The 56,741-nt window shown below is 64.0% G+C and carries 50 protein-coding genes and 1 pseudogene (2 of these 51 only partly in view); 20 read left to right on the top strand and 31 right to left on the bottom strand.

Features of this window, described 5'->3' with window-relative positions; genetic code table 11:
• Both ANI01nite_RS03530 and ANI01nite_RS16975 read right to left on the bottom strand, forming a co-directional pair.
• Positions 1 to 1,536: the 5' portion of a sodium/proline symporter gene (locus ANI01nite_RS03530; RefSeq protein WP_141356057.1), read on the bottom strand. Its footprint begins 12 nt before the window's first position; 1,536 of the gene's 1,548 nt are visible here — the first part of the coding sequence; its start codon is at positions 1,534 to 1,536; the stop codon falls past the left edge of the window.
• Positions 1,533 to 1,661, bottom strand: a complete 129-nt coding sequence (locus ANI01nite_RS16975) for a hypothetical protein (RefSeq protein WP_255209574.1) — start codon at positions 1,659 to 1,661, stop codon at positions 1,533 to 1,535. The genes ANI01nite_RS03530 and ANI01nite_RS16975 overlap by 4 nt, the downstream gene beginning before the upstream one ends.
• A gap of 164 nt (positions 1,662 to 1,825) precedes the next feature.
• Between ANI01nite_RS16975 and ANI01nite_RS03525 the strand changes: the two genes are divergently transcribed.
• Complete coding sequence (locus ANI01nite_RS03525) at positions 1,826 to 3,364, top strand: PucR family transcriptional regulator (RefSeq protein WP_141356055.1); 1,539 nt, start codon at positions 1,826 to 1,828, stop codon at positions 3,362 to 3,364.
• 93 nt (positions 3,365 to 3,457) lie between these two features.
• On the opposite strand, the gene purU is transcribed toward ANI01nite_RS03525, so the two are convergent.
• Both purU and ANI01nite_RS16640 read right to left on the bottom strand, forming a co-directional pair.
• The gene (purU, locus tag ANI01nite_RS03520) at positions 3,458 to 4,330 is read right to left on the bottom strand and encodes a formyltetrahydrofolate deformylase (protein WP_038992954.1); all 873 of its coding nucleotides are present in this window, start codon (positions 4,328 to 4,330) and stop codon (positions 3,458 to 3,460) included.
• Positions 4,331 to 4,593: 263 nt separating this feature from the next.
• On the bottom strand, positions 4,594 to 4,803 hold the full coding sequence (locus tag ANI01nite_RS16640; protein ID WP_170214543.1) for a hypothetical protein: 210 nt from the start codon (positions 4,801 to 4,803) through the stop codon (positions 4,594 to 4,596).
• Here ANI01nite_RS16640 and ANI01nite_RS03515 point away from each other — a divergent pair.
• Positions 4,769 to 5,437 carry a GntR family transcriptional regulator gene (locus ANI01nite_RS03515; RefSeq protein WP_141356053.1) on the top strand — a complete coding sequence of 223 codons (669 nt, stop codon included), beginning with the start codon at positions 4,769 to 4,771 and terminating at the stop codon, positions 5,435 to 5,437. The two genes, ANI01nite_RS16640 and ANI01nite_RS03515, sit on opposite strands and share 35 nt — an antisense overlap.
• A gap of 27 nt (positions 5,438 to 5,464) precedes the next feature.
• On the opposite strand, the gene ANI01nite_RS03510 is transcribed toward ANI01nite_RS03515, so the two are convergent.
• From ANI01nite_RS03510 to ANI01nite_RS03500, 3 genes are all read right to left on the bottom strand, one after another.
• On the bottom strand, positions 5,465 to 7,354 hold the full coding sequence (locus ANI01nite_RS03510) for a BCCT family transporter (protein ID WP_141356051.1): 1,890 nt from the start codon (positions 7,352 to 7,354) through the stop codon (positions 5,465 to 5,467).
• Between the two features lie 201 nt (positions 7,355 to 7,555).
• A complete protein-coding gene (gene fdhA / locus ANI01nite_RS03505) occupies positions 7,556 to 8,770 on the bottom strand; it encodes a formaldehyde dehydrogenase, glutathione-independent (protein WP_141356049.1) in 1,215 nt (404 codons plus the stop codon).
• 130 nt (positions 8,771 to 8,900) lie between these two features.
• Complete coding sequence (locus tag ANI01nite_RS03500; RefSeq protein WP_141356047.1) at positions 8,901 to 9,839, bottom strand: LysR family transcriptional regulator; 939 nt, start codon at positions 9,837 to 9,839, stop codon at positions 8,901 to 8,903.
• A 152-nt stretch (positions 9,840 to 9,991) separates the two neighbouring features.
• On the opposite strand from ANI01nite_RS03500, the gene ANI01nite_RS03495 reads away from it, so the two are divergent.
• From ANI01nite_RS03495 to ANI01nite_RS03475, 4 genes are all read left to right on the top strand, one after another.
• A complete protein-coding gene (locus ANI01nite_RS03495) occupies positions 9,992 to 11,296 on the top strand; it encodes an aromatic ring-hydroxylating oxygenase subunit alpha (protein ID WP_141356045.1) in 1,305 nt (434 codons plus the stop codon).
• The gene (locus tag ANI01nite_RS03490) at positions 11,293 to 12,684 is read left to right on the top strand and encodes a flavin reductase family protein (RefSeq protein WP_141356043.1); all 1,392 of its coding nucleotides are present in this window, start codon (positions 11,293 to 11,295) and stop codon (positions 12,682 to 12,684) included. Before ANI01nite_RS03495 ends, ANI01nite_RS03490 begins: the two co-directional genes overlap by 4 nt.
• Before the next feature lie 53 nt (positions 12,685 to 12,737).
• Positions 12,738 to 15,257, top strand: a complete 2,520-nt coding sequence (locus tag ANI01nite_RS03485) for a GcvT family protein (protein WP_141356041.1) — start codon at positions 12,738 to 12,740, stop codon at positions 15,255 to 15,257.
• 1,561 nt (positions 15,258 to 16,818) lie between these two features.
• On the top strand, positions 16,819 to 17,445 hold the full coding sequence (locus tag ANI01nite_RS03475) for a hypothetical protein (protein ID WP_218024300.1): 627 nt from the start codon (positions 16,819 to 16,821) through the stop codon (positions 17,443 to 17,445).
• A gap of 123 nt (positions 17,446 to 17,568) precedes the next feature.
• Here the strand turns inward: ANI01nite_RS03475 and ANI01nite_RS16635 are convergent, their stop codons facing one another.
• The 4 genes from ANI01nite_RS16635 to ANI01nite_RS03460 all read right to left on the bottom strand — a co-directional run bounded on the left by ANI01nite_RS16635 (position 17,569) and on the right by ANI01nite_RS03460 (position 20,455).
• Complete coding sequence (locus ANI01nite_RS16635) at positions 17,569 to 17,742, bottom strand: hypothetical protein (RefSeq protein ID WP_170214556.1); 174 nt, start codon at positions 17,740 to 17,742, stop codon at positions 17,569 to 17,571.
• A 79-nt stretch (positions 17,743 to 17,821) separates the two neighbouring features.
• Positions 17,822 to 18,709 (bottom strand): bifunctional 5,10-methylenetetrahydrofolate dehydrogenase/5,10-methenyltetrahydrofolate cyclohydrolase, encoded by an 888-nt coding sequence (locus ANI01nite_RS03470; protein ID WP_141356039.1) that lies wholly within the window; start codon positions 18,707 to 18,709, stop codon positions 17,822 to 17,824.
• On the bottom strand, positions 18,706 to 19,329 hold the full coding sequence (locus tag ANI01nite_RS03465) for a cyclodeaminase/cyclohydrolase family protein (RefSeq protein WP_170214555.1): 624 nt from the start codon (positions 19,327 to 19,329) through the stop codon (positions 18,706 to 18,708). The genes ANI01nite_RS03470 and ANI01nite_RS03465 overlap by 4 nt, the downstream gene beginning before the upstream one ends.
• A 220-nt stretch (positions 19,330 to 19,549) precedes the next feature.
• Positions 19,550 to 20,455, bottom strand: a complete 906-nt coding sequence (locus tag ANI01nite_RS03460) for a LysR family transcriptional regulator (protein ID WP_038992944.1) — start codon at positions 20,453 to 20,455, stop codon at positions 19,550 to 19,552.
• A 279-nt stretch (positions 20,456 to 20,734) separates the two neighbouring features.
• On the opposite strand from ANI01nite_RS03460, the gene ANI01nite_RS16970 reads away from it, so the two are divergent.
• The 5 genes from ANI01nite_RS16970 to ANI01nite_RS03435 all read left to right on the top strand — a co-directional run bounded on the left by ANI01nite_RS16970 (position 20,735) and on the right by ANI01nite_RS03435 (position 27,581).
• A complete protein-coding gene (locus tag ANI01nite_RS16970; protein ID WP_255314380.1) occupies positions 20,735 to 23,020 on the top strand; it encodes a PrpF domain-containing protein in 2,286 nt (761 codons plus the stop codon).
• Between the two features lie 11 nt (positions 23,021 to 23,031).
• A complete protein-coding gene (locus ANI01nite_RS03450) occupies positions 23,032 to 24,558 on the top strand; it encodes a tripartite tricarboxylate transporter permease (protein ID WP_255314379.1) in 1,527 nt (508 codons plus the stop codon).
• A gap of 657 nt (positions 24,559 to 25,215) precedes the next feature.
• Positions 25,216 to 25,593, top strand: coding sequence for a universal stress protein (locus ANI01nite_RS03445; RefSeq protein WP_141356035.1), 378 nt, complete (start codon positions 25,216 to 25,218; stop codon positions 25,591 to 25,593).
• Between the two features lie 159 nt (positions 25,594 to 25,752).
• Complete coding sequence (locus ANI01nite_RS03440) at positions 25,753 to 26,187, top strand: MarR family winged helix-turn-helix transcriptional regulator (protein WP_141356033.1); 435 nt, start codon at positions 25,753 to 25,755, stop codon at positions 26,185 to 26,187.
• Positions 26,184 to 27,581, top strand: coding sequence for an MFS transporter (locus ANI01nite_RS03435; protein ID WP_141356031.1), 1,398 nt, complete (start codon positions 26,184 to 26,186; stop codon positions 27,579 to 27,581). Before ANI01nite_RS03440 ends, ANI01nite_RS03435 begins: the two co-directional genes overlap by 4 nt.
• 71 nt (positions 27,582 to 27,652) lie before the next feature.
• Here the strand turns inward: ANI01nite_RS03435 and ANI01nite_RS03430 are convergent, their stop codons facing one another.
• The 7 genes from ANI01nite_RS03430 to ANI01nite_RS03400 all read right to left on the bottom strand — a co-directional run bounded on the left by ANI01nite_RS03430 (position 27,653) and on the right by ANI01nite_RS03400 (position 34,639).
• Positions 27,653 to 27,949, bottom strand: a complete 297-nt coding sequence (locus ANI01nite_RS03430) for an antibiotic biosynthesis monooxygenase family protein (protein ID WP_121867579.1) — start codon at positions 27,947 to 27,949, stop codon at positions 27,653 to 27,655.
• A gap of 103 nt (positions 27,950 to 28,052) precedes the next feature.
• Complete coding sequence (locus tag ANI01nite_RS03425) at positions 28,053 to 28,583, bottom strand: ASCH domain-containing protein (RefSeq protein WP_141356029.1); 531 nt, start codon at positions 28,581 to 28,583, stop codon at positions 28,053 to 28,055.
• Between the two features lie 104 nt (positions 28,584 to 28,687).
• Entirely contained in the window at positions 28,688 to 29,002 is a 315-nt protein-coding gene (locus ANI01nite_RS03420; RefSeq protein WP_141356027.1) for a hypothetical protein, read from the bottom strand.
• Between the two features lie 252 nt (positions 29,003 to 29,254).
• Positions 29,255 to 30,637 (bottom strand): allantoinase AllB, encoded by a 1,383-nt coding sequence (gene allB / locus ANI01nite_RS03415; protein ID WP_121867581.1) that lies wholly within the window; start codon positions 30,635 to 30,637, stop codon positions 29,255 to 29,257.
• 151 nt (positions 30,638 to 30,788) lie between these two features.
• Complete coding sequence (gene gcl / locus ANI01nite_RS03410) at positions 30,789 to 32,582, bottom strand: glyoxylate carboligase (RefSeq protein ID WP_141356415.1); 1,794 nt, start codon at positions 32,580 to 32,582, stop codon at positions 30,789 to 30,791.
• 317 nt (positions 32,583 to 32,899) lie between these two features.
• On the bottom strand, positions 32,900 to 33,811 hold the full coding sequence (locus ANI01nite_RS03405) for a 2-hydroxy-3-oxopropionate reductase (protein ID WP_073707054.1): 912 nt from the start codon (positions 33,809 to 33,811) through the stop codon (positions 32,900 to 32,902).
• A 24-nt stretch (positions 33,812 to 33,835) separates the two neighbouring features.
• On the bottom strand, positions 33,836 to 34,639 hold the full coding sequence (locus tag ANI01nite_RS03400; protein WP_141356025.1) for a hydroxypyruvate isomerase family protein: 804 nt from the start codon (positions 34,637 to 34,639) through the stop codon (positions 33,836 to 33,838).
• Positions 34,640 to 35,003: 364 nt separating this feature from the next.
• On the opposite strand from ANI01nite_RS03400, the gene ANI01nite_RS16965 reads away from it, so the two are divergent.
• From ANI01nite_RS16965 to ANI01nite_RS03390, 3 genes are all read left to right on the top strand, one after another.
• Positions 35,004 to 35,129 (top strand): hypothetical protein, encoded by a 126-nt coding sequence (locus ANI01nite_RS16965; RefSeq protein ID WP_255314377.1) that lies wholly within the window; start codon positions 35,004 to 35,006, stop codon positions 35,127 to 35,129.
• Positions 35,130 to 35,311: 182 nt separating this feature from the next.
• Entirely contained in the window at positions 35,312 to 36,805 is a 1,494-nt protein-coding gene (locus tag ANI01nite_RS03395) for an NCS1 family nucleobase:cation symporter-1 (RefSeq protein WP_255314404.1), read from the top strand.
• Positions 36,806 to 36,813: 8 nt separating this feature from the next.
• Complete coding sequence (locus tag ANI01nite_RS03390; RefSeq protein ID WP_038992932.1) at positions 36,814 to 37,560, top strand: aspartate/glutamate racemase family protein; 747 nt, start codon at positions 36,814 to 36,816, stop codon at positions 37,558 to 37,560.
• 332 nt (positions 37,561 to 37,892) lie between these two features.
• Here the strand turns inward: ANI01nite_RS03390 and ANI01nite_RS03385 are convergent.
• The 13 genes and pseudogenes from ANI01nite_RS03385 to ANI01nite_RS03330 all read right to left on the bottom strand — a co-directional run.
• Positions 37,893 to 39,470: pseudogene (locus tag ANI01nite_RS03385) on the bottom strand (FAD-dependent monooxygenase); the annotation flags it as partial.
• A gap of 12 nt (positions 39,471 to 39,482) precedes the next feature.
• Positions 39,483 to 39,635: an FAD-dependent monooxygenase gene (locus ANI01nite_RS17135; RefSeq protein ID WP_307723197.1), complete on the bottom strand. Its 153-nt coding sequence runs from the start codon at positions 39,633 to 39,635 to the stop codon at positions 39,483 to 39,485.
• A 432-nt stretch (positions 39,636 to 40,067) separates the two neighbouring features.
• Complete coding sequence (locus ANI01nite_RS03380) at positions 40,068 to 41,561, bottom strand: aldehyde dehydrogenase family protein (protein ID WP_141356023.1); 1,494 nt, start codon at positions 41,559 to 41,561, stop codon at positions 40,068 to 40,070.
• Positions 41,558 to 42,226 (bottom strand): HD domain-containing protein, encoded by a 669-nt coding sequence (locus ANI01nite_RS03375; protein WP_128469552.1) that lies wholly within the window; start codon positions 42,224 to 42,226, stop codon positions 41,558 to 41,560. Before ANI01nite_RS03375 ends, ANI01nite_RS03380 begins: the two co-directional genes overlap by 4 nt.
• A 7-nt stretch (positions 42,227 to 42,233) precedes the next feature.
• Positions 42,234 to 43,529 (bottom strand): NAD(P)/FAD-dependent oxidoreductase, encoded by a 1,296-nt coding sequence (locus tag ANI01nite_RS03370; protein WP_141356021.1) that lies wholly within the window; start codon positions 43,527 to 43,529, stop codon positions 42,234 to 42,236.
• A gap of 2 nt (positions 43,530 to 43,531) precedes the next feature.
• Entirely contained in the window at positions 43,532 to 43,852 is a 321-nt protein-coding gene (locus ANI01nite_RS03365; RefSeq protein ID WP_141356018.1) for a 2Fe-2S iron-sulfur cluster-binding protein, read from the bottom strand.
• Positions 43,853 to 43,903: 51 nt separating this feature from the next.
• Positions 43,904 to 44,650 (bottom strand): SDR family NAD(P)-dependent oxidoreductase, encoded by a 747-nt coding sequence (locus tag ANI01nite_RS03360; protein WP_141356017.1) that lies wholly within the window; start codon positions 44,648 to 44,650, stop codon positions 43,904 to 43,906.
• 98 nt (positions 44,651 to 44,748) lie between these two features.
• Positions 44,749 to 46,620: a PEP-utilizing enzyme gene (locus ANI01nite_RS03355; RefSeq protein ID WP_255314376.1), complete on the bottom strand. Its 1,872-nt coding sequence runs from the start codon at positions 46,618 to 46,620 to the stop codon at positions 44,749 to 44,751.
• Positions 46,621 to 46,670: 50 nt separating this feature from the next.
• Complete coding sequence (locus ANI01nite_RS03350) at positions 46,671 to 47,750, bottom strand: PEP/pyruvate-binding domain-containing protein (RefSeq protein WP_141356015.1); 1,080 nt, start codon at positions 47,748 to 47,750, stop codon at positions 46,671 to 46,673.
• A 2-nt stretch (positions 47,751 to 47,752) separates the two neighbouring features.
• Complete coding sequence (locus tag ANI01nite_RS03345) at positions 47,753 to 49,054, bottom strand: cytochrome P450 (protein WP_038992926.1); 1,302 nt, start codon at positions 49,052 to 49,054, stop codon at positions 47,753 to 47,755.
• Positions 49,055 to 49,186: 132 nt separating this feature from the next.
• A complete protein-coding gene (locus tag ANI01nite_RS03340) occupies positions 49,187 to 50,014 on the bottom strand; it encodes an IclR family transcriptional regulator (RefSeq protein WP_141356013.1) in 828 nt (275 codons plus the stop codon).
• 131 nt (positions 50,015 to 50,145) lie between these two features.
• Entirely contained in the window at positions 50,146 to 50,829 is a 684-nt protein-coding gene (locus tag ANI01nite_RS03335; RefSeq protein ID WP_141356011.1) for an HD domain-containing protein, read from the bottom strand.
• 83 nt (positions 50,830 to 50,912) lie between these two features.
• On the bottom strand, positions 50,913 to 51,599 hold the full coding sequence (locus ANI01nite_RS03330) for an SDR family oxidoreductase (RefSeq protein WP_141356009.1): 687 nt from the start codon (positions 51,597 to 51,599) through the stop codon (positions 50,913 to 50,915).
• Between the two features lie 176 nt (positions 51,600 to 51,775).
• On the opposite strand from ANI01nite_RS03330, the gene ANI01nite_RS16960 reads away from it, so the two are divergent.
• From ANI01nite_RS16960 to ANI01nite_RS03305, 6 genes are all read left to right on the top strand, one after another.
• Positions 51,776 to 51,988, top strand: coding sequence for a hypothetical protein (locus ANI01nite_RS16960; RefSeq protein ID WP_038992925.1), 213 nt, complete (start codon positions 51,776 to 51,778; stop codon positions 51,986 to 51,988).
• Between the two features lie 34 nt (positions 51,989 to 52,022).
• A complete protein-coding gene (locus ANI01nite_RS03325) occupies positions 52,023 to 52,556 on the top strand; it encodes a DUF488 domain-containing protein (protein ID WP_223308824.1) in 534 nt (177 codons plus the stop codon).
• A gap of 336 nt (positions 52,557 to 52,892) precedes the next feature.
• Positions 52,893 to 53,879, top strand: a complete 987-nt coding sequence (locus ANI01nite_RS03320) for a siderophore ABC transporter substrate-binding protein (RefSeq protein ID WP_141356007.1) — start codon at positions 52,893 to 52,895, stop codon at positions 53,877 to 53,879.
• 93 nt (positions 53,880 to 53,972) lie between these two features.
• Positions 53,973 to 54,953 (top strand): ABC transporter permease, encoded by a 981-nt coding sequence (locus ANI01nite_RS03315; RefSeq protein WP_141356005.1) that lies wholly within the window; start codon positions 53,973 to 53,975, stop codon positions 54,951 to 54,953.
• 4 nt (positions 54,954 to 54,957) lie between these two features.
• Positions 54,958 to 55,992 carry an iron chelate uptake ABC transporter family permease subunit gene (locus ANI01nite_RS03310; protein WP_141356003.1) on the top strand — a complete coding sequence of 345 codons (1,035 nt, stop codon included), beginning with the start codon at positions 54,958 to 54,960 and terminating at the stop codon, positions 55,990 to 55,992.
• Positions 55,989 to 56,741, top strand: the 5' portion of a protein-coding gene (locus ANI01nite_RS03305) for an iron ABC transporter ATP-binding protein (RefSeq protein WP_066143314.1). 3 nt of this gene lie beyond the right edge of the window; only the first 753 of its 756 coding nucleotides appear in the window; the start codon lies at positions 55,989 to 55,991; its stop codon lies off the right edge, out of view. The genes ANI01nite_RS03310 and ANI01nite_RS03305 overlap by 4 nt, the downstream gene beginning before the upstream one ends.

Genomic DNA, 56,741 nt, shown 5'->3' with positions numbered 1-56,741 from the left:
ACCCGCCATTTCAGCCTGGCTGGCCAGCAGGGCGTCCTGGTCTATGAGCATCTTCTTCGGAATCGGCCCGATCTTCGCGGTCTCATCCAGCGCCCGTCCGATATGTTCCGGCACCGGATGCGACTTCTGGCTGGCTAGGCTGCCAATAATCATCGCTGCGGTGGATGCCAGAATGCCGGTGACCATCGGATCGATGCCCGTAGCGTCCGGGGCCCCGGAAACCTGCCAGAGCACCGAAACCAAGGTGCCGGCGATCATCGAAGAAATGGCCCCAACAGCGTTGGCCTTCTTCCACCACACTGCGCAGATGTAGGAAGGAACGAAAGCGCTGCCCAGCACGGTGGTGGAGAAGATGACCACGGCGGCGACAGCGGGCGGGTCAAAGGCGGCAATGGCATAGCCGATGATCGCCAGGGCCAATACAGTGATCCGGGAGACCCAGACCATCTGCGCATCGTTCATCTTCCTGTTGATGAACCGGGCGTAAATGTCCTGACTGGCAATGGTTCCCGCCTGCAGCAGCAGCGCATCGGCGGTGGACATGATCGCTGCCATGATGGCAGCCATGACAATGCCCACGGCAAAGGTCGGCAACACGGCATCGGCGACCTCGAAAATTGCGGTTTCAGGGTTGGCCAGGTTCGGCAGCAGAATCAGCGCGAACATGCCCACGAGGTAGGGGCCGGGGATGAACAGGAGGTTGAAGATCAATGAGTAGACACCTGCGGTGCGTGCTACCGATGGCTTTTTCATGGCCATATGGCTGACCACCACGTGCGGCCACCCCATGTAGCCGATCGAGAAGACCAGCAGCGCTCCGAGGATGACTCCCCATTGGCCCTGGTAGCCCAGGTCCGCTCCCCACATGGTCAGCAGGTTCGGGTTGATCTCGCCCACTGCCTCGTTGCCTTTGGTGAAACCGCCGACTGCCATCAGCGTGGCAACCAGGATCCAGACCATGCCCACCACCATGATGATGGCCTGCACGAAGTCGGTGTAGGCCACAGCCAGGTAGCCTCCGAGGAAGGTGTAGAGGACAATCACGCCGATGGCGATGGCCAGGGCCACCGGGAAGGAGACTCCGGAGACCATCTCCAGTCCGCGGCCGCCGGCGATGAACTGCGCGAGGACGTAGAAGAACATGCAGAACAGCGCCACGGGAGCGGCGATGAGCCGGATCCACTTCGAGGGGTAGCGGTGCTCCAGGTACTCGATGGATGTGATGGATCCCAGGATTTGGGACAGCTTGCGCATGCGCCGGCCAAGGACCGAGAGGTTCAAGATGCCGCCGCCCAGGTCGCCCAGCGCGTACCACATGCTGAAATAGCCCTGGGTATAACCCATGGATCCAGCACCAATGAACATGTAGCCGGACATGGATGAGCTTTGCAGGCGAAGTGCGGTGACTCCCGGGCCGAGGCTGCGTCCGCCCAGCAGAAAGCCCTCGGCATCCTGCTTGCCGCGCTTCATCGCCCAAACGCCGATGCCTGCCATGGCGACGAAATAGATGACCAGGAACAGGATCTCGAAGCTCATCGCTGCTCCTCCGCATCCTCATGCTTCCAGCCGCGGCTGAGCCACAGGAAAACTCCGGTATAGATCACCCAGAGGGCCGGAACCCCGATGATGACCATGGTCGTGAACGCCGGAAGTCCAAACATCGACGCATTCCCCCTAAAAGCCAAACACTCTGTATTGTGTGAAGCGAATCACTATAGATCCATGTGATTGACAGTTTTGCATAGCTGGAGGCCGATCAACAGTGACACTTGTCGGGAAAACACGCGATGTCCGGACAGACTGTCCGGAGCAGTCGATTGCCACTATGGAACAGCTGCTCCAGCTGCCCGCAGTACTGGCCGGCAATCCGCAGGTCTTTGCCGATCAGTCGTCATTGAACCGTCACATTGGTTGGGTCCACGTGCTGGAGAACTCGGATCCGAGGACCTACCTGCGCGGCCAGGAACTGGTGCTGACCACTGGCATCGGGTGGGGTCCAGAAACCTGCTTCGAGAAGTACGTGGCCGAATTGGTCGAGCTGGAATCCGCCGGCCTGCTGCTAGAGCTCGGCAACCATTGCCCCGCAGTTCCGGCGGCGCTCATCCAGTCCTGCAAAGAGCATTGCTTCCCGCTGGTGGCATTGCACGAACCAGTGGCTTTTGTGGAGATCACCGAGGCACTGCACCAGCTGCTCTTCTCCTCCCAGACCCGGCGCATCGAGGCCGGCGGCGAGGTCACCGCCCATTTCACCGCGCTGATGCAGCTCGGCGCTCCGGCCGAAACCATACTCCGGGACTGCGCCAGGCTGCTGAATGCCACGGTGGTGCTGGAGGATTCAGGCTACAACGTGCTGCGCCATGCCAGCGCCGTTCCGGTGCCCGTGGACTTCTTCGAGCACTGGCAAGACCGTTCCCGCAGCTTGCACGTGACAGGCAATGCTGGACGCCAGGTGATCCCGGTGCAGATCCATGGCAGGCATTTCGGTTCTTTGATCGCCCCGGACACTGCCACTCATCCGGCAGGATCCCTGCATGTACTGACAATGGCGGGCATTGCGCTGGGCACCGAGCTCCTGCGCAAACAGGAACCTGCCTCGTTGGCTTTCGATACGGCCTGCGAACTGCTTGACGACCTGATGCTGCGAAAGGACGCGGACTCGGACCTGCTCGCCGGGAAATTCGAAGCCTCCGGGTTCCCGGTGCGCCACCGGCAGCTGCGTGGTTTCGCGATCCCGCTGGCCTCGTGCGCCGACCTGAGAGCAGCAGCCAGGCAGATCGAGCGCACTATCGGCAAGGATCTGCGTCCGGTGATCGGTGCCCGGAATGCGCCCGCGTCCAAGCTCTTCGGCTTCTTCTCCGCTATCCCCGGCAAACTGCCGCCAGACTGGCCCCAGACCTTGCACCTGGATGAGGTGGCCGGATATTTTGACGGACCGCTCTATCTGGGTGCGGCCGTCAATGACTTCGGCCTGCTTGCAGATTCCATCAGGCAAGCCATCGGCGGATGCGAACTGTCCCTGGCTGCGAACCAGCCTGTTGTGCTGGCCGAGGAGTATCCACTGGCACTGCTTGCCCATGAACTGCGCCATGAACCGGCAATGCAGCGCCTGCCGCAGCAGGTGCTCGCGCCAATCCTGGCCTTGGATCCTGCCCGGCGCACCGAATGCCTGAGGGTCCTGAAGGCCTATTTGGCTTCACCGACCAACCGATCCCAGGCGGCTACCCGTTGCCAGCTCTCCCGGTCGGTGTTTTACCAGCGGCTCGGACTACTCGAATCCCTGCTGGACATGGATCTGAATGATGCCCAATCCTTGACCGTCCTGTCGCTGGGCCTGGCCGTCTACCAGCAGAACGTGTCAGCTTGAGTCCCCGGTCTGCCGGCCACAAGAAGACCCCCTGGCACAGAAAGCCAGCCACGTCGCGATGGCAACGTGGCTGGCTTCCAGGAATTGCCGCCGCTAGCGCAGCACGACGGTGCGCGAGCCGCTGAGGAAGACACGGTCTTCGCAGTGCCAGCGCACCGCGTCGGACAGCGCCTTGCACTCGGTGTCGCGGCCGGCGGCCACCAGATGCTCGGGCTCGAAGCTGTGGTCCACTTCCTGGACCCGCTGGGTGATGATCGGGCCCTCGTCCAGCTCGGAATTCACGTAGTGCGCGGTGGCGCCCACGGTCTTCACGCCGCGCTCGAACGCCTGGTGGTAGGGCTTGGCGCCCTTGAAGGAGGGCAGGAATGAGTGGTGGATGTTGATGGCCCGGCCGGTGAGCTTGCGGCTGAGGTCATCGGAGAGCACCTGCATGTAGCGGGCGAGGACCACCAGATCCACCTCGAAGCGCTCCACCAGGTCCATCAGCTTGGACTCGGCCTCGGGCTTCGTCTCAGCGGTGACCGGAATATGGAAGAACGGGATCCCGTTCCACTCGACCTGCTGGCGGTGATCGGGGTGGTTGGAGACAACTGCCGCGATCTCCACCGGCAGCTCCCCCATCCGGGCGCGGAACAGCAAGTCGTGAAGGCAGTGGCCGAACTTGGAGACCATCACCACCACGCGCTTCTTCTGGCCCGTCGGGCGCAGCCCCCAGGTAGCCTCGTGCTCTTCGGCAAGCTGGCCGAGGCTCGCTTCGAGCTCCGCGACCTCCGCGGCAATTTCCTTCGACTCGGCGACTTCGAACTCGATGCGCATGAACAGCGTTCCCGAACGCTGGTCATCATGCTGCTTCAGCTCCCGGATATCGCCGTGGTGCTTGAGCAGCAGACCGGTGACCGCATGCACGATGCCCGGGCGCTCGGCGCAGGTGAGGGTCAGGACGTATTTGTTGTTCGGTTCGGTCATCGTGCCGCTCCTTGGTTTCGCCGAGATGGCTATAGCTTCGCCATGGCTCGTGTGGTTTTCAGATGAAAGGAATACGGTCGCGCAATGCGCCCGCTTGCCCGCGTTGCCCCGCGGAATCCGGGCCGCCAGGCCAGGGGTTTTCCTGCCGGGTATCCGCGCCTTGCACTGTCCTTCAAAGTGGATGCTGGCATGCCCGGCATCCCTCGGACAGTGTCTGATATATCAGTTGCTGATCACAATACTATGTGTGCCCCAGCACAGCGTCAATGACTTTTCCTGCCGTATTTCTGCAGGGTTCCAAACAGGTTTTCAGCTCTGTTGCCGACCGGCGGGGCACGGCGTATTAGGCGCATTTGTGCGGGATAAGCGCCCAATTCGGAGCCGGGGCGATACTCTTTGTGTGTCGGCAAATGATTTTTGAGCAATGAAGAGAGCGATATGCCAAGGCCCACAGGATTGACCAGCACCGCCACGGAGCAAGGCTCGATGGCCGATCGCGCCTACAACGCACTTCGCGACCGGCTGGTGCTGCTGGAAATCGCGCCGACCCATCCGATCCACGAGCCGCAGCTGGCTGAGGAGCTCGGCGTCGGGCGCACCCCGATGCGCGAAGCACTCAAGCGCTTGGAAACCGACCACCTGGTCGTGTCCTATCCGCGTCGCGGCACCTTCGCCACGGCCGTGGATTTCCACGAGCTGAACTACATCTCCGAGATGCGCCAGGTGCTCGAGCCGCTGGCCGCCCGCAACGCGGCGGCCAACAAGGACCCGCTGATCCGCGAGGAGCTGGCCGGCTACCTGCAGCAGATCGATGCCTTGGACCCTGCGCTGGACCAGCGTTCGCTGCTGCTGCTCGATGTGCACATCCACCGGCTCATCTACAAGGCCGCGGCCAACAAGCATCTGGAGGAAACCCTGGTGCGCCTGGATAACCTGGTGACCCGGATCTGGTGCCTGGTCATCGACCAGATGCCGCCCATCGCCGAGCACATTTCCGAGCATTCAGCCCTGTTGCGCGCCATCCTCGACGGCGACGCGGAGCTGGCCTCGCGGCTGGTCTCCGAGCATGTGGACCACTTCGAGCAGGCACTGCGCCGCGCCCCGTAACCGCAGCTCCGGGACGCGGCAGTCACGCTAGCGTCCGGCACCCTCGGGTTCCAGATCCGCATCGGGGTGCTGGCGGACTTCGCGCGCCTCGGCCTGTTGCCCATCGTCCGCCGGCTCATCCACAGGTGCTTCCGGCTCTTCTGCTTCGGCTTCCGGCGCCGAGGCTGCGACAATCGAGTTCTCCCTGGTCATCAGGCAGAACTGTTCGCCCTCGTGGCGGTCGATGCCGTCATCCACTGCCTGTTCCAGCACCTCCATGGCCACCTTGCCGCGCAGCACCAGCGGATCGCGGCTCAGGTCCTTCCACAGCGCCACGCAGAGCAGCAGCATCACCAGCACGAAGGGCAGCGCCGAGACGATCGTGATGTTCTTCAGCCCGTTCAATGCTTCCGCCGGATGGTCCCCGCCGGCCAGCAGCATCACCGCCGCCACCGCGCCTACCGAAACGCCCCAGAAGACCACCGATTTCTTCGACGGGTCCTCGGCACCGCGCTCGCTGAGCGCACCCATCACGATCGATGCCGAGTCCGCCCCGGTAACGAAGAAGATGGCAATCAGCACCACGGTCAGCCCCATCAGCGCAATGGAGAACCATTCGGGGAACGGCAGCGCGCCGAGCAGCTCGAAGAGCACCGAGTCGAAGTCGATGTCAGGTGCCCCGTCCACCATCCTGGCCAGCGCCTGGCCCATGTCCCCGTTGCGCTCGGCCCGCTCCTGCAGGCCGATGGCGCCGCCGCCGAAGATCGCGAACCAGATCAGCGTGACGGTGGAAGGAACCAGCAGCACGCCGGTGACGAACTGGCGGATGCTGCGCCCGCGCGAGATCCGCGCGATGAACAGGCCCACGAACGGGGTCCAGGAAACCCACCATGCCCAGTAGAAGATCGTCCAGGAAGACAGCCAGGCGGCCATGTCCCCGTCGCCGGAGGCAGCGGTCCGCGATGCCATTTCCGGCAGGTCGGCAATGAAGGAACCCACCGCATTGGGGATGACATTCAGGATGAACAGCGTCGGACCGCCAATGAACACCACCAGGGCCAGGATCACCGCAAGCACCATGTTGATATTCGACAGCCACTGGATGCCGCGCTCGATTCCGGACACAGCCGAGGCCACGAACATGGCGGTGAGCACCGCAATGATCAGCACCAGGATCCCCGAACCCACCGAGGGCAGCAGCCCGACGGACTGGATCCCGCCGCCGATCTGCAGCGCACCGAGGCCCAGCGAGCAGGCCGAACCGAAGAGCGTGGCCAAGATGGCAAGGATGTTGATCGTCTTCCCGCCCCAGCCGTGCACCACCTTCTCGCCGAAGATCGAGCTGAACATCGAGGAGAACAGCTGCGGGCGGCCCAGCCGGAAGCTGCTGTAGGCCATGCCCAGCCCGACAATCGCGTACATCGCCCAGGGGAACAGCGTCCAGTGGAACATCGTGGTGCCCATGGCGGTGCCCACCGCTGCCGAGGTCTGCCCGCCCACGGTTTCCGGCGGCGGGGACATGTAGAAGTACAGCGGCTCGCCCACCCCGTAGAAGACCAGCCCGATGCCCATGCCGGTGGCAAACATCATCGAGATCCAGGAGACGGTGCTGAACTGCGGTTTCTCCCCGTCCTTGCCCAGCGGAATGCGGCCAAAGCTCTTGGCCGCGACCACCAGCACGAAGACGGTGAACACCGTCGCGGCGATCACGAAGACCCAGCCGGTATTCGTGATGACCCAGTCCAAGGCCTTTCCTGCCGCGGAGCCCAGTCCGGCGGGCGAGGCGAAGCCCCAGGCGATGAAGGCCAGTGCGAGGACTCCGGCGATGCCGAAGACCCAGTAGTCGGTGCCGGAAGCCAGATACCTTCGAGGGCGGCGCCGGCGAGCCGAGTGCAGCTCGCTGACCAGATCGTTCACGGGTTGCTCAGTGCGTTTCATGTGGATTTCCTTCAATCAAGGCAAGAGGAGGCACGCAGGCAACGGCATGCGGGCGCGCCGAATCAGCCGGGGTCCCGGGGTTGCTCGTTAAATGGTGCCGGGGCCGGCGAGATGGCCTGGCTCAAGGCCAAGGCCGGTAGGCCGCCCGGCGGGCCGGGAATGGTTCCCGGTCCGCCGGGCGGGCAGCGGTTGCGCGGCCGGTCAGGCGCTGATCAGGCCGTGCGGGTCGAGCACGAACTTCTGCGCGGCACCCTCGTCGAAGGCCGCGTAGCCCTGCGGGGCCTGGTCCAATCCGATGGCCGTGGCGTTGACGTTCTTGGCAATCGAGACCTTGTCCGCCAGGATCGCCTGCATCAGCCCGCGATGGTATTTCATCACCGGGCACTGGCCCGTGACGAAGGTGTGGGACTTGGCGAAGCCCAGGCCGAAGCGCATGGACAGCGAACCGACCTTGGCCGCCTCGTCGGTGGCGCCCGGATCCCCGGTGACGTAGAGTCCCGGGATGCCCAGGCTGCCGCCGGCACGGGTGATTTCCATCAGCGAATTGAGCACCGTGGCAGGCTGCTCCTTCCCGGCATCATGCCCGTGGCCGCGGGCCTCGAAGCCCACCGCGTCGATGCCGCAGTCCACCTCGGGCACGCCCAGGATCTGCTCGATCTGCCCGGCAGGATCGCCAAGCGAGACATCCACGGTTTCGCAGCCGAAGCTGCGCGCCTGGGCCAGCCGGTCGGCGTTCAAATCCCCGACGATCACCGTGGCAGCCCCCAGCAGCTGTGCCGAGGTGGCGGCGGCCAGGCCCACCGGCCCGGCACCGGCGACGTACACCGTGGAGCCGACGGTGACCCCGGCGCCGATCGCCCCGTGGTAGCCGGTGGGGAAGATGTCCGAGAGCATGGCCAGATCCAGGATCTTCTCCATGGCCTGGTCGCGGTCAGGGAATTTCAGGGCGTTCCAGTCCGCGTAAGGCACCAGCACGTACTCCGCTTGGCCGCCCACCCAGCCGCCCATGTCCACGTAGCCGTAGGCCGAGCCCGGGCGGTCGGGATTCACGTTCAGGCAGATGCCGGTCTGGCCGCTCTTGCAGTTGCGGCAGCGGCCGCAGGAGATGTTGAAGGGCACCGAGACGACGTCGCCCACCTTGAGGAACTCCACGTCACGGCCTACTTCCACCACTTCGCCGGTGATCTCGTGGCCGAGGACCAGGCCCTCCGGGGCGGTGGTTCGGCCGCGGACCATGTGCTGGTCCGAGCCGCAGATGTTGGTGGCGATGGTGCGCAGGATGACCCCGTGGTGCACCTGCCGCCCGACGTTCGCCGGGTGCACCCCGGGACCGTCCTTCAATTCGAATTCGGGGTACGGGGTGTCGATCAATTCGACCTTGCCGGCTCCGGCATAGCTCACTGCCAAGTTGCCCATGGCGCACTTCTCCCTTGAAATATCAGTTGGATACCAAATTGGATGTGCCCAAGTCTGCGCATGGAGCGTGATCCATGTCAATAGCCCGGTTTGAAATCCCTCCCCCTCCGGCAGGCTTTTGCGGCGTCCGCTACCCGTCCAATTCCTCGGCAGATCGCTGGGAAATGATGCGTTCGGCGGTGCGCTGCAAAATTTCCAGCGATTCCTCGATCAGCGGCGAGCCGCGGCTGCCCTTGCGGGTCACCGCGACGATGCGCCGCGAGGGCTTGGCCGCCCCTGAAATCCGGCGGCGCACCACGTCATCCGCGTGGCCCAGGGTCGCCAGGCGCGGCAGCAGACCCACGCCCAGGCCCGCGCCGATGAAGGCGATCATGGTTTCCCACTCCACCGCCTCGTGTGCGATGTGCGGGGTGACCCCCAGCGAGGTGAAGGCCGCGACGAATAGTGCCCGGTAGACCGACTGCCCGGATTCGGAGATCCACGGGTCATCGGCCAGGTCCTCCAGGGCCACGGACTTGCGCTGCGCCAGCCGGTGCGACGCGGGCAGCACCACATCCAGCGGGTCATCGAGCAGCACGGTTTGCTCGAAGCGGTCCTTGGCACCGCCGCCGCCCGGGGCCTGGCTGGCCACGATCACCGCAAGGTCGATGCGCTCGGCCAGCAGCAGATCCAGGCAGCGCTGCGGCTGCGCCTCGATCAGCTGGACCTCGACCTCAGGCCGGGTGGCGCGCAAGCTCGCGGCCAGCGGGGCGAGCAGCTGCGCGGCCGCGGTGGAGAATCCACCGAGGCCGAAATGCGCCTGCAGCTGGCCCGACGCGGACCGCGCCGAGGCGGCCAGCAGCTCCCACTGCGTCACAATCGAGTCGATTCCGGAAACGAGCTGCTGGCCGGCAGAGGTCAGCCGCACCCCGCGCCCCTCCTTGGCGATCAGCTTGATGCCCAGCGAGCGCTGCAGTTCGCGCAGCTGGGCGGAGACGGCAGAGGGCGAATATCCGGTCAGTTCCGCGGTGCGGGCCACGGAGCCCGTGGAGGAGAAAACCCGCAGGGTGGAGAAGCGTGGATCGATCATGCACTAATTGTGCACGGTTTGATCCAATTTCTTGCGCTTTTCTTGCAGGGGATTTCTTCCTAGTCTCGACTCATGCGGTGACTCGCCTCACAAGTTCACCGAAAATCCACATCCCGAGGACGCCTGGCGCGTCTTGCCCCTAGGAGTACCAGATGACCGCTTCGGCCAGCGCGCCGCACACCACGCGCGGAAAACTTGCTTCATCGATGAGCCATGAGCAGCTCGCCGAGATCACCGAGCTCTTCGCGAACCGGCGCAAGGGCTATTCGCTCGAGGCCCCGCTGTATACCGACCGCTCGGTATTCGATGTCGAGATGCAGGCCATCTTCGGAACCCACTGGCTCTTCGCCGCGAGCATCGCCGAAATCCCCGAGCCCGGCGACTACGTCACCCTCGACTACGGCCCGCACTCGCTGATCGTGCTGCGCACCGACGACGGCGGGGTCAACGTGCTGCACAACGTCTGCCGGCACCGCGGCGCCCGCGTGCTGACCGCCGCCTCGGGCAGCACCGGCAACCTGGTCTGCGGCTACCACTCATGGACCTACTCCCCCGAGGGGGACCTGATCCATGCCTCGGCCCCGGGCGAAGGCGACTTCGACAAGAACTGCTTCGCGCTCAAGCGCGCCCACGGACGGATCCACGCCGGGCTGATCTTCGTGTCCCTGGCCCAGGAGCCGCCGGCGGATTTCGACGAGGTCGCCGAAATCTTCGAGCCCTATCTCGCGCCGCACGACATCTCCCGCACCAAGGTCGCCTACCAGCAGGACATCATCGAGGAAGGCAACTGGAAGCTGGTGATGGAGAACAACCGCGAGTGCTACCACTGCGACGGGCACCCGGAGCTGGCCTGCTCGCTGTTCCCCACCTGGGGCTTAAGCGACGAGACCGTCCCGCCGCATCTGGAAGAGGTCTGGGCGCGCAACCAGAAGGCCCAGGCGGATCTGGAGGAACGCTGCCGCCGCTATGGCATGCCCTACGAGGTCGTCGAGCAGCTGGACACCCGTGTGGCGGGCATCCGCATTTCCCGCGAGTCGCTGGACGGCGACGGCGAATCCTTCTCCGCCGACGGGCACCGCCTGTCCAAGAAGCTGCTCGGCGTGCTGCGCGACTTCCGGCTGGGCCGCTGCTCCATGCACCTGCAGCCCAACAGCTGGTTCCACTTCCAATCCGACCACGTGATCACCTTCGCCGCCTACCCGATCAACGAGCACCAGACCCTGGTGCGCACCACCTGGCTGGTGGCCGATGACGCGGTGGAAGGCGACGACTACGACCTGGAGCAGCTGACCCACACCTGGAAGCAGACCAACCTGCAGGACAAGGCGTTTGTGGAGCTGTGCCAGAAGGGCGCGGCCAGCCCCGCCTACCAGCCAGGCCCGTACATGAAGAGCGAGTACCAGGTGGAGGCGTTCATCAACTGGTACACCCAGCGCGTGCTGGAGCACCTGGCATGAGCACTGGCACCACGCAGGCCGGCACCGCCGCCGCGCAGCGCATCCGCGGAATGGAAATGCCGTGGAACCGCGTGCTCAGCTCGCAGGAAGGCCCGGCGAGCGCCGCCCGCGCCCTGGGCCCGTGGCATCCGCAGGAATTCCTCGCCGAATGCGTGCAGACCATCGAGGAAGCCGGCGGGCTGATGACCTTCGTCTTCCGCCGCCTCGACGGCGCCCCGCTGGCGTTCCGCGCCGGGCAATACCTGAACATCGCCTTCCCGGTGCACGGCGAGGGCCAGGAAATGGTGGACCGCAGCTACTCGATCTCCAGTGCTCCGACCGTGCCCTGGACGTTCAGCATCGGGATCAAGCGCGACCCGAAGGGCCTGGTCTCCCGGTGGGCGCATGAGAACCTGCGCCCTGGCATGGTGCTGGACATGCTCGGCCCGGTCGGGGCATTCCACCTGGGCGATTCCGATCGCCGCGCCCGCTACCTGTTCCTTTCCGCCGGTGCCGGGATCACCCCGATCATGTCGATGGTGCGCACCATCCACTCGCTGCCGGGCCAGGCGGATGTGGTGGTGCTCTGCCACGGCACGGTGCCCGGGGACTTCGCCTTCTGGCCCGAGCTGGAATACATCGCACAGGTCGATTCGCGCATCCAGGTCTTCTATTCGCTGGGCGACCGCGAGAAGCCGGCGGACTGGGAAGGCTTCTCCGGGAGGCTGACCGCACAGATGATCGAGGCGGTGGCCCCCGATGCCAACGGACGGAAGGTCTTTGCCTGCGGGCCGGAGGGCTACCTGAACTCCGCCACCGAATTGCTGCGCCAGGTTGGCGTGGACGACACCTCGGTGTTCATGGAGTTCTTCTCCGGGGACCGCAAGACGCTGCTGGAATACCAGCAGGAGATTTCGCTGGCCGAGGGCATCGCCGAGGAGGTGGCCGAATCGGTGGAAGAGTTCTACGAAAGCCAGCCTCCGGAGCTTGCCATCTACGAACCGGACTACGACGAGACCGGCACCATCGAGGCTACCGGCCAGCCGCTGGTCGCCGTCGATTCCGCCGCGCCGCTGGCCCCGGAGCCTGCGCCGGGCACCGGTTCCCCGGCCGCCGATGCCAGTTCCTTCCCCACCGTGGGCACCGGCGAGCTGACCATGACCTTCCTGCGCTCCGCGCTCAATGTCCGGATCAGCTCCGAAGAGCGGATCCTGGGCGTCGCGCAGCGGGCCGGGGTGCGCATCGGCGCCAACTGCCAGGAAGGCATGTGCGGTTCCTGCAAGGTCGTCAAGCTCGACGGCGACGTGGAGATGAACCACCAGGGCGGCATCCGCGCCCGTGAAATCGAGGCAGGCAAGTTCCTGCCCTGCTGTTCCACCGCCGTCTCGGATCTGGTCATCGACGCCTAGCCGCCACGCACCCTTCCGCCCCACCACACCTCACGCCTTTAAAAGGAGTCCCCATGTCCCGTCTTTCCCCACGGATCATCATCATCGGCGCCGGCATCGTCGGCGCCAACCTGGCCGATGAGCTGGCCGCCCTGGGCCACGCCAATACCCTGGTCATCGAACAGGGGCCGCTGGGCCTTCCCGGCGGCTCCACCTCGCACGCCCCGGGCCTGGTCTTCTCGTCCAACCCGTCCAAGTCCATGACCGAATTCGCGCAGTACACCATCGAGAAGCTGACCAGCCTGGTGGGCGCCGACGGACGCGGCTGTTTCCTCCCGGTGGGCGGGCTGGAAATCGCCACCACGGATGAGCGGCTGGCAGACCTGCATCGCCGCGCCGGGTGGAACCGCTCCTACGGCGTTCAGGCCGAAGTCATCGACGCGGCCGCCTGCCTGGCGAAGTTCCCGATGCTCAACCCTCAGAAGGTCCTGGGCGGGCTGTTCACCCCGGGCGACGGGCTCGCGCTGGCGGCCAAGGGCACCGCGCTGGTGATGGAACGCGCCAAGGCCGCCGGCGTTGAATTCCGCGACCGCACCATCGTCACCGGCATCGAGCAATCCGGCGGCAAGGTCACCGCGGTGCTCTGCGGCGACGAGCGCTTCGAGGCCGATATCGTGGTTTCCTGCGCCGGCTTCTGGGGACCGAAGATCGGCGAGATGGTTGGCACGCCGATTCCGCTGCTGCCGCTGGCCCACCAGTTCGCCTGGAGCACCCCGGTGCCATCGCTGGCGGGAGTCAACGAGCTGCCGGCCGGCGCCAGCCGCCCGATCCTGCGCTACCAGGACCGCGACCTCTACTACCGCGAGTGGGGCGATCGCATCGGCATCGGCTCCTACGCCCACCGTCCGATGCCGGTGGACCTGGATACCCTTCCGGCCTACCGCCCGGAGGACATCACCCACGAGCGCATGCCCTCCTCGCTGGACTTCACCCCCGAGGACTTCGCGGCCGAGTGGGAGGCCAGCCAGGAACTGCTGCCGGATCTGCGCAGCACCGAGATCCAGCGCGGCTTCAACGGCATCTTCTCCTTCACCCCGGATGGCGGCTCGCTGGTGGGCCAGTCCCGCGAGGTCGACGGCTTCTTCGTGGCCGAAGCTGTATGGGTCACTCACGCCCCGGGCATCGCCAAGGCCGTGGCCGAGCTGATCGCCACCGGCACCTCCAAGACGGACCTGGGCGACTGCGACCTGAACCGATTCGAAGACGTTCAGACGACCAGGGAATACGTCAGCGAGACCTCGCAGCAGAACTTCGTGGAAATCTACGACGTCCGCCACCCGCTGGAACCGCGCACCACGCCGCGCGCCGTGCGCACCTCCCCGTTCTACTCCCGCCAGCAGGAACTGGGCGCGTTCTTCCTGGAAGGCACCGGGTGGGAACGCCCGCATTGGTACGAAGCCAACGCCGCGCTGCTCGAGCAGCTGCCTGCCGAATGGGCCGGACCGGAACGCGATGCCTGGTCCGCCAAGTTCCATTCGCCGATCGCCGCGGTGGAAGCCTGGAAGACCCGCACCGCGGTGGCCATGTTCGACATGACCCCGCTCAAGCGCGTGGAGGTCACCGGCCCCGGAGCCGGCGAGCTGCTGCAGGGCTTGACCACCGCCAACATGCTGCGTGCCCCGGGCATGGTCAGCTACACCCTGCTGCTGGATGCTGCCGGCGGCATTACCAGCGACATCACCGTGGCCCGGCTTTCCGACGAGGTCTACCAGGCCGGCATCAACTCGAATGTGGATGTCGCCTACTTGAACCGCGAAGCGAAGAAGTTCAATGCCGCCAACCCGGGCAAGTGGGCAGCGGTGCGCGATATCACCGCCGGCACTTCCTGCATCGGCTTGTGGGGCCCGCTGGCGCTCGAGGTCATGGCCAAGGTGTCGGCGGATGACATGAGCAACGAGGGCCTGAAGTACTTCCGCACCAAGCAGATCTCCATCGCCGGCATTCCGGTTACCGCCATGCGCCTGTCGTATGTCGGCGAGTTCGGCTGGGAGCTCTATGCGTCGGCGGATGTCAGCGCCAAGCTCTGGGACGTGCTCTTCGAGGCCGGGCAGGAGCACGGCATCATCGCCGGCGGCCGCGCGGCGTTCAACTCCATGCGCATGGAGAAGGGCTTCCGCTCCTTCGGCACCGACATGACCAGCGAGCACGAACCCGAGCAGGCCTGCCTGGGCTTTGCGGTCAAGGCCGCCAAGACCGCCGACTTCGTGGGCAAGGCCGCCCTGGCCGAACGCGCCGCGGCGGCCACCAAGCGGCTGCGCTGCCTGACCGTTGATGACGGCGTCTCCGTGGTGCTGGGCAAGGAGCCGGTCTACGTGGACGGCAAGGCCGCCGGCTACGTTACCAGTGCCGCCTACGGCTACACGGTGCGCAAGCCGATCGCCTACGCCTGGCTGCCCACAACGGTGGAAACCGGGGACGCGGTGGCGATCGAGTACTTCGGCAAGCAGATCGCCGCCACCGTGGCCGATGACCCGCTGTACGATCCGCAGATGGAACGGCTGCGCGGCCTGTCGCTGGCTGCTTCGGCCAGCTAGGGCAACCCACCGCAAAGGACGGGCCGCTGTTCACCCAGAACAGTGGCCCGCATACCTATATATACGAGTCCTCTGGCATTTCCCCTTTCAGTAGGATGCAGGAATCGCACTGCGCCCAGGCTTTCGCCCTTTCGAATTCCGTGTTCAGACGTTCAAGAGCTTCCCGATACCTGGTGCTGCCGTTTTCTTACGGCGAATAGCGACGAGCCTTGCAGGCATGTTCAGGCAATCAACATCTTCCGTAGACTGCGGAATATTGCTATTACCTGAACATGCCCGTTGCGAAGAACCTTCCCAATCTCGTCACTGAACGCCTGCTACTCGAAACCGTGCCGCGCGCACTTCAAGAACGCCTACCTGCCGGATGGACCGTCGATGCCCCCGAGCCAACTTCTGGGCCCGATACTGGAATCGATGCCTTCCTTGACTTCTCAGCGCCTTCAGGGGAATCAGTAAGAGTCGCAAGCGAGACGAAGAGCGTCATCGAGCCGCGAAATGTAATAAGACTGCAAGAAAGACTTGAATCGGCGCGCAACAGCAACTTTTGGGATATCGGGCTACTGGCAGCACGCTACCTATCACCACCCGTGCGAAAACGACTCATAAACGCCGGATTATCATTCGTTGATGCAACAGGTAACATCTACATCCGGTCAGATACCCCGCCACTATTTATCCGAGATCAAGGTTTAGATCAAGACCCTTGGCGGGGCCCGGGACGCCCCCGCGGAACTCTCAAGGGCTCGCCTGCAGCGCAGGTTGTTCGCGCCTTGATCGACGCACCAGGTCCGTGGAGAATACGTGATCTCATTGCTTCCGCTCAAGCATCAACCGGCTCCGTATATCGAGTCGTAGAGTTCTTGGAATCAGAAGATCTCCTCTTGCGAAATAGCGATTCCACTATATCTGTTCCGGACTGGGGAACCATTCTGCGCCGCTGGTCCACAGACTATGAGTTCCTAACTACCAACAACGTCTCCCGATGGATCGCCCCCGTGGAATCGATAGCGTGATCAGCGCTGCGTGCAACACAGACCCCGCATCGTACGCGGTGACGGGCTCAGTTGCTGCGGCCACTTGGGCATCTTACGCACCAGCACGCTCGCTTATGGCTTACACGCAAAACACAATTTAAATAGCCAAGCGATGGGGCCTACGACCCACAGACACTGGTGCAAATGTCCTGCTCGCTGAACCCGCTTGCCCTTCGCTAACACGAAATTCTCTACAACGCGAGGACGGACTTTCCGTAGCAGCTCCAGCCCAGGTAGCCGCAGACCTACTAACTGGCCCTGGCAGAGCACCTAGCGAAGCCGAAGAATTAATCGATTGGCTGGTAAATCATGAGTCAGACTGGCGCTAATTCTGAGAATCTTTTGATAGTTGCGCGCGAAACATTACTCAATGCGCTTGAAGCCCTTGAAGAGCAACGAGAAGCCTTGATCGTGATGGCGCACAGGCGGTCTACTTGCGCACCGGTGACCTAGACGTCGCTCAGGCACCAGCGCCCAAGGATAGCGATTTCTCCCTTGACCCCCGGCTCCTTCGCGAGAATCCCCTTTTGGAGGAAGCCATGCGTCGCGCAGGCTTTCTCCCCGGCTCGCAGCCCGGTGCATGGCTGGACAAGGACGGAATCCCCGTTGACCTGATGGTCCCAGAAATATTTGCGGGACCAAGCCGTCGCAGTGTGCGCATACCCCCGCATGACAAGCTCTCGGCCCGAAAGGCTAGAGGCATAGAAGCAACCACCGTTGACTTCGATGTTTTGGAGATTGGCGCTCTGGACGCACGGGACACACGCTGTATTCTTGCAAAGCTCGCGGGCCCCGCAGCACTCTTGGTTGCCAAAATCCACAAAATCACAGAAAGGCTCGACACTCCGACACGGCTGAATGACAAAGATGCACACGACTCCTACCGAATTCTGCGGAGTATCGAAACTATGGAACTGCGCGATCGATTCGCCGTCCTCCTAGAAGACAGCGTCAGTCGCGACACAACCATCGAAGCATTGCAGTCCTTGAATTCGAACTTTGCAGAAGGTCCGAACGCGCCGGGTCCGGTCATGGCTGGCCGCGCAGAATCCGGCCTCGGCGATCCGCAGCAGGTTGCTCTCTCGACAGCATTCCTTGCAGAGGATCTGCTGAAGGCACTTGCCGATATCGGGTTCAGCACAGGATCATCCTAACCGCGGTCGCAGCGAGCCAGGCCGCCTCCGGTCTCGAAATCCAGCGCCAAACGCGAGAACAACCCGCGACCCAGTTGGACGCATAAACAGGTGTGCATACTCTGCACGGGAACACCTGAACGATCAACCAGCTGCCAGCCTGGGCAGGATCTTGCCAATGGCTGGAACGCAGAAAGCCGCCGCATCGTCGACACTCCTATCGATGATGCGGCGGCGGCACCGGTGCATCCAGCCGGCGGCAGATCCCAGTTCTTGTTCCCCGCCGGCATGCACCGTGCCTGTGAGTCGCTTCGCCATGGCAATTGCGGTTCCGCCATCCCGGCCCCTGCTGCACGCTGGCTTGCCTGCCGCGGATCCCGGAACGCCGGCCAGCCAGCTACCGGCGTCCGGCCATGTGCGCTCCCTTCGCCGGGTCCAGCTGCAAGCTGGCCTCCGCGGCCTGCGCGGCATGAAGTACCAGCAATGCCGTGGTGACCGTGCCGACTCCGCCGGGGACCGGGCTGAGGGCCCGCACCAGTGGGCGCACCGAGGCCGCATGGACGTCTCCCACCAGCTTGCCTTCGGCATTGACATTGGTTCCGACATCGATCACCACGGAAGTTTCCCCGGCCTCGTTGGCAGTGAGCAGGTTCGCCCTGCCGACGGCCGTCACGATCACCGAGGCGGACTTGGTGATTCGTCCCAGATCGACGGTCTTGGAGTGGCAGATGCTCACCGTGGCATCACGCTGCAGCAACAGCTGGGCCAGCGGCTTGCCCACTACCGCGGAGCGCCCTACCACTGCGACATGCTGCCCGGACAGCGGAATCCGGTAGTGCTCCAGGATCTCGATGACCGAGCGCGCGGTAGCCGGGGCAAATGCCGGCTGGCCAACACTGAGCCGTCCCAGGCTCAACGGGTTCGCCCCGTCGATATCCTTGGCCGGATCGATCAGCGCCACCAGCGCCGCCGCATCCACCGCTGGTGGCAAGGGGGTCTGCAAGATGATGCCGTGCACCGAGGCATCTTCGTTCAATGCGGTGATGGCTTCGGCCAGCTGCTGGTGCGTTGCACCGGCCAAGTCCACCACCTGGCATTCCACCCCCAATTGCGCGGCGGCACGCTCGATGGAGCGCACATACCAGGCGGTGGCCTCGTTGCCGGTGGCCACCACGACCGCGACACGGGCGGTGACCCCCGCACCGGCCAGGCGCCCCACCAGTTCCGTGGTGCGCTGGCGGATCGCTTCGGCCACCGGCGCTCCGGACAGGTCCCGTGCCGTCATGCGGCCACCGCCGTCCGGGCGCTGGCACTGAGCTCTTCGGCGCGGGCGATTGCCTCGCTGGCCTGGTTGGCCACCTGCACCAGCCGGTCCCGCTGGGCGATATTGTTGATGGCGCCAATGTTCATTTCCAAGGTAGCCAACGCGGTGGCCAGGGCCGCCCGCGTGGCTTCGGCAGCGGCGGCCACGTCGCTGATAACCGAGCGGTTGCCAATGGGCAGCAGCTGCTGGGCCAGCTTGATCACCTCAATGGAGGCCTCGACGGTGGTCACCAGTGGCGCTGCCGCGGCGATGGTGGCGTCTTGGATCGCCGCACTGCGCAGCGACTTCTGCTCTGCGCTGTCCTTGGGCAGCTTGTAGGCAGCACCCAAGGCGCCGAACAGCCGTTCGTCCTCCTCGGCGGCGCTGAGCCCTTGGCGCATCATTGCCTTGGCCTGCCGGGCAATCTGCTGTGCTTGCTCCCGGAATGCTTCATACCGCGGCCCGGAGGTGAATTCGGCAACCATCGAGACCAGGGCCGCGGCCTGCGCCGCATGCAATCCTGCGGCCGCGCCTCCTCCCGGCGTCGGGGCGCCAGAGGCAAGCCGGTGGAGATAGCTGATGACGGTTTCGTTGGAGATCAATGGGGTTTCCCCTCGCTCGGGACGCGTGGCAGTTGATCCCTGCACCGTTCGGCGGGATTCCAGGGCACGCAGGAGCACGGTCCGGCCCGCTGGAATCCCTTAATATCCGACTGGTATATCAGGTTATCTTGAAGCCTAGAGCACCTCCGGAACTCCGGTCAAGGATTTTTTGCGGCCGGCACCATCCCGGGGATCAGCCAGCCCGGGCACGCGTCTTCGGCTAGTCGATCCAGGTCTTGCCCATGTCGACGAGCAGCGTCTGGAAGGCATTTTCCGCAGGGGCGCGGACCCGGTCGCGCCGCTGGGCCAGCAGCACGCTGCGCGAAGCGGCCGCTTCGCCCAGGGAGAGGACCTTGACCCCTGGATGATGGTTCACCACTGCGGACTTCGGGGCCAAGGCGATGCCCAGCCCCACTGAAACCATCGCCTGGGCTTCCTGGTAGTCATTGGCCTGGAAAGAGATCTTAGGGGAAAACCCCGCCGCATTGCAGGTGCGCTCCAGCAGCTCGGCAACCGGGTGCTCGTTGGCGCGGACGATCCATTGCTCATGGGCAGTGGCCGCCACATCCACCTCTTCGAGTTGCGCCAGCGGATGCTCGGCGCCGACCACGAGCACCGTGGGCTCGGTGAACAGGGTAGTCAGCTCGAAATCGTCGCGCTTGAGCCGCATCCATTCGTATTCCCACAGCAGGCCCATCGAGATCTCGCCCCTGGCGAGCAGGCCAATGAGTTCGCGCAGACGGGTACTGCGCACATCAAGCTTGATGGACGGGTACATCTTGCGGAAGCGGCTGATGACCAGCGGAATGAACGAGCTGCCCAGCGTGGGGAACGTGCCCAGGCTCAGGCTTCCGCTCTTCAGGCCGGCCAGCTGGTCCAAATCGGCCATGGCCGCATCCATCTGCTGCAGGATGGCGCGCGCATGGCCCGCCAGGACATGGCCCGCGTCGGTGGGCACCATGCCACGGGCGTGGCGCTGGAGCAACGGCTGCCCCACTTCTTCCTCGAGCTTGCGCAGCTGCTGCGAAACCCCCGACGGGGTATAGAACAGCTCGTCGGCGGCCGCGGTGACCGAACCCCCTTCGACCACGGAGAGCAATATCTGCAATCTCTTGGCATCAAGCACGGTTCCTCCTTGCAGTAGAACTTCACTATATTTCATCAAGCGCACATTTGCTGGATTCTTGCGGAAATTTCAACGAAATGCACGGCTCTGCCGCGAATCGATCAGCGGCTCGGCGCGCATTTTCTCCTAGTAAAAAAGCTGAATTAAGTGTTGCTTCAATTTATTGAACTAAGGGTAACTACTAATTAAGTGTCGACTGTCTCATTATCGATACAGGCATAAGTGCCCGGCGTCACATCTAACGCGGGCGCTACGTTATCGATAGATTGGGTCAATCCAATGAAACACTCGGTTAAGGCCACTTGGATGCGCGGGGGTACTAGCAAATGCTGGGTCTTCGAGCGAAGTGCGCTCGAAGTTCCCGGCTTCACCGCCGATGAGGTGCTGCTGCGCCTCTTCGGCTCTCCTGACCCGCGCCAAATCGACGGTGTCGGCGGCGGAACCTCGACGACAAGCAAGGCCGTCATCCTCAGCCCCAGCGAGGAACCCGGCGTAGATGTCGACTATACCTTCGCGCAGGTGGGCATCGAGCAAGCCGTGGTGGACTGGGGCAGCAACTGCGGAAACTGCTCGGCAGTCATCGCTCCGTACGCGCTCAAGCACGGCTGGGTTGATGCCATTGACGGCCAGGTGACCGTGCACATCCGCAATACCAACACCGGGCAGCTGCTCGTCGAACGCATGAACCTTGACGGCACCCAGTCCGCCGAGTTCATTCCCGGGGTACCCTTCCCCGGCCAAGCAGTGGAGATCGGCTTCCTCGATCCGGCCGGCGGCACCACCGGCCAGCTCTTGCCGGCCGGCGAAGCGCTGAGCACGCTGCAGGTAGCCGGCAACGGTACGCAGCCGGGGTTCGAGGCAGAGGCCACGCTGATCGATGCCGGAGCGCCAGTAGTCATCATCAGCGCCGCCCAGGCCGGCCTGGATGCCGTGGATTTCGCCGACTGGCCGGCTCAGGCGCTGGCCGAGTCCGAAAAGCTGGAGAAGATCCGCCGGGCCGGGGCCGTGGCCATGGGCCTGTCCGACAGCGCCGAATCCGCGCAGCGGGCCATCCCGAAACTGGCCATCGCCCAGGCAGCGGATCAAGGCGACGAAGGCGATTTCAGGGTCATGATGCTCTCCATGGGAGCGCCGCACCCGGCCTTGGCCATCACAGGCAGCGTCGCGCTGACCATGGCCGCACGGAAGCGGGGCACGATCATCGCCAATCTGCTCTCCGCGGAACCAGGCGAGGTGCTGCGCATGCAGACCCCTGCAGGGCAGATGCAGACCTGGCAGCGCGAGATCGAGGGCAGGACCGCGGTCGGAACCACCCGAACTGCCCGCGAGCTGGCCGAGGCGCAACTTAGCTTCGACCCGGTCGCCCCGCCCGAAGTGCAGGCCACTGCCATGCTGGCCGGCGAACCAGCGCTCGCCCCTGCGTCCGCGCAGTTGCTCGATGATCCGCCGCCGCACAAGCGCCGCACGGTCTTCGCCTCGGTGGCGGCATTCGCCGCCCTGGGGCTCGGAGCCACCCTGCTCGGCGGCGGTCTGCTCAACCCGCCGGCCACCACCGCCGATGGCGACTATGCTGGCGAGACCCTGGAAATGGTCATCCCGCTGGCCGAGGGCGGCGGCACCGATACCTGGGCCCGCTTCGTCGGCCAGGAACTGGTGCACGACATTCCCGGGCAACCGGGATTCGCCCCGATCAACGAAGCCGGCGGCGAAGGCATTACCGGCAGCAACCGCTTCGCCAGCTCGGCCGCCGATGATGGGACCGAACTGCTGGTGAGCACCGCTACCACCGTGGTGCCGTGGGTGCTGGACCGCGATGTGGTGCGCTATTCCTTCGACAAGCTGGAACCGGTACTGGTCAACGGCACCGGCGGGGTGATCTACGCCCGCACCGACGCCGGCGTGGACGGAGTCAAGGACTTGGTGGACCGCAAGAAGCCGCTGGTCTTCGGCGGCATCACCGCCACCGGCCTGGACCTGACCACGTTAGTCGCCTTCGACCTGCTCGAAGCCGACATCTCGGCGACCTTCGGTTTCGAGGGACGCGGTCCGGTGAACCTGGCCCTGCAGCGCGGCGAGGTGGACATCGACTATTCGACCACCTCCTCCTACCACTCGGCGGTGGAACCTCTGGCCGAGGAAGGCTCCGCCACCGTGCTGATGTCCTTCGGGCAGCTCGACGAGAACGGCAAGGTCGTGCGGGATCCGAACTTCCCCGACGCGCCAACCGTCGTCGAGGTATACGAGGAGCTGCACGGCAAGGCGCCGAGCGGGCCGAAGCTGGAGGCCTACAAGACCCTGCTGGGCCTGACCTATACCTACCAGAAGGGCCTGTGGGCACCGAAGGACGCACCCGAGGAAGCTGTCGAGCTGCTGCGCGAGTCCGCGCACCAGCTGTCCGAAGACAAGGAATTCAACGACAAGGCCGAGGATGTTCTCGGCGGCTACCCGATCGTCGCAGACGAGAACCTCTCCCAGCGCGTCAAGGACGCGTACACCGTCACCGAGGAGACCAAGGGCTACGTGACCGCGTTGCTCAAGGACTCCTACGGAATTGAAATCGACTAAGGAGGCAAGCAATGCTGGAATCCGCAATGGCCGCATTGGCTTCGCTGGCCGACCCGAGCATGCTGCTCATGCTGCTCATCGGCGTCATCTCGGGACTGGTCATGGGCCTGATCCCCGGCCTGGGCGGCACCGCCGCCGTGGCCATCCTGCTGCCCATCACCTTCGGCATGGACCCGGCCTCGGCGCTGGCCCTGCTGATCGGCGCGCTGGCGGTGGTGCACACCTCGGATACGGTGTCGGCGATCCTGCTCGGCGCCCCGGGCTCCGCCTCGGCCTCGGTGACGATGCTCGATGGCTACGCCATGGCCCGCAAGGGGCAAGCCAAGCGCGCCCTGTCCCTGGCCTTCCTCTCCTCGATGGCCGGCGGGCTGATCGGCGCGGTCGGCCTGACCTTGGCCATCCCGCTGGCCCGCCCGCTGGTCCTGTCCTTCGCCAGCCCTGAGCTGTTCATGCTCACGGTGCTCGGCGTCGCCTTGGCCGCGGTGCTCTCCCGGGGCAACGTGATCAAGGGGCTGACCGCCGGCCTGGCCGGTCTGCTGGTGGGAATGATCGGCACCGCGCCGACCACCGCGGAAGAGCGCTTCACCTTCGGTTCGCTGTTCCTCGGCGACGGGCTGTCGCTGGTGGCAGTGGCCCTGGGCGTCTTCGGACTGGCCGAGATCGCCTCGCGCGCCAGCCAGCGCCGCGGCGACCAGCAGAGCGTAGAAGTAACCGGCGGCTGGGGCTCGGGCATCCGCGAGTGGCTGGGGCACTGGTCCCAGGTGCTGCGCGGCGGGCTGATTGGCATCTGGGCCGGCGTGCTGCCGGGCGTGGGCGCCACCGCAGGCACCTGGCTGGCCTACGGCCAGGCGGTGGCTACCGCCAAGGACAAGCGCAAGTTCGGCAAGGGCGACCCGCGCGGCATCGTCGGGCCGGAGAGCGCGAACAACTCGGTGGAAGCCGGCGATTTGATCCCCACCTTCCTGTTCGGCATCCCCGGAGGCGTGCCTTCGGCGATGCTGCTGGGCATGCTGCTGACCTACGGCATCCAGCCGGGCCCGAGCATCATCAACGAGCACCTGGACCTGATGTACATGATCATCTGGGCCTTCGCCATCGCCTCGGTGCTTGGTGCCCTGTTCTGCTTCCTGACCGTGCGTCCGCTCTCCTCGCTGACCAAGGTTCCCTTCGCTGTCCTGGCCGCCGGCCTGGTGGTCATCATGCTGCTGGGTTCCTTCCAGGACGGCGGTCAGCTGGGCGACCTGTGGGTCATGGTGCTGCTGGGCGTGGCCGGCTGGGTGCTGAAGTCCACAGGATTCCCGCGGGCTCCTTTCCTCATCGGCTTCGTGCTGGCGATCCCGATGGAGCGCTACTACTTCCTGACCGACAGCCTGTACGAGGGCTTCGAGTGGATGCTGCGTCCGGGACCATGGTGTTCATCGCCGTGCTCGTGCTGCCGATCCTCTGGAACGTCTTCAAGTGGGTCCGTTCCCGCCGCAAGCTCGGCGCCGACGACGATCCGAAGTCGGACAGCGCTCCGGATGCCGAAGCACCGCTGAAGAACTCGGTGTGGTCTCTGGCCGCGGCCGCAGTGCTGCTGCTGGTCTTCGCCGGATCGTTGCTGCTCTCCTCCAGCTACTCCCCGGATGCGAAACTTGTTCCGCAGCTGGTCGGCTGGGTCGGAGTTATCATGTCCGGAATCCTCCTGGCGCTGGAACTGCGCACCCGCAAGACGGCGATGGCCGCGGACCGGCAGGTCAACGTATCGGCCGCAGCCTATCTCACCGCGCCTGCCGAAGCCGTCCCCGTAGCTGCAGGGCATGCACCATCCGGCACTGCCCAGGCAACGGCTGCGATCCACCAGCCGGACACCGGTCCGGGCACCGGATATCCGGCTGGAACCAGCACAGCGGGCACTGGCCGCAACTCGGCTTGGGGCCCCAAGTGGACCAACGATGCGTCTTTCGCCTTGCGGACTTTCAGCTGGATGGCTGGGTTCCTCGTGCTCACCTCGCTGGTGGGATACCTGGCAGCCATCTCGGTCTTCGTTCCGGCCTTCCTGCTCATCGTGGCCCGAGCAAAGCTGAAGACCACGATGATCTACACGGTGGTGTTCTTCATCCTGATGCTGGCCCTGCCGTCATTGCTTCCCATCGACCTGCCACAGGGCCTGCTGGCCAACTGGCTCTGATTCCGAGATCCATTAGGAGAACACCATGGCTATCATCGCCTGCTACAGCGACACCCCCGCGGGCCGCTTGGCCATACGGCGCGGGCTGGCCGAGGCCCACAAGGCACAGGACCGGTTGCTGATCGCGAACCTGGACAAGGAGCCGATCACCGAGCAGCATCTGGACATCGACCTCGATGCCCTGCTGGATCTCGGGGTTCCACTGCAGATCCTGCCGCAGGACGGCCCGGTCCATGACGCTGCCGATTTCGTCCTCCAGGCAGAGCAGGAGCATTCCGCCGCATTGATCGTCCTCGGGCTGCGCAAGCGCTCGCGCGTAGGCAAGCTGCTCATGGGCAGCATCGCCCAACGCATCCTGATCGAGGCCGACTGCCCGGTGCTTGCAGTGAAGGCGAAAGACTAGTCCTTCGCTTCGCCAACAGAATCAACCAACGCAATCCCCGCCCGCATTTTCAACAGATGCAGGCGGGGATTGTGTTTGCGGTCCACCATCCATGGGCGGTGCCCTATCTCACGAATATTTTCACAAGACGCTTGTACAAGTTAATTGTATTCTGTACCTATGGAATTTGAGCAAGAGCCGTCAGACCTTCCAGAGCAGATGCATGAAGCGTTGTCGCCGCTGCTGAGCCTGATACGCACAGCCCGGTCCATTTCCCCGGGCAAGCTGGGCATTTTGCACACCCTGGCCACCGAAGGCCGGGCAAGTGCCGCCCGGATGCGGCAGGCCATCGGGGTCAGCCAGCAAGCCATCTCGCTGACCACCAAGGAGTTGGAAGGCCTCGGGCTGATTGAGCGGCACCGGGATGAAGCCGACCGGCGCAAGCTCTGGTTCAAGCTCACCGATGCTGGCCGGCAAAAGCTGGAGCATGAAATCCAGCTGGGCCAGAGGGCGTTGATGCAAGCCATCGGCGAGAACCTGAGCGATGAAGAGATTTCCCTGATCCGTGCCGCCTTGCCTGCACTGAAGAAGATCAACACGGCGGTCCGACCATGAATCGCACCGCAACCGCCCGAAATCCGCTGGTGCCGACGCTGGTCTTTGCCGCGCTCGCCACTGCCATCGTCTCCTCGCTGGGAATGCTGCTGGTCCCCTCGATTTCCCAGCGCTTCGACGTCGACGTTGCCACCGCCCAGTGGATGCTCACCGTGAATCTCCTGGCCGGCGCCGTGGCAACACCCATCATGGGACGACTCAGCGATGGACCGCATAAGAAGCGGCTGCTGCTCGCTTCGCTTGCAACCATGTTCGTCGGCTCGGTCATGGCGGCGGCCGCGCCAACCTTCGGGGTATTTCTTGCCGGACGCGTGCTCCAGGGCCTGTCCTACGGCATTGTCCCTGTCACCATCGCCATTGCCCGGCGCTACGTGCCTCCCGAGCACGCGCAGAACACCATCTCTACCCTGTCGGTGACCGTTGCCTCCGGAATCGGCATCGGCTATCCGCTGACCGGCATCATCGCCGGCATTTTCGACTACTCCTTCGCCTTCTGGTTTGGTGCGGTATTCGTGCTGGCCACCATCTTCGTTGTATGGAAAGTCGTCCCCTCGGGCCCCGATGGCCGCGCAGAGCAGCACCCCTTCGACTTCGCCGGCTCCTGCTTGCTGGCGGTGGGGCTCGGTTCCCTGCTGCTGACCATATCCGAGGGACCCAAATGGGGTTGGGTCTCTGGGACCACCCTCGCACTGGCCGCTTTTTCAATCATCGTGCTGGCCCTTTGGGTACGGGTGGAAATCCGCCTGGACCACCCTTTGATCAACCTTCGCACACTGAAGCAGGGCGAAGTCCTCCTGGCCAATATCTCGGCCATCGCCCTGGGCGCGGCACTGTATATCGCCATGTCCGTCTCGTCACTGGTAGCCCAAGCGGATACCGCAACAGGATACGGGCTGAGCCTCCCGGTCTTCTGGGCAGGATTTGTGATCTTCCCGCTCTCGGTAGGCAGCTTGGCCGCCAACCGCACGGTTCGGGTATTGGCAAAGCGCGTTGGCATGCAGGTCATGCTTCCCGTTGGGGCGATCATCATGGCAGCTGCTGGAACCATGCTCTGGCTGCTCCATGCGGAGCTCTGGGAGATCTTGCTGAGCATGCTGGTCTTCGGCATCGGCATGGGCGCAAGCTACGCGGCGATGCCGGCATTGATTGCCCGCAGCGTGGCGACCCAGGAACTGGGCAGCTCCGTAAGCTTCAACCAGGTGCTGCGTACCGTGGGCTCTTCCTTCGGCACGGCGATTTCCGCGGCAATCATCGCCACCCACCCGGGACTCAACGGCGAGGCCAGTCCCGAAAGCATCGACATGACTTTCCTGCTCGGTGCCCTGCTGTGCATCGGACTCGGCGTGGCACTACTGGCCGATTCCGCACGGCGCCAGGAAAAGTGGAAAAGATAGTCGCCGATCCTGGAGGCAGAAAACGCCCCGATACCGCAATGGCATCGAGACGTTTCTGGATTCGGGAGTGCCTAAAGTTCTACGATCTCGAATTCCAGCAGTTCAGCGCCGGTGGCCACCGGTTTCTTGGCATCGTTGCCGGCATGCGCCGCATCCGCGCGCTGCGCGCGCCAGTTCTCGAAGTCCTCGCGGGTGGCCCACTGGGTGTACACGAAGTACTTGTCTCCACCGTTGACCGGACGCAGCAGCTTGAACCCCTCGAAGCCCGGCGAAGAATCCACCGAATGCTTGCGAGCGGCGAAGCGCTTCTCCAGTTCCGGTCCGGCTTCGCCGGGAACCGATAGGGCATTGATGACGACAATCGACATGTTCAACCTTTCGTGACCGGGTTTCGACGATAGGGAAACCCTCTGCTTCCACCCTACGCCTGCGCATTCTTCACCGCAGGCCGGCGTGACGAACTTGGTCCGGCTAGTCGGCATGCTCCATTGGCCAGCAAAGTTCAAAGCGTTCCAGGACCAGCTCTCCCCCGGGTTGGAGCGTGTCTTCAGGTTTCCAATCGACACCAATTGATTTTTGCGTACGGCGCCAGAATTTCTCATGTTCTGCGCGCCAGTATTCCAACGAGAGATCACCTTCGCCCTCAGCTGCGGCAAACTGGGCATCCACCTCGAAGAACGATGCGCGCTCGACGGACAGCACGCGCAAGATTGCTCGCGGCTGACCGTCGCCGTCGCAAACGATGCAGTGGTCTTCAGGCTGCGGGACACGTTCGTTGTAATAGGCGTAGTCGCTAGCCAGAGATGAAGTCGCCCGCTTGGTTCCGTGCAGCATTTCGTGTAGCAGCTCATCGGCAAGCGCAGGGTTATCCCCGAACGATTCGGCTACATGATGCGGCGCATCAGCCAGCGGAATCCCCCTGCTCCCCAGATACTCGGACCACATCTTCTGGGCAGCTTCAGCATTGACAGGAGGCAAGTCAGGAACGGAATTTTCTGCCATGCCTAGATCCTAACCGCGGACAGCATCCAGCGTGACGATGAACTGGCCGTCGCCAATCCCGCCGTTGGCTAACCACCGCGTTGCGGCAGGCCGGACCGCTGGCGTCATTTGCCATCCTCGAAACTGCGTTTCAAGGTTTCCGGCCTACGCAGATCCCCGAGGGTTGAGAGCACGTCCAGTCGCGGTGCCCGATGCTGATTACCCTTACTTCCAGGGCAAGTGAAACCAGCTGGCGGGGCAACTCCGATACGCTTGGCGTTCTTCAACTGGCGACGCCAGTGGACATAGGTCTTGATGCCGAAGGCCAGCAACACGGCCAAGACCACGAGGCCGAGGACTACCGACGCCTGGACAACCTCGCCCAAGGACAGGTCCTCGACTTCCTGGGTCAGCACCGATGCAACAGTAATCGTGTCCATACCCAATTCCTGTATCTAGAGTTGCGTCTGCTTCATCCCCACGTGGCTGCCAGTCTATGGGCTGCGTTGCTGGAATGGTCCAGGACACGGCAATCGATATGCGTTTGTTACGGACTTCCCGGACACCCGTCAACCACGCGATGAATACGCGCCAAACTCCGGTATTCCGCCGTGCCTAATCAGAAGCAATTCCCCGCAAAAAGGCTTCGGCATCCTGCTCTTTTGCAGGATGCCGAAGTCATTTCCCAGTGCCTAGTGCTCGCGGCGGATCAGCTGGCCGGATGGGGTCTGGAAGTCCACGTCATTGCCGGCAATGATCGAGCGGCGCACCACGCCGTGCAGGGTCTTGCCCTGGTACGGGGAGATCGGATTCTTGTGGTGAAGCTTCTGCACGTCCACCTCGAAGGTGTCCTCTGGAGCGAAGATCGCGAAGTCGGCGTCCTTGCCCTCCTCGATGCTGCCCTTGGCGCCCAGGCCGGCGAGCTTGGACGGGTTGACGCCCATCCACTGCACAACCTGTTCCAGCTTCAGTCCGCGCTGCTTCGCCTCGCTCCAGATCAGCGGCAGGCCCAGCTGCAGCGACGCCACGCCGCCCCAGGCGACACCGAAGTCGCCGTTCTCCACGTCCTTCAGATCGATGGTCGATGGCGAGTGGTCCGAAACGATGCAGTCGATAACGCCTTCCTCCAGGCCCTTCCAGAGCAGCTCGCGGTTGTCATTCTCGCGGATCGGCGGGCAGCACTTGAAAGCGGTGGCCCCGTCGGGGATGTCCTCCGACAGCAAGGTCAGGTAGTGCGGGCAGGTTTCCACGGTGAGCTTCACGCCCTCGGCTTTCGCCTCGCGGATCATTTCCAGCGCATCCGAGCTGGACAGGTGCAGCACGTGGGCGCGCACCCCGGTGGTGCGGGCACGTTCGATCACCTGGGCGATGGCGGTGTTCTCGGCATCGCGCGGGCGCGAATCCAGGAATCCGGCGTACTTGCCGCCTACCGGCTGCGGGGAGTTGTCGATGATCTCGGCGTCCTCGGCGTGCACGATCATCAGCGAGTCGAAGGAGGCCAGTTCGGCCATGTCCTCTTCCATCTCGTCAACGCTCAGGGACGGGAACTCGTCCACTCCCGAGTGCAGCAGGAAGCACTTGAAGCCGAAGACCCCTGCTTCGTGCAGCTCGCGCAGGTCCTTCTTGTTGCCCGGGATGGCGCCGCCCCAGAAGCCGACATTCACGTAGGCGTTCTTGCCAGCGGCCTCGCGCTTGATCTCCAGCGCTTCGAGGTTCACCGTGGGCGGGATGGAATTCAGCGGCATATCCACAATGGTGGTCACGCCACCGGCGGCCGCGGCCTTGGTGGCCGATTCGAAGCCTTCCCATTCGGTGCGCCCTGGCTCGTTCACGTGCACATGCGTATCAACGAGCCCGGGCAGCAGCACCTCGTCGGCGGCCACCTCGATCACGCGGGTACCGGACAGACCGGTGCCGTAGGGCTCAACGGCGACAATCTTCCCATCGCGCACGCCGATTTCGCGCGGCGCGATGTCCTGCCCGGCCAGCACTTGCTGCCCGCGCAGCACCAGGTCAAAGGTGGTTCCGGTGGTGTCTTGGGTCGATGCGCGTCCGACAGCTTCGTTGATGCTCATGAGGCGTTCCTACTCGTTGATAGCTCAGGTTTCTTGGTGCTCGGCAGCTCTATGCCGAACCTGGATTGTTGTGGCGCGAGGCACACCCGAAATGGTGAACCGGTGCCTCGCGCCCAACGTTGCGGGGTGCAGGTCAGCGACGACTTCCCTTTCAGGCACCCACAGCGGCCGAGGTTGCCAGCGGAACCAACGCGGTGGGCGCATCCGCGGCATCCAGGGCCAGGTCTTCGAATTCATTGACGGCATCCAGCTGCGCGCCCATGGCGATGTTGGTGACCTTTTCCAGGATCACTTCCACCACGACCGGCACCTGGTGCTCTTCGGCCAGCGCATTGGCCTGCGCGAATCCGGCAGCCAGCTGGCTTGGATCCTCGATGCGCACCGCCTTGCAGCCCAGGCCTTCGGCGACCTTCACGTGGTCCACGCCGTAGCCGTTGGTTTCCGGGGAGTTGATGTTATCGAAGCCCAGCGACACGTGGTAATCCATTTCGAAGGCGCGCTGCGACTGGCGGATCAGGCCCAGGTAGGAGTTGTTGACCACCACGTGCACGTACGGCAGCTTGAACTGCGCGCCGACGGCCAGTTCCTCGATCATGAACTGGAAGTCGTAGTCGCCGGAGAGGGCCACGACCTTCTCGCCCGGCTTGCCGCGCACCACGCCCAGGGCGGCCGGTCCGGTCCAGCCCAGCGGGCCGGCCTGGCCGGCGTTGATCCACTTGCGCGGGCCGTAGACGTGCAGCATCTGCGCGCCGGCGATCTGGCTCAAGCCGATGGTGGACACGTAGGTGGTGTCCTGGCCGAACGCGGCGTTCATCTCCTGGTACACGCGCTGCGGCTTGATCGGGATGTTGTCGAAGTTCGTCTTGCGGTGCCCGGTGGACTTGCGGGCGGTGGCCTCATCGGCCCACGCCGAGTAGTCCGGCAGGGTGCCGGCGGCGTTGCGCTCGCGCACCACTTCCAGGATGGCATCGATAGCGGCGCCGGCATCCGAGGTGATCCCCAGATCCGGGGAGAAGACACGGCCGATCTGCGTGGGCTCGATGTCCACGTGGATGAACTTGCGCCCGGCACGGTAGGTCTCCAGGTCGCCGGTGTGGCGGTTGGCCCAGCGGTTGCCCAGGCCCAGCACCACGTCGGATTCCAGGAAGGTCGCGTTGCCGTACTTGGTGTGGGTCTGGATGCCCACCATGCCCGACTGCAGTCGGTGGTCATCAGGGATGGCGCCCCAGCCCATCAGGGTCGGGGAGACCGGGATGTTCAGCTCTTCGGCCAGCTCGACCAGCTTGTCGCTCGCGTTGGCGTTGATCACTCCGCCGCCGGCGATGATGATCGGCTTCTTGCCGCCGAGCAGCATATCCACCATCTTCTCGGCCTGGCCGCGGGTGGCTTGCGGCTTGGATGGCGCCAAGGGCTCGTAGGCGTCGATGTCGAAGTCGATCTCGGCCATCTGCACGTTGATCGGCAGGTCGATCAGCGCCGGGCCGGGACGGCCCGAGCGCATGATCTGGAAGGCCTTGGCGAAGGTGCCCGGCACCAGGCCCGGCTCCAGGATGGTGGAGGCGTACTTGGTGACCGGCTTGGCGATGGACTCGATGTCCACTGCCTGGAAGTCCTCCTTGTGCAGCACGCTGGTGGGTGCCTGTCCGGTGATGCACAGCATCGGGATGCTGTCGGCAATCGCGGCGTACAGGCCGGTGATCATGTCGGTGCCGGCTGGGCCCGAGGTGCCCAGGCACAACCCGATCTTGCCGGTGGCCCGCGAATAGCCGTCGGCCGCGTGGCTGGCGCCCTCGACGTGGCGGTGCAGGGTGTGGCGGATGCCGCCGTGGGCCTTCATGGCCGAGTACAGCGGGTTGATGGCGGCGCCGGGCAGGCCGAAGGCCTCGGTGGCGCTCTCCTTCTGCAGGATCTGTACGATGGCATCTACTGCGCGCATCTTTGGCATTTCAGTCACGTCCTTAGGAGCACCGGCAAGGGTGCAGGTGGGTTGCTTGGGAGAAAGCTTGGGAGAAAGATAAGGAAACCTGCGGCGGGGCGGAAGGTGCATGAGTCACCACAACGCCGTTTCCTTGAGCATCGGATGCCGGCAATGAGCTGGAACAAAGCCCATTGCGCGGCGGGCGGGGCCTGCGTTGGCAGCTTGCCGTGTCATCAAGCGGCCTGCATCGGCCGGGCCCGCAATTGCGCGGCCAGCATCCGAGGAAGCGGAGATACCTTGGCCTCCCCGCCGCAGGAAGTCAGTGTGCCCTGGGGTGGTATTCCCTAGGCAGGAACCGGGGCCTCGACCTTGCCGGCCAGGCGCTGCACTCCGCGGAACAGCCCGGAGTGATCCAGTGCACCGTCACCGGAGGCGACGGTGGAGGTAACCAGCTGGGCCACCAGTGCACCTAGCGGAAGCACTACGCCGGCTTCGCGGGCGGCGGAGGTCACGATGCCCATGTCCTTGTTGTGCAGGGCCAGGCGGAAGCCCGGGGTGAATTCGCGGTCCAGGATCTTCTGGGCCTTCTGGTCAAGCACCTTGGAGCCGGCCAGGCCGCCGCCGAGGACCTTGACTGCGGCGTCGGTGTCCACGCCGTAGGCTTCGAGGAACAGCACCGCTTCGCTCAATGCCTGGATGTTGGCGGCGACAATCAGCTGGTTGGCCGCCTTGACGGTCTGGCCCGAGCCCGAGGGGCCCACCAGCACGATGGTCTTGCCCACTGCTTCCAGTACCGGCTTGGCGGCGTCGAAGTCCGCCTGCTCGCCGCCGACCATAATGGACAGCACGCCCTCGATGGCTCCTGCTTCGCCCCCGGAGACCGGGGCATCCAGCGGGCGCAGGCCTGCTTCGCGGGCCGCGTCCGAGAGCTGCACTGCGACGTCCGGGCGGATCGAGGAGTTGTCGATCCACAGGGCGCCGGGCTTCGCGTTGGCGAAGACGCCTTCCGCGCCGAGGGTGACGTCCTGGACATCCGGGGAGTCCGGGACCATGGTGATGATGACGTCGGCGTCGGCCACTGCTTGCGCGATCGATGCGGCCTTGGTGCCGCCAGCGGCTGCCAGCTCATTGCCGGCCTTGTCGCTGCGGTTGTAGCCGGTGACGTTGTAGCCGGCGTTGACGAGGTTCTTTGCCATCGGCAGGCCCATGATTCCCAGTCCGATGAAGGCGATGTTCTGCGACATGTGATTCTCCAAAAAGTCTTGTGCGAAAGGTGTTCTCTAGGCGGTTGCGTTGCTGCTGGCGGTCTGCATCCAGTCGAAGGCTGTGGCGGCGTCCTGCTTGTATTCCAGGGCGACGTTGCCGCTGTAGCCCAGCTCGCGGGAGCGGGCGATCCAGTCCAGCAGCGGCAGGCTCCCGGTGCCCGGAGCTCCGCGGTCTGGCGCGTCGGCGATCTGGATGTGGCCGAAGTCCTTGGCATGCGCCTCGATGACGGCGGGCACATCATCGCCGTTGACTGACAGGTGGTAGAAGTCTGCCAGCAGCGCGATGTTGCTTTCGCCCTGGGCCTTGACGGCGTCGACGACAGCGAGCGCCTGGGCCGCGGTCTTCAGCGGGTAGGCTTCGGTGCCGGAGACCGGCTCGATCAGCACGCTGCCGCCCACCTTGGCCACGCCCTGGGCCGCGGCCACCAGGTTCTCCAAGGCCAGTGCGTCCTGGGCCGCCGGGTCGGCACCCTCGATGCGGTTGCCGTACAGGGCGTTGAAGGCCTTGCAGCCGGTTGCTTCGGCGATGGCCACTACGGCATCGATGTTGTCCTTGAATTCGGCTTCGCGTCCCAGCCAGGAAACCAGGCCGCGGTCGCCTGCCGGCATGTCGCCGGCGAAGAAGTTCAGTCCGTCGAGCTGGACGCCGGCGTTGGCCAGCGAGGCGACGAATTCGTCGATCTGCTTATCGGAAGGCGCTGCTTCGTTGAATGGCCACCAGAATTCGACGCTGTCGAAACCTGCCTGCTTGGCGGCATCCGCGCGCTGCAGCAGTGGCAACTCGGTGAGGAGGATCGAGCAGTTCAGAGTGTAGGACACTGGATTTCCCTTCAAGAACACCTTCCAATAATTCCGCTTTATGGAAGTTAGCTTTTGCTTTATGAAAACTGTAGGACGAGACGCCGATCACTGTCAAGAAGGTTTCCCGGCAATTTGCCGAACCGCCCGAAGGCTGCCTAAATACCTATCCTCATGGGATTAGAGTGGGCGGCAGGGCCAAGCACGCAGGCAAAGAACTGTTCACCTGCAGTTTCCTGGAATGGAATAAAGCGCTCCAGAATACGCGAAGAATACCGCTTTGCGAAATTATCATTTTCTATTGCGGTAATGTGATCCAGAGCATAGAGTGGTGGGTACTCACCTGGCACATATCTCGGAGTGACTTCCTAGCTCAGGAGCAGCCATGCTTTATCCATCGTGCTTCACGCACAGCGCACTGCCGCTTGCCGCCGCACCGCGCCCGGCCATGCCGCTTCTCGGCTCGCCGGCCGAGTTCTACGCTAATTTCGGACAGCCGATCTACCCGTAAGCGGGCCCGCCTCGCTGCCTTGCGTCCCCGCACGGCAGGCACGGGCCGTTGCACTCAACGTTCCGCTTCCCCCAGATTTGTCATTTTCCCTGCTGCAGTGCGCCCGGATGCGCCGTGCCCGGATTCATGACCCTTTGACAAGGATGTCCATCATGTCGCAAAAGACCCCTGAAATGGTGCCCATGGACGCACCGCAGGAGAACCCGCCCACTATCGACCGGGTCAATCCCTTCGAACTGAGCGCTTCGCTCTACAACCAGGATCTGGCACCAACCACCCGCAAGGGACGCACCTGGAACTCCTACAGCATCTTCACCCTGTGGGCCAACGACGTGCACTCGCTGGGCAATTACACCTTCGCCATCGGGCTCTTCGCATTGGGCATGAGCGGCTGGCAGATCCTCGGCGCCTTGGGCATCGGAGCGATCCTGCTCTTCGCGTTGCTGAATTTCTCGGGGTTCATGGGCGAGAAGACCGGCGTCCCTTTCCCTGTGATGAGCCGCATCGCCTTTGGCATCACCGGCGCCCAGATCCCGGCGTTGCTGCGCGGGGCCGTGGCCATCGCCTGGTTCGGCATCCAGACCTACCTGGCCGCCCAGGTCCTCTCGGTCATGGTGATCGCCGTGGCGCCGGGCTCCGCGGCCCTGGAGCAGGCCAGCTTCCTGGGGCTGAATGCGCTTGGCTGGATCTGCTTCGTGGTCCTGTGGGCCGTGCAGCTGGTGATCGTCAGCTACGGCATGGAAATGATCCGCAAGTACGAGGCCTTCGCCGGCCCGGTCATCCTGGTCACCTTCCTGGGCCTGGCTATCTGGATGCTGTTCGAATCCGGCTTCAACGTGTCGATGAGCACCGGCGAGCCGAAGTCCGGCGTCGAGATGTGGACCGCGATGTTCGGTGCGGCCGCCCTGTGGGTTTCGATCTATGGCACTTTCGTCCTGAATTTCTGCGACTTCACCCGCGGCGCATCCTCCAAGAAAGCCATCGTCAAGGGCAATTTCTTCGGCATTCCGCTGAACATGCTGTTCTTCGGTGCCATCGTGGTGGTGCTCACCGGCACGCAGTTCTCCATTAACGGCCAGGTCATCACCTCGCCATCGGATATCGTCGGAGCCATCCCGAACACGGTGCTGCTGCTGCTGGCCTCCGCCGCCCTGCTGGTGCTGACCATCGCGGTGAACCTGATGGCCAATTTCGTCGCACCGACCTACGCGTTGACCAACCTGTTCCCGAAGAAGCTGAACTTCCGTGCCGCCGCACTGATCTCCGGGGTCATCGGACTGGTCATCCTGCCTTGGAACCTGTACAACTCCCCCGAGATCATCAACTACTTCCTGGGCGGCCTGGGCGCGCTACTCGGCCCGCTGTTCGGCATCATCATGGCCGACTACTGGCTGATCCGCAAAGCCCGGATCAACGTCATGGACCTGTACCGCTCGGATGCCGATGGCACCTACTACTTCACCCGCGGCGTGAACTACCGGGCCGTCGGAGCGCTGGTGATCAGCTCGATCATCGCACTGGTGCTGGCCTTCGTTCCCGCCCTGCACGTTGTTGGCCCGTTCGCCTGGTTCCTGGGTTCGGGCGCCGGCGCCCTGGCCTACCTGGCCCTGGCCAAGCGCCAGCACGATTTGGCAGACATCGATGGCGAGCCGATCGCCGTGGCACCAACCCACTAGGACTACTCATGCGCATTCTGATCCTGAACGTCAATACCACGCAATCCATGACCCGCGCCATCGGGGATTCCGCCCGGCAGGTCGCCTCGCCAGGCACGGAAATCGTCGAACTGACCCCGGACTTCGGGGCCGATTCCTGCGAAGGCAATTTCGAAAGCTATCTGGCCGCCATCGCCGTAATGGACAAGGTGGTCCGCTACACCGAGCCTTTCGACGCGGTCATCCAGGCGGGCTACGGGGAGCACGGCCGCGAGGGCCTGCAGGAGCTGCTGGATGTCCCGGTTGTGGACATCACCGAAGCCGCCGCCTCCACCGCCCAATTCCTCGGCCACAAGTATTCGGTGGTCACCACGCTGGACCGCACGGTGCCGCTGATCGAGGACCGGTTGAAATTGGCTGGCCTGACCGACCGGCTCGCCTCGGTGCGTGCCAGCGGGCTGGGCGTGCTGGAACTGGAATCCGATCCGCAGCGCGCGGTGGCGGCCATTGTCGAGCAATCCCGCCAAGCGGTCGAGCAGGACAAGGCCGAAGTGATCTGCCTGGGCTGCGGCGGCATGGCCGAGCTGGAGGACCAGGTGCGGCTGGCCACCGGCGTGCCGATTGTCGATGGCGTGCGTGCGGCGGTAACCATCGCGGAGTCGCTGGTCCGGATGGGGCTGAGCACCTCCAAGGTGCGCACCTACGCTCCCCCGCGGCCCAAAACCGTAACCGGCTTTCCGATGGTCCCGGCGACCGCCGGCCTGGCGAGCCGCTGAATGCCAAGCCAAATGGCAGGCTCAACCCAGCGAGCTCACAGTCAGCCGTTCTAGAGTAATAAGTACCTCATGAAGGTGCGAGTGATGACAAAAGGGAACCCCGGTGCTTCGGCACCGGGGTTCCCTTGATTTTCGGACCATTTCCCAGCCCCCGGCCGCACACTGCCACGAAGTAGCCCCTGCATCCTGCTCGCTGGAGACGCATCTGCCCGCACTGCAACAGTCATCTTCAACCGCCACGCCGCCAAGAAGTCCCGACATGTTCTGGACAGCAGGTTACCCCGGGCCCTAGGGACACCGGGGCAACCTGCTGCTGCACAGCCGGGCGAAGATCAGGAGAATTCAGGCACCTTCGGCGATGCCATGTTCTGCGCGAAGAACTCGGCCAGTTCCGCACGGGCAGCCAGCGACAGCACCTGGGCTACATACATGTCCGGGCGGACGACGACCAGGGCACCTGCCCGGTCGATCCCGCGCTCGGTGAAGATGTCCTGGTGCCCGATCGCCGTGTAGACCTTTTCCCAGTCCATGATCTGTGCCTGGCCCACCTTCGGGAGGAACCGCCGCGGCACCTTATTGATGTCCACGTCGTGGTAATCCTGCTGGTAGATCACCTTGGCATCGAAAACGCTGTCGATATCTTGGCCCTCAGCGGTGTACGCGGTGATTGGCGAATCGGCGGAATGCTCCAGCCAGCCGGCGAGCGCGGCAACCTCCTGCCCCGATTCGTCGGCAAAGGCGTAGAGCCGCCAGCGACCATCGGCACGGAAGTGGTGCCCCAGGTGCACCGTGGTGGTATCGCACACGCGGGAGACCTGCGCGGACTTGAAGCGCATGCCCACAGGGAAGCCTTCGGCCAGCTGCTGGTGCTCGGTGCCGCCGGTCAGCGAGGACTGCTCGTATCTGGTGTCGAAGCCGCCCGGGAAGCTGGCGGTATTCACGAAGAAGTCGACGATCTCGTGCGGGCCCTCCATTTCCTCCGGGCTGCGCGACATCATCGCCGACCATTCCTTGTCGTAGTCGATGAGCTTCTGCGCTACGTCCTGGCGCTCTTCGTTGTAGGTTTTCAGCAGGGACCCGTCGCTGCGCCCGGTCAGCACCTGGCCCAGCTTCCAGGACAGGTTCCACCCATCCTGGATGGAGACATTCATGCCCTGGCCGGCCTTGGCGCTGTGCGTATGGCAGGCGTCCCCGGCAATGAACACCCGCGGGTTCAGCGACGGGTCGTTCTTCGCGGCAACATCGTCGAAGCTCTGGGCCACCGAGTGGCGCACCTCGTAGATGCTGAACCAGGTCACCTCGCGCACATCCACCGAGTATGGACGCAGGATGCGATTGGCGCGGGCGATGGCTTCTTCCGCGGTGGTGGCGCGGATCCGTGCCCGGTTTTCATCGTTCGGGGTTTCCAGCGAAACGTAGAAGCGGGTCAGGAAGCCGCCTTCTCGGGGTATCAGCAGAATCGATCCGTCCTTGTCGGACTGGATGCCGCTGCGCGTGCGGAAATCGGGGAAGTCGGTGTTGGCCAGCATGTCGATGACCACCCAGGCTTGGTCGGCCGGGTCGGTGACGACCTCGACGCCGATGCAGCTGCGCACCTTGCTGCGTGCGCCGCCGCAGCCGACCACGTACTTGGCGCGCACGGTGCGTTCGATGCCGTGCTCGTCGTTGATGCGCACCTGAACCGGGTACTCGCCTGTTTCGTGGACCACCAGGTCCAGGAACTCCACGCCGTAGTTGATGTTGACGCGGGCCTGGTTGACGGTGAGGATCGGGAATTCGCTGACATAGGCCGGCGGGTCATCGGCGCGGGCTCCGCGGGCAATTTCTGCCGGGTTCTCCGGGTGGGGTCCCCAGAAGCTCATCTCGCGCATATGCGCCGCCTCGTGGGCAATCTCGTCGTAGAACTCGAAGGCCTGGAAGGTTTAGCAGCTGCGCGGGAACAGTCCATCGGCACGGCCTGCGGCCAGCCACTGGGGGCGGGCCTCGATGATGCGGGTGTGGACTTCGGGGTATTCGGTCAGCTGGGCAGCCTGGACGATGCCGGCAGGCCCTGCGCCGACGATGAGCACATCCATGGTCTCAGGCAGTTCGGCGCTGCGATTCGGGCCCGTTCCTTCTGCATTACTGATCCAGGGATTGCGGCCGACATATCCGTCGTGGTGCTACTGCATCCTGGGGCTCCTTAGCTGGGTGGCGTGATCATCGAGCGTCAACTGCGCTGTCGCTGCCGATGATCCGGAAAAGTTTCCTCATCTACGCGTCATTGTGATGCGGGACACATTGAGGGCTAGCAGCAATCCCGCTTCCTTCCACGCCGAAGCACCATGGCAATCTTCCACCCAGCGGAAGCCCTCTTAGCAAACCGCATTTATCGTATTTGACCTGTAATTTTGGCGATTTTCGCAGGTATCCGCGATTCGGTTCCAGCACCCGAAAATGGCAGCAGGACGCCTCAGACCCAGTGGGCCTGAAACGTCCTGCCGCCATGCTTTCCGGAAGGTGTTTTGCTAGCGGACCTCGCGATGAATCGACTTGTAGCTCAGGTACGCCGAGAGACCCTCGGGACCGTATTCGGCGCCCAGGCCCGAGTCGTGCCGGCCGCCAAATGGCGCCGCATGGTTCGAAGCGAAGAAGTTGATGCCCACACTGCCTGAATCGATCCGGTCAGCGACCTGCACCGCATGCTTCTCATCGGCACTGAAGACCAGTCCGCCCAACCCGAATTCGGTGTTGTTCGCTAGCGCAATGCCCTCGGCCTCGTCCTGGTACTTGAGCACGGTAATCACCGGCCCGAAGATCTCCTCGCGGGAAATCCTCATGTCCGGGGTGACGTCGGCAAAGACCGTTGGCTCGATGAAGTAGCCGCCGGCCAGGTCTCCGCCCATCGTGGCCTTGCGTCCACCGGTGACCGCCTGCGCACCTTCGGCATGGCCTGCCTCAAGGTAGCCGAGCACCGTCTCGTACTGGCTCTTGTTGGCCGAGGGGCCGAACACCGTGTCCGGCTTCAGCGGGTCCCCCTGGACTCCGGCGGCGATCGTTGCACGTACCGCCTCGACGACCTCGCCATAGCGCTGCGCCGGAGCCAGAATCCGGGTGGAGATGTAGCAGGTCTGCCCGGTGTTGCGCATGCATGAGCGGATCAGCCGCGAGCTGAGCACGTCCAGGTCCGCATCCGGCAGCACCAGCGCGCTGGACTTGCCTCCCAGTTCCAAGGTGACCGGCCGAAGCAGCTCGCCGCAGGCCGCGGCAATCTTGCGCCCCACAGGAGTGGAGCCGGTGAAGGCCACCTTGGAGACCAGGGGATGGCGGACCAGCTCATCGCCCATGCGCCCCGGTCCGGTGACCAGGTTCGCCACGCCTGCCGGCACCCCGGCGGCAGCCATGGCATCCATGATGATGCGGAAGGACAGCGGGGTGGGCGAGGCCGGTTTCATGACCACGGTGCACCCGGCCAGCAACGCCGGAGCCAGCTTGATCACCATCAGGTTGATCGGGAAGTTCCACGGAGCAATCAGCGCGCAGACCCCAACCGGGTCGCGGCGCACCAGGGACTCCCCTGCCCCGTTCGGGAAGGGCCGCAGGTCCTCGTTTTCCAGCATCGGTGCCAGCGAGGCGAAGTAGCGCAAGATGCCAGCGGCATTGGCCGCCGCTCCACCGGTTTCGGAGACCGGGGAACCGTTCTCCAGCGTATTGGTCAGCGAGAGCTCGGTGGCCCGGGCTTCGACTTCCTCGGCGATGCGCAACAGCAGCGCCGCACGGTCCGACGGCGAATAGCTTCGCCACTGCTCGCCGTGGAAGGCTGAGTGCGCGGCTCCCACCGCGCGCTCGACATCCCGGGTATTGCCTGCCGGCACCGAACCCCAGACTTTCCCGGTGGCCGGGTCGGTGACTTCGATGCGTTCGGTTCCGGCGGAGCGGACCCATTGACCGTCAATGAAATGCGTGTCGACGTGGCGGTGCGGGATCGCCAGCTGCTCGCGCGTGGTTGCGGCCGTAATCATCGCAGCACCTTCGTGCGCAGCAGCGAACGGGAACGGGCCAGGTCGGCGGTTGCCATGGCGACCGCAGCCTCGGTGATCAGCTCCGGGATGATCTCGGTTTCCAGCCGGTCAGTGTAGGTGCTCGGGTCCTGGCCGAACCAGCCCGAAGCCAGCGCAATGCCCGCCTGGTCGAAGCGCCACAGCCGATCCGCGTCGCGCATCAGCGCGTCCTCCAGCGAATACGCCTCGGCACGGGTGTCATGCCCGTCGATGATCGCGCAGACCGCCTCGACGAATTCTGCGTCATAGCCCAGCGGCGGCAGCACGCGCCTGGCCACTGCGCAGCCCTCCTGCTCATGCTGGAAGCGGATATCTGCCTTGCGCCAGTCCCCGCGGAAGCCGTCGGAGATGATCTTGTCCTCATCCACGTGGGCCCAGCCGGTGTCGTGCAGCAAGGTGGACACCAGCACCAGGGTGCGGTCCGCGTCCGGGTAGGCGTCGCACAAGCGGCGGGCGAAGGACAGGGAAATCGGCAGGTGGATGTCGTTGCCGCGGGCCCGGGTTTCGGGTTCCACTGCGGCCCAGATCGCATCCAGCTCGCCGTCGAGGTGCTCATCGAGCGCAATCGGCGAGGTGTTGATGGTGCCCTGCGCGGGCAGTGGCCGGGTGTCATTCAAAGTAGTCATGATGTCCTCAGGCAATCAGGGTCTTGAGTTGGACGGCAGGATCGGCGCTGGCCTGCGGGTCAATGTTCTTCCCGGCGGCCAAAGCCTGCTTCACTGCCATGAAGTCCAGCGGCGCGTTCACGCAGTCGGCGGCGATGATCCGGCCGTCGCGGTAGTACAGCACGGTGAATTTGCCCTTCTCCGGGACTTCGCGCTTCACGGTGGAGTCGAAGCCCAGGGACAGGCCGGCGATCTGCAGCTTCATGTCGGCCTGGTTGGACCAGAACCACGGGATGCCGGCGTAGGCTTCGCGCTGGCCCATCAGGGCGTAGGCTGCCACCTTGGCGTGCTCCACGGCGTTGTTCACCGACTCCAAACGGATGCGTTCGCCCTCGGGCGCTGAGGGGACCGGGTTGGGCATGTTCGCCACGTCGCCGACCACCAGGGTATGGCCATCCGAGGCCAGGGCCGCGTGATCGACAACAATGCCGTTCTCGATGTCCAGGCCGAGCTTCTCGCCGAGCTCGGTGTTCGGGATGACACCGATGCCGACCAGCACGATTTGCGCGTCGATCACCTCTCCGGTTTCCAGCTCGACGGCGCTCACCTGGCCGTCGGCGCCATGGATCTTGCGCACCCGGGCTTCCAGATGGATGTCGAGCCCGCGTTCGCGGTGCTTGCGCAGGAAGTAGCCGCTGGTGTCTTCGCCGACCGCGCGGCCGACCAGGCGCGGGCCGTATTCCAGCACGGTGACCCTCTTGCCCATGGCCTGCAGCGAGCTGGCCGCTTCCAGTCCGATGAATCCGCCGCCGATGACCACCACATCGGTGGCATTCGGGGCCAGGTCCTTCAGATGCAGTGCGTCATCGGCGTTGCGCAGGTACACCACGCCGTGCAGGTCGCTGCCTTCAGCCTCGAATCGGCGGGGGCGGGCGCCGACCGCCAGCGCGAGGCGGGTGTAGGGGTAGCGGGTGCCGGAGCTGCCCACGGCAACCCCGGAGCCATCCGGGTTGGAGTCGATGTCCTGAATGCGTTCGCCCTTGACCAGGGTGACGTTGTGCTCGTCCCAGTAGTCGTTGGAACGGAAGATCAGCGACTCGCTGCCGATCTTGTCCTGCAGGAATTCCTTGGACAGCGCCGGGCGCTGGTAGGGGCGGTGGTCCTCGTCCCCGAGCAGCGTGATGTGCTCGGTGTAGCCCAGCGCGCGCAGCGAGATCGCCAGCTGGACGCCAGACTGGGATGCGCCGACGATCAGCAGGCCGGTGGCGGTGTGCGCCGCCGGGGCCGGGGCGCCGGCGGTGGAGACTGCGGTGGCGGTGTTCATGGCTATACCTGCGTTTCCGGTGTGGTGACGTTGAGCGTTTGCCCTTCGCACAGCTTGATCTGGCAGGACAGGCGCGAGTTCTCTTCGCGGTCTACCGCGGTGCCGTAGAGCATCTCGTCTTCCATTTCGCTCATCGGCTCCAGCGATTCCAGATCGCTGTCGGCAACGAAGACGTGGCAGGTGGCGCAGGACAGCGAACCGCCGCATTCGCCGACGATGCCTTCGACACCGTTACGCACAGCGGTTTCCATCACCGAGTCGCCGGTGTTGGCCTCAACGCTGCGTGCGTTGCCTTCGAAATCGGTGAAATTTACTGTCGCCATGATGATCACTCCTCTTTAAGTGACTGAAGTCTTGTGGGTTGAAGCGTGTTGTCAGATGAATTGGCGTCCGCCGTCGACGACGAGGGTCTGCCCGGTGATGAAGGATGAGTCCTGGCCGGCCAGGAAGAGTGCGGCGCCGACGATGTCGGCCGGCTGGCTGGCCCGCTTCAGCGCTCCGCGGTCCACGCCGTAGCTGGCGGCGTCTTCCATCAGCCCCAGGCTGGCTTCGGTGAGGGTGAACCCCGGGGCGATGGTGTTCACGGTGATCTCGCGCCGCCCCAGCTCCTTGGCCATCACCCGGCTCAGGGCGATGACTCCGCCCTTGGATGCCACGTAGTGGGCCCACTGCTCGGAGCCGGAGTAGACGGTGGCGCTGGCCAGGTTGATCACGCGGGATCCGGCGGCCAGGAACGGGGAGGCCGCGCGGGTGACCATCCATGGTCCCTTGAGGTTCACACCCATGACCTTGTCCCATTCGCCGGGGTCGATGTCCTCGAACAGCGAGCGGGTCACGGTGGCGTAGATCGCCGCGTTGTTGATCAGCACGTCGATGCGTCCGCCGGCGAATTCCGCGGCGCCGGCCGCCATCTGCTCGGTGGATTGCGGGTCGGTGACATTCACTTCGAAGGCCTGCGCCTGCCCGCCGGCTTCGCGGACCAGCTGCACGGTTTGCTCGGTGCCTGCCAAATCGATGTCGGCGGCGGCTACCTGGTAGCCGCGTTCGGCGAACCCGAGGGCGAAGGCCCGGCCCAGTCCGCCGGCGGCCCCGGTGATCAGCACCGTAGGTGAGCTGCTCATGGATCGTGCCTTTCGTCAGTTGGAGATTCTTGAGCGGGTGCCGGCCCTGGGACGGGCCGGCACCCGGGGTGATCCCGGCTTGGGGTACTGGGACGGAATTAGCCGTGGTTGTGGGAATGGGCTGAAGGCCCGGTCAGCACGGGGCTGTCCACCAGGATTTCCACGGTTCCCTTGCCGCCGTCCACCCGCAGGCGGTCGCCGGTCTTGATGGTGGTCGAGGCGCTGCCGGTACCGGTGACCGCAGGCAGGTCGTATTCGCGGCAGACGATCGCCGCGTGCGACATCATGCCGCCGATATCGGTGACCGTGGCCTTGATCTTCCCGAAGATCGGGCCCCAGCTCGGCGCGGTGATCGGCGCCACCAGGATTTCGCCCGGCTGGATCTGGCCCAGCTCGTCGGCGTGCATGACCACTCGTGCCACGCCCTCGACGGTGCCTGGCGAGGCGGCCATGCCCTTGAGCACGTTCTCCTGGGCGTCCTCGTCATTGCCCAGCCAGGACTGCACCTGTTCGGTGGTGATGCCCCACAGCATGCGGGTGAATGGCTCGGTGATCGATTCCGGCGGGGTGTTCAGCGCCGGGGCCGGGCGCGCGGTCTTCAGCGCGTCGACGATCTGCCGGCGCTTGGCGATCTTCTTGGGCAGGGCCACCGCGGCGATCGGCTCGCCGGCCCCGATGCCGAAGGAGGTGACCAGGTCGAAGAGCACGTCGCGCACCTCGTTGCGGCCCAGGTAGAGCAGGTCCCCTGGATCCTCGAAGACCCCTGCATCAGCCAGCATGCGCGACAGCTCGCGGACCTTGCGCCAGAAGACGCCCATGGTCCAGTGCTCGATGTAGAAGTTGTGGTTCTCCACGTACGGGTAGGCGGTGGCTGCCAGCGCGCGCTTGGCCTCGAAGACCTGTGCGGTCTCGCCGTCGAGCAGGTCGGCGTATTCCTCGACAATGCGTTCCTTCTCCGCGATCAGCTTCTCGGTGGGACGCAGGATCTGCGCGCCTTCCTCGACGCGGCGGATGTAGTCGGCGATGAAGCCCAGCGGGATTTCCGGGTTCTCATTCCAGTACTTGTCGTGGCCGTAGAAGCCGTTGCCGATGGTGAAGTTGAACCATGGCTCGTGGGCTTCTTCCCACTGCGCGATCCAGCGCTCTCCGCCGGGTGCGGCGGCGATGGCGGCCAGGGTGGCGGCCGGGTCGTCGGTGTTGGAGAAAAGCTCGGACAGCTTAAGCTCGACTGCCAGCAGCGCCAGCGCCTTGAGCTCGTCGTCCGGGCGGAAGAGTTCCATGTCCACGCCCTGCACCATGGTGGCGATGGACTGGTCAGGGATGTTGGGGAACACTTCCTTGCAGAAGTTGAAGAAGTCCAGGTAGGCAATGTAGCCCAGGTTCAGGAATTCGAAGTGGTACTGCCAGTTCTGGTAGGTCAGCGAGATCAGCTTGTCGTAGTTATCCAGCAGGACCTGCGAACCGTCCTTGCCCACGCCGTTCTCCATGTCCTCGAAGGGGACGATTTCCGGCAGCGGGTCGAAGCGCAGCGCTTCCATATCGGCAATGGTGCCCTTGACCTTGGTGTGCCAGGCAGCCAGCTTGTTCTCCCAGTCGCCGAAGTAGTGGCCGATGCGTGCTTCGAATTCAGAGACGCGCGCGGCGATTTGCTCATCGGGCACCGGGATCGGGGACATGTACAGGTAGCCCTGGTGGATGCGGAAGTCGATGCCGTTGGCGTTCGGGATCATCAGGTGGCGGGCGTTGTACTGGCCCAGGCACTTGACCGCGAATTCGCCGCCAATGGTCTCGAAGGGCTTGAAGACCGTTGGCCAGTGCTGTGAGTCGCAGAACCAGAACTTGGCGTCTTCCTGCTCCTTGAGCTCGTCTTGGAACACCAGGTAGTACGGGTAGATCTCTTCCCATCCTTCGGCACCTGCTGGCACCGGCAAATCGGATGGCTTGGGGAACGACTTCATTGTCATGGTCATGCACCCTTTCAAGGGGTAAGGGAAGGCTCGGGCGGGAATTGCGATGTGTGCTAGCCGCTGATCTTGGTCAGCGATGCGGTGATGGATCCGAATCCAAGGGATGAGGAGTAGCCGGTGCTCTTGGGCTTGGCTTCCGGGGTCTTGGCCGAATGGACCGTTTCCGGACGGGCCTGCAGAAGCAGCAGGTTTTCGCCCTCGGGCAGGTCGGCGTCGATGGCCCATTCGATATCCTGCGGCGCCTTGTAGTGCTTCTCGGCGCGCTTGGCCAGCTGGGCCACGGCTGCCAGTTCGGTATCGGACAGGCAGCGCACGGTGCGCCGTGCTTCCTCCACGTCGCGTTCCACCAGGGTGTTGGTGGCCGCGTCGGGGACCATCTCGGCATGCTTGTCGCCGATATGCTCGTGGATCACTGCCAGGGTGACCTTGTCCAGCTGGATGTTATCCGGGGTGACAGTTCCCGAGACCACCATTTCGCCCACGCCCCAGGAGGCGTCCACGGTGATCTTGGAGCGGTCGCCGTTGGTTGGGTCCAGGGTCATGGCCACGCCTGCGCTCTTGGCGTTGACCATCTTCTGCACGACTACCGCCATGCACAAGCCTTCGTCGGGGATCTGGTTCTTGATCCGGTAGATGATCGCACGGGTGGTGTACAGCGAGGCGAAGCAGGCGCGGATATGGTCTGCCACCTCCCGGTAGCCGTTGAGCCAGAGGTAGGTGTCCTGCTGGCCGGCGAAGGAGGCGTCGGGCAGGTCCTCCGCGGTGGCCGAGGAACGCACCGCCAGCGGCACCTCGCTCTCGAAGCGGGACTGCAGCTGCGCGTAGGCCTCCCTCGTCGCGTTGCCCAGCTCTTCGGGGACCGGACGGGAGATGATCATTTCGCGGATTGCCGCGCTGGCGGCGTCAGCGGCCTGCACGTCCTCCGGGTCCAGTCCCTTGAGCCGCTCGGCGATCTCTTCGGAGAGGCCCGAGTGCATGAAGGTGCGGAATGCTTCGGTGTTGACCACGAATCCCGGGGGAACCGGCATGCCGGCTGCGGTCATGGTGACCAGGGAAGCGCCCTTGCCGCCCAGCGAGTCGAGGGTCGGTTCCTTGCCGCCGTCGAAGAACTCAATGAATTCGTTGTTGCTCATCTCTAGGCCTCTTTCAGCGAATCGGCATCCGCGTTCAGCGTGACGTTCACGAAATCGGGGACGCGGAAGGAAATGTTCTTGCGGAAGGTGATGGCATCGCCATCCACCAGTTGGAGGTTCGGCAGCGCGCTGGCCAGTTCCTCCAGCGCGATCTTCGCCTGCAGCTTGGCGAGCATATTGCCCAGGCAGTAGTGGATGCCGAAGCCGAAGGACAGGTGGTCGCGGGCGTTGGCGCGGGTGATGTCGAAGTCCTCGCCGTTCTCGAAGCGGGATTCGTCGCGGTTGGCCGATCCCATCAGCAGCAATAGTTCTGCACCCTGGGGGATCTGCACGCCGGCGATCTCGGTGTCCTTCAGCGCCTTGCGGCGCCAGCCGACAATGGAGCCGGAATAGCGCAGCACTTCGTCGATGGCCTTGGGGATCTGCTTGGGCTCGGCAACCAGCGCGTCCCAGGCGTCGCGGTGCTCAAGCAGCACGCGCACGCAGTTGGAGATCAGCGTGGTGGTGGTCTCGTGGCCTGCGAACAGCAGCGAGTAGAGCAGCGAGGCGATCTCGTGATCGGTGATCTCCGCACCTTCGTTCTGCGCTTTGACCAGGTCGGCAGTCAGGCTGTCGCCTTCCGTCGCGTGGGCTTCGGCGACCAGCTTCTGGCATTCGTCCCAGTATTCGACCAGGTTGTGGGCGTGCGGGATCTGCTCTTCATCGCTGAGGTCGCCCCAGGTCATGGCCGCACGGGAGTCGCTCCAGCGCTTGTAGGTGTCGACCTTGGAGATGTCGGCGCCGATCAGGGTCACGATGGTGATGGTCGGCAGCGAGTAAGCCAGGTCCGCCACGATTTCCGCATGCCCGTCGCCGCGGGCGAGCATCTGCTCGATGGCGCTGCGCACGTTCTCGCGGATCATCGGCTCCAGCGCCTTGAAGCGGCGCGGGGTGAAGGCCTTCTGCGCAATCGCGCGGATGCGGGTGTGCTCCGGCGGGCGGCGGGCGGACAGGCCGGAGTAGGTGGTGAATCCGCCGTCATTCATGATCTTGGTGGCCTGCGGGCCGCGCTTGCGGACAGGAGCCTGCGCGTTCTCCGAGGAGAAGGTCTCCCAGTCTTCGAAGACCGCCTTCACGTCGTCATAGCGGGTGAGCACGTACAGGCCGGTTCGCTCGTCGAACATGACCGGCTGCTCGCTGCGCATCTTCGCGTAGGACGGGAAGGGGTTCTCCATTGCAAACGGCTCGTACCCGTGATGGCCGGCCGGCGCTTCGGCGCCGAAGCCCATTGGGCATCCGCCCGAGATGGCTGGGGTGCTCGTCATGGAACTGCTCCTTGGGAAATCGATGGGGCACGGTGTGCTCCGCGCCACGTTCACTAACCCAAGTGTTACCTACCCCACACCCCGCGGTATAGCAGGAACTTCCATCCAGTGGAAGCTGCCTTTCCTGCCCCGCTATCCTTCTTCCGGCGATTCTTCCTCGGGAACATTCATGTCGGGGCCGGATACGATGCCCAGCAAGGTTTCCAGCGGAATATGCACGGTCGCGGCTTCCAGCCGCCGGGACGTCCCCTGGAGCACGGGCAGGAAACGGTCCATGTTCGCGGCATGGGAGGTCGGGATAACCAGGCCGATGGAACAGCCCAGGCGGCCGGTGTGGAAGACCGGGACCGCAATCGACGAGGTGCCCAGCCGGACCTCCTCATTGGTGGTGGCATACCCCTTCTCGCGGACCCGCTCCAGCTCCTCGCGCAGCTGCTTGGGGTTGCTGCGGGTATGCGCGGTCATCTGCTGCAGGGGCAGTTCCAGATAGGCGTCGGCGACCCACGATTCGGAAAAAGCGAGAATGACCTTGCCCACGGCGGTGGCATGCAGCGGCAGTCGCCCGCCGACCCGCGAGGCCCGGGCAATGCGCTTGGTGCCGTAGACGCGGTCGATGTACAGCGACATGTTCCCGTCGCGGATGGCCAGCTGGCTGGTTTCGCCGGTCAAGGAGAACAGGTCCTGCACGTAAGGGCGGGCAGTGTCGCGAAGTTGCCGGCCGGTGTTCTGGGCGATCGCCCAGAGGCGCAGGCCCAATTGGATGCCGCCGTTGGCGGAGCGGCTGAGCATCCCGGATTCCACCAGTTCGCCCACCAGCCGGTGGGTGGTGGATAGCGGCAGGTCGGCCGCGGCGGAAATTTCGGTCAGGCTCAGCGACCTTCTGGTTGTCTCGAAGGCGGCAAGGATCGCGAGGATCTTCGATGTGACGCTGCGCCCCGGCTGCGAACTGCCACCGGCCATTATGCCTCCTGTTGGAAATCTGCTCATGCCCTCGCATAAACCGCTGGCACACCCCACAGTAGCCCTCCGGCATGGTCGCTCTTGGGCAACCGGCCGGGCGCACTGCTGCGTGCTCGCCGCGGTTCGGGCGGCTACTGCCCGTCGAGCACGAGCCGTTGCGGCAGCATGCTGGCGCGCTGGACCGCGATGAATCCGCTGGCCATGCTCCGGGCCGCCTCGGTGAAGAGCTTCCCCGCAACCCGGGATTCCACCAGGGTTAACGCCTGGACGCGGGTCAGGCCGAACCAGTCCATGATGGTGTCCAGCCCATGGCCGGTCAGCCGCCAGAGCTTGTCCGCGTCCTTGACCAGGGAGTCCTCGATGCTGGTGGATTCGGCGCGGGAGTCATGGCCATCGATGATATGGACAATGCGTTCGATATCTTCCTGCGCCACATCATGTTTTTCCAGCAGCCGCGCAGCCAGCTTGGCGCCTTCCTTTTCGTGCTGCAGCACGAGTTCCGGGTTGCCCGCACCCGGCGCGATCGCACTGAGCACGAGGTCCGGATCCACGGCAGACCAGCCGATGTCGTGCAGCAGCATGGCCGGCAACACGATTTTGGCCTCCGCATGCCGGTGGTGCTCCAGCAGCTGATCGGCAATGGACACCGAATACAGCGTGTGGGTGTCATTGCTCCGGACCGCTAGAAGGTCCTTGGCGTCCTCCCACAGCGCCCCCAGCAACGGGTACTGCTCGAACAGATTGGGAGCCGCGCTTCCAATCCTGGCCGAGACATCGCGTCCGTAGTGGTTCGCTGCAGGTTCTAGTTTGGTCATGGTCACATGATCCCACCGGTTGCCCGCGGGCAGAAGCCCGGGCATCCACTCAGTGGAAGCCGCGAACCTCTATCCCGCACACCCTAGAGGATCGCTTCGACGATCGGCATCTTGCCGTCGTAGAAGTTCACCGTGGTCCGGCGTGCCGCATTGCTGGATACCACATGGGTGATCACTTCCGCGACATTTTCGCGGGAGGTCTGCATCCTCTCGCCGTCAGCGTCCGAATCCTTGAGGTTCCCCGCCTCGTCAGCCAGCACCACATGCTTGCTTGCAGGCTCCAAAGTCAGCGCGCCCGGGCCCAGGATCGTGTAGTCAAGGTCGGTGCCGCGCAGGAAGGCATCCGCGTCGTGCTTGGCCTTGGCATAGGGGTAGAAGGAGTTGGACGGGTCCAGGTTGTCCACGTCGACCAGCGCACGGCTGTAGGAGACCATCACGAAACGGTCCACCCCGGCCTGCTTGGCAGCCTTCATGGATCGCACTGCCGCCTCGTAATCCACAGCGCGGGTGCGCTGCTCGTTGCCGCCGCCGGCTCCCGCCGAGAACACAATGGCACTGGCACCGGTGAAGGCATCCGCCAGCTGGTCCACCTCGGCGCTCTCGATATCGAGGACCACCGGCTTGGCACCTGCTGCCTTGATGTCGGCGGCGTGTTCGGGGTTGCGGATCAGCGAATCGACCGCGTAGCCGCGATCAGCCAGCTTGGGAGCCGCCAGCAGGGCGACCTTCCCGTGTCCGCCAATGAGTACTACTCGATTTCCTTCAGCCATGAATTGCTCCTTCTGGTTGATGCTCGTATCTGGCACAACGAGGCCTGCCCTGAGCCTATTCCCTTTACCCGCGCCGCCGACCTCTTCCTGAGTGGCAGCTCAATTGACAGCATTCTTGCTGGCAATCGGCGTATTCTCTGCTTTATAGCATTCGCACTCAACCGAGGATGAAGCTCATGAAGCATAAAACCCTGAATTTGGAACTCAGCAACGACCAGTTCGCAGATTTGGCCAATGCCTTGGAAGACCACCGGGACTACTTCAAGAAACGTGCCGATGAAGCGTCCCTCGGTTTCGGGCTCGATACCGGTTACTGGCAGTCGCGCGCTGCCGAGGTCCAGGAGCTGCTACAACTGGTGCTCAGCTCCGCCAAGCACGAACAGCACTAGCCCGTTTCCTATTCTCTTCCAGGGAGCCAGCACTTTGCCCGCCAGGATTTTCACCATTGGACACTCAACAAGATCCATTGAGGATTTCCTCGCTCTGCTGATGCAGCACGGAATCATGCAGGTGGTGGACGTTCGCAAGCTGGCCGGATCCCGCAAGTTCCCGCAGTTCAACTCCGATGCCTTGCAAGCCTCGTTGAAAGCGGCCGGAATCGGCCTGCATCGCGAGGAGGCTCTGGCCGGCAGGCGCCCGGTGAGCCAGAGCGTCGATTTCGAGGTCAACGCGTGGTGGAGGAACCGCAGCTTCCATAATTACGCCGACCACGCACTCGGCGATGATTTCCTCCACGCAATCCAGCAACTCCAGGAGCGGGCCGTCGGCCAGAAGATTGCGATCATGTGCGCCGAAGCGGTGTGGTGGCGTTGCCACCGCCGAATCATTGCCGATTACCTCTTGGCCCGCGGCGCCGAAGTCCTCCATATCATTGATGGACCCGAGGCCAAGGCCGCTGAGCTGAGCCCTGGCGCCGTGATTGGCCCGCAGCTGAGGATTACCTACCCGGCCGCCTGATACGCGGCGGGAAAGATTAGGCAATAATGCCCTTTATTCCGTCATGGAAATCGTTACCGGTGCAATTCATGACGTTCCCTGACGCGGCCGCCGAAGCAATATGGACTAATTAAACAAGGTGGACGGTCGTTATTTACCCCGGAAATCGCCCAGTCAACTGGGGGCAACTTCGGAAAGTGCCGAATTTTCCTGCTGTGCCCCGCGCGTAGTTCGGGCATTCGGGTGATTTACCTAACATAAGGGCGGCTTAGCTTAATTCGCTCAGATAAGGCTAAGCTAATTATCAGATCACTTAATAGCGCAACCAACGCCGGTTGCTGTTCGAAGAAGGAATACATGTCCTCCATGAAGCTTCGCGCTGCCGCACTGCTGAGCATCGCCGCACTGTCCCTGACCGCTTGCGGTTCCGCAACCGATACCGCTGCCGAGGCCAAGGCCGGCGACGCCAAGACTGTCACCATCACCGACAACGAAGGCGAGAAGACCATCACGGTTCCCGCAAAGTCTGTCGTTGCAACCGATAACCGCACCTTCGAGACCCTCGATTCCTGGGGCATCGAGCTGACCGCAGGCGCCGTGTCCCTGATGCCGGACACCATCTCCTACACCAAGGACGAGAAGATCCTGGATTTGGGAAGCCACAAGGAACCCAACCTGGAATCGGTAGTCACCGTCGACCCTGACCTGATCATCAACGGCCAGCGCTACACCCAGCACGCCGAGAAGTTCAAGGAACTGGCACCAGAAGCCACCATCGTTTCCCTCGACCCACGCGAAGGCGAGCCATTCAACACCGAGCTGGAACGCCAGGTCACCACCCTGGGCGAAATCTTCAGCAAGCAGGCCGAGGCCAAGAAGCTCGTTGAGGATTTCCAGGCCGCCGAGAAGCGCGTAACCGATGCTTACAACAAGGACGAGACCGTCATGGGCCTGATCGCCTCGGGCGGCGAGCTGGGCTACTCGGCTCCGACCACCGGCCGCACCGTCGGCCCGATGTTCGACTTCCTGGGCCTGACCCCGGCACTGAAGCTCGAAGAGTCCTCCACCGACCACGAGGGCGACGACGTTTCGGTCGAGGCCATCGCCAAGTCGAACCCTGACTGGATCATCGTCATGGACCGCGACGCAGCTGTTGGCGCTGACGGTGCCGACTACCAGCCTGCCAAGGAACTGCTGGAGAACTCCGAAGCGTTGCAGAACGTCACCGCCGCCAAGGAAGCCCAGGTTATCGTGATGCCGGCTGACACCTACACCAACGAGAGCATCCAGACCTACACCGAGTTCCTGAATGATTTCGCTGACGCCCTGGAAGCTGCCAAGTAAGCGTCTTGAACTCCCCTGGCCTCTAGTGGCGAAGCCGGATTCCGGCTTCGCCACTAGAGGCGCATTCCCACCACATATTTCCACGGCGGCATTATGACAAGCACGACCCTCCCGGCCCGGATCAAGAGCAAGGTCCTCACCGGCAAACTCGCACTGGGCATCCTCGCGGTGCTGGTGCTGCTGGCGTTCTCGCTGTTCACCGGCGTCTACGACATCTTCGGCAAGGACGACGGCGCGATGATGTTCGCCGTCACGCGCATTCCGCGCACCATCGCACTGGTGCTCGCCGGTGCCGCCATGGCCATGAGCGGATTGGTCATGCAGCTGCTGACCCAGAACCGCTTCGTGGAGCCGACCACCACCGGCACCACCGAATGGGCCGGACTGGGCTTGCTGACCATGCTGGTCTTCTTCCCCACCGCCACCCTGCTGGCAAAGATGAGCGTGGCGATTGCCTTCGCCTTCATCGGCACCATGATCTTCTTCCTGTTCCTGCAGCGGGTTTCGCTCAAGGCCTCGCTCACCGTGCCGATCGTGGGCATCATGCTAGGCTCCGTGGTCGGCGCCTTCTCAACCTTCTTCGCCCTGTCCACCGACAAGCTGCAGTCCATGGGCATCTGGCTGGCCGGCTCCTTCACCTCGGTGATCCGCGGGCAGTACGAGGTGCTGTGGATCGTGGCCATCGTGGCAGTGGCCATCTACATCGTTGCCGACCGCTTCACCGTGGCCGGATTGGGCGAGGAAATCGCCACCAACGTGGGCCTGAACTACCGCCAGGTGATGCTGCTGGGCACCGCGCTGATCGCGGTCGCCACCGGCGTGGTCACCGTGGTGATTGGCAATCTGCCATTCCTCGGGTTGATCGTGCCGAATATCGTCTCGATGGTCCGCGGCGACGACCTGCGCAGCAACCTGCCCTGGGTCTGCCTGCTGGGCATCGCGATCACCACGATCTGCGATCTTGTAGGCCGCACCATCATCATGCCGTTCGAGGTTCCGGTCTCGCTGATCCTGGGCGTGCTCGGCGCCGTCGTTTTCATCTTCCTGCTCCTGAGGCAGCGTAAAGTTGGCTAATCTCATGACTTACCCCGCCTTGGGCACCCATCACGCCGGCCGCAGCGCAGGCCCGCTTCCCACCAAGCAGGTCCGCAAGCGCTACTGGATCACCCTGTCCATCATGATCGGGCTGGCCCTGTTCTTCGGCATCGGCCTGCTCGCATGGGACAACCCCATGCCGTTCGGCTCCGACGGCTTCTGGATCATCGCCAAGCTGCGCGCCAGCAACATCCTGACCATGGTGATCGTGGCGGCCTGCCAGGCCATCGCCACCGTCGCCTTCCAGACGGTCACCAACAACCGCATCATCACCCCATCGATCATGGGCTTCGAAGCCTTGTACCGCGTGGTGCAGACCGGCGCGGTCTTCGTGCTGGGCGTGGCCGGCGTGACCTTCTTTACCGGGGTCAGCCAGTTCGTGTTGCAAGTGGCGATCATGGTGGGCCTGTCGGTGGCGCTGTACGGCTGGCTGCTGTCCGGCAAGCTGGGCAACATCCAGATCATGCTGCTGGTGGGCATCATCATCGGCACCGGGCTGGGTTCCATCGCCACGTTCATGCAGCGCCTGCTGACCCCGAGCGAATTCGACGTGCTCACCGCACGCCTGTTCGGCTCGATGGCCAACGCCGACATGAGCTACATGCCGGTGGCCATCCCGCTGGTGCTGATCGCCGGCGGCTACCTGGTGCTGTCCTCCAAGAAGATGAACATCCTCGCCCTGGGCAAGGAAACCACCATCAACCTGGGCATCAACCACCGCCGCGAAGTCATGAAGTCCCTGTTCTTCATCTCCATCCTCATGGCCGTCACTACCGCGCTGGTTGGCCCGCTGACCTTCCTCGGCTTCCTGGTGGCCACCTTGGCCTACCAGCTGGCCGACACCTATGACCACCGCTTCATCTACCCGATGTCATTCCTCATCGGCTTCGTGGTCCTGGCCGGCGCCTACTTCATCATGAAGAACGTCTTCTACGCCGAAGGCGTGGTTGGCATCATCATCGAAGCCGTCGGCGGCATTACCTTCTTGATCTTCATCCTGCGAAAGGGCCGGCTGTGATTACCCTCAATTCCGTCAGCAAGCAGTACAGCTCCACGGTCTCCATCGGCCCGGTCAGCTTGGAAATCCCCACCGGCGGGATCACCGCGCTGGTTGGCCCGAACGGAGCTGGCAAGTCCACCATGCTCACCATGGTCGGGCGCCTGCTGGGCATCGACCAGGGCTCCATCGAGGTCTCCGGCTACGACGTGTCCAAGACCAATTCCAAGGACCTGGCCAAGATCGTCTCGATCCTGCGACAGGAGAACCACTTCGTCACCCGCCTGACCGTGCGCCAGCTGGTGGGCTTCGGCCGCTACCCGCACTCCAAGGGCCGGCTGACCCAGGCCGATGAAGAGATCATCTCGCGCTCCATCGACTTCCTGGATCTGGGCGAACTGGAAGCCCGCTACCTCGATGAGCTCTCCGGCGGCCAGCGCCAGCGCGCTTATGTGGCCATGGTCCTGGCCCAGGACACCGATACGGTGCTGCTCGATGAGCCGCTGAACAACCTGGACATGAAGCACTCAGTGGTGATGATGCAGCACCTGCAGCGTGCCGCCCGCGAGCTGAACCGCACCATCGTGATCGTGCTGCACGACATCAATTTCGCCGGGCACTACGCGGACTACATCTGCGCCATGAAGCAGGGCAAGGTGGTGCACTTCGGCACCCCAGCGCAGATCATGCAGGACGAAATCCTCAGCGAAGTTTTCGAGACCCCAGTCAACGTCGTTCCGGGCCCCAATGGCCCGCTGGCGGTGTACTAC

Origin of the sequence: Glutamicibacter nicotianae, assembly GCF_006539525.1 — a bacterium.
GTDB lineage: Bacteria > Actinomycetota > Actinomycetes > Actinomycetales > Micrococcaceae > Glutamicibacter > Glutamicibacter nicotianae.
Note: the sequence above shows the minus strand (reverse complement) of the source record. Positions and strands in the feature narration are given on the sequence as shown.

Excerpts from the sequence above, each read along its gene's own strand:
- ANI01nite_RS03420 (WP_141356027.1), bottom strand. The coding sequence starts at position 29,002 with ATGGACACGATTACTGTTGCATCGGTGCTGACCCAGGAAGTCGAGGAC.
- ANI01nite_RS03360 (WP_141356017.1), bottom strand. The coding sequence starts at position 44,650 with ATGAGCAGCTCACCTACGGTGCTGATCACCGGGGCCGCCGGCGGACTG.
- ANI01nite_RS03440 (WP_141356033.1), top strand. The coding sequence starts at position 25,753 with ATGGAATTTGAGCAAGAGCCGTCAGACCTTCCAGAGCAGATGCATGAA.
- ANI01nite_RS03495 (WP_141356045.1), top strand. The coding sequence starts at position 9,992 with ATGACCGCTTCGGCCAGCGCGCCGCACACCACGCGCGGAAAACTTGCT.
- ANI01nite_RS17135 (WP_307723197.1), bottom strand. The coding sequence starts at position 39,635 with ATGGATGTGCTCATCGTCGGCGCAGGGCCTGCCGGCATCGTCCAGGCT.
- ANI01nite_RS03320 (WP_141356007.1), top strand. The coding sequence starts at position 52,893 with ATGTCCTCCATGAAGCTTCGCGCTGCCGCACTGCTGAGCATCGCCGCA.
- ANI01nite_RS03335 (WP_141356011.1), bottom strand. The coding sequence starts at position 50,829 with ATGACCAAACTAGAACCTGCAGCGAACCACTACGGACGCGATGTCTCG.
- ANI01nite_RS16970 (WP_255314380.1), top strand. The coding sequence starts at position 20,735 with ATGAAACACTCGGTTAAGGCCACTTGGATGCGCGGGGGTACTAGCAAA.
- ANI01nite_RS03345 (WP_038992926.1), bottom strand. The coding sequence starts at position 49,054 with ATGACGAGCACCCCAGCCATCTCGGGCGGATGCCCAATGGGCTTCGGC.
- ANI01nite_RS03500 (WP_141356047.1), bottom strand. The coding sequence starts at position 9,839 with ATGATCGATCCACGCTTCTCCACCCTGCGGGTTTTCTCCTCCACGGGC.
- ANI01nite_RS03395 (WP_255314404.1), top strand. The coding sequence starts at position 35,312 with ATGGACGCACCGCAGGAGAACCCGCCCACTATCGACCGGGTCAATCCC.
- ANI01nite_RS03315 (WP_141356005.1), top strand. The coding sequence starts at position 53,973 with ATGACAAGCACGACCCTCCCGGCCCGGATCAAGAGCAAGGTCCTCACC.
- ANI01nite_RS16975 (WP_255209574.1), bottom strand. The coding sequence starts at position 1,661 with ATGTTTGGACTTCCGGCGTTCACGACCATGGTCATCATCGGGGTTCCG.
- allB (WP_121867581.1), bottom strand. The coding sequence starts at position 30,637 with ATGAGCATCAACGAAGCTGTCGGACGCGCATCGACCCAAGACACCACC.
- ANI01nite_RS03430 (WP_121867579.1), bottom strand. The coding sequence starts at position 27,949 with ATGTCGATTGTCGTCATCAATGCCCTATCGGTTCCCGGCGAAGCCGGA.
- ANI01nite_RS03435 (WP_141356031.1), top strand. The coding sequence starts at position 26,184 with ATGAATCGCACCGCAACCGCCCGAAATCCGCTGGTGCCGACGCTGGTC.
- ANI01nite_RS03450 (WP_255314379.1), top strand. The coding sequence starts at position 23,032 with ATGCTGGAATCCGCAATGGCCGCATTGGCTTCGCTGGCCGACCCGAGC.
- ANI01nite_RS03355 (WP_255314376.1), bottom strand. The coding sequence starts at position 46,620 with ATGACCATGACAATGAAGTCGTTCCCCAAGCCATCCGATTTGCCGGTG.
- ANI01nite_RS03525 (WP_141356055.1), top strand. The coding sequence starts at position 1,826 with ATGGAACAGCTGCTCCAGCTGCCCGCAGTACTGGCCGGCAATCCGCAG.
- ANI01nite_RS03425 (WP_141356029.1), bottom strand. The coding sequence starts at position 28,583 with ATGGCAGAAAATTCCGTTCCTGACTTGCCTCCTGTCAATGCTGAAGCT.
- ANI01nite_RS03350 (WP_141356015.1), bottom strand. The coding sequence starts at position 47,750 with ATGAGCAACAACGAATTCATTGAGTTCTTCGACGGCGGCAAGGAACCG.
- ANI01nite_RS03365 (WP_141356018.1), bottom strand. The coding sequence starts at position 43,852 with ATGGCGACAGTAAATTTCACCGATTTCGAAGGCAACGCACGCAGCGTT.
- ANI01nite_RS03330 (WP_141356009.1), bottom strand. The coding sequence starts at position 51,599 with ATGGCTGAAGGAAATCGAGTAGTACTCATTGGCGGACACGGGAAGGTC.
- ANI01nite_RS03445 (WP_141356035.1), top strand. The coding sequence starts at position 25,216 with ATGGCTATCATCGCCTGCTACAGCGACACCCCCGCGGGCCGCTTGGCC.
- ANI01nite_RS03510 (WP_141356051.1), bottom strand. The coding sequence starts at position 7,354 with ATGAAACGCACTGAGCAACCCGTGAACGATCTGGTCAGCGAGCTGCAC.
- ANI01nite_RS03380 (WP_141356023.1), bottom strand. The coding sequence starts at position 41,561 with ATGATTACGGCCGCAACCACGCGCGAGCAGCTGGCGATCCCGCACCGC.
- ANI01nite_RS16635 (WP_170214556.1), bottom strand. The coding sequence starts at position 17,742 with ATGGCGAAGCGACTCACAGGCACGGTGCATGCCGGCGGGGAACAAGAA.
- gcl (WP_141356415.1), bottom strand. The coding sequence starts at position 32,582 with ATGCCAAAGATGCGCGCAGTAGATGCCATCGTACAGATCCTGCAGAAG.
- fdhA (WP_141356049.1), bottom strand. The coding sequence starts at position 8,770 with ATGGGCAACTTGGCAGTGAGCTATGCCGGAGCCGGCAAGGTCGAATTG.
- ANI01nite_RS03370 (WP_141356021.1), bottom strand. The coding sequence starts at position 43,529 with ATGAACACCGCCACCGCAGTCTCCACCGCCGGCGCCCCGGCCCCGGCG.
- ANI01nite_RS03375 (WP_128469552.1), bottom strand. The coding sequence starts at position 42,226 with ATGACTACTTTGAATGACACCCGGCCACTGCCCGCGCAGGGCACCATC.
- ANI01nite_RS03485 (WP_141356041.1), top strand. The coding sequence starts at position 12,738 with ATGTCCCGTCTTTCCCCACGGATCATCATCATCGGCGCCGGCATCGTC.
- ANI01nite_RS03310 (WP_141356003.1), top strand. The coding sequence starts at position 54,958 with ATGACTTACCCCGCCTTGGGCACCCATCACGCCGGCCGCAGCGCAGGC.
- ANI01nite_RS03515 (WP_141356053.1), top strand. The coding sequence starts at position 4,769 with ATGCCAAGGCCCACAGGATTGACCAGCACCGCCACGGAGCAAGGCTCG.
- ANI01nite_RS16960 (WP_038992925.1), top strand. The coding sequence starts at position 51,776 with ATGAAGCATAAAACCCTGAATTTGGAACTCAGCAACGACCAGTTCGCA.
- ANI01nite_RS03340 (WP_141356013.1), bottom strand. The coding sequence starts at position 50,014 with ATGGCCGGTGGCAGTTCGCAGCCGGGGCGCAGCGTCACATCGAAGATC.
- ANI01nite_RS03470 (WP_141356039.1), bottom strand. The coding sequence starts at position 18,709 with ATGACGGCACGGGACCTGTCCGGAGCGCCGGTGGCCGAAGCGATCCGC.
- purU (WP_038992954.1), bottom strand. The coding sequence starts at position 4,330 with ATGACCGAACCGAACAACAAATACGTCCTGACCCTCACCTGCGCCGAG.
- ANI01nite_RS16965 (WP_255314377.1), top strand. The coding sequence starts at position 35,004 with ATGCTTTATCCATCGTGCTTCACGCACAGCGCACTGCCGCTTGCCGCC.
- ANI01nite_RS03390 (WP_038992932.1), top strand. The coding sequence starts at position 36,814 with ATGCGCATTCTGATCCTGAACGTCAATACCACGCAATCCATGACCCGC.
- ANI01nite_RS03490 (WP_141356043.1), top strand. The coding sequence starts at position 11,293 with ATGAGCACTGGCACCACGCAGGCCGGCACCGCCGCCGCGCAGCGCATC.